Source organism: Microbacterium sp. 22179 (assembly GCF_052045715.1).
GTDB classification, from domain to species: Bacteria; Actinomycetota; Actinomycetes; order Actinomycetales; family Microbacteriaceae; genus Microbacterium; species Microbacterium galbinum.
Window position 1 is genome coordinate 782,241 of sequence record NZ_JBQEPJ010000001.1, and the last position, 55,599, is coordinate 837,839.

The window sequence follows — 55,599 nt, forward strand, 5'->3', positions numbered from 1 at the left end:
CACCACGAGAATCTTGCGCACCGTGGGCGTCAGCGCCTCCGACACGCGGTCGAGGATGTCCCGACCGATCACGATGTCGTAGGCATCGTCTCCGGTGACGCTGATGGTCGTGGTGGTCATCGCTGCTCTCTCCTCCAGGTGACGATCTCGTCTGCGATCTTCTGCATCGGCCGGCGCGACGTGTCGAACGTCGCCGTGGCCACTTCTTCGTACCAGTCCCGGCGCGCCTCGAAGATCGAGGTCCATCGCTCCAGGGGATCCTCCGACTCGAGCAGCGGGCGCCCGGCTCCGCGGATCCGATCCGCGACCGCCTCGGGACTCACCGTGAGGAAGACCACGGGATGCGCGCCCAGCAGCGCGCGGGTCCCGGCATCCGTCACAGCGCCGCCGCCGAGGGAGATCACGCCGCCCTCCGCGAGTGCGTCGGCGACCGCGAGCCGCTCCAGCTCGCGGAAGTGACCCTCGCCGTACTCGGCGAAGATCACGGGGATCTGGCCGTGGGCGGCGACGATGCGCTTGTCGGTGTCGATGAACGGCACGCCCAGGCGGCGTGCGACACGCCGCCCCACACTGGTCTTGCCCGCAGCCATGGGACCGACGAGCACCAGTGTGAGCGGATCAGTGCTGTTCGTCATGCGCGAGCAGCGCGGCCTCGGATGCCGGCGCGGTGCGCAGCTCCGCCGGGATCGCCGCGAGGTATCCCTCGAGGTTGCGACGGGTCTCGCCGACGCTGTCGCCGCCGAACTTCTCGAGCACGGCCCGGGCGAGCTCGATGGCGACCATCGCCTCGGCCACGACGCCCGCCGCCGGGACGGCGCACACGTCGGAGCGCTGGTGGTGGGCCGTCGCGTCGTCGCCGGTCGCGACGTCGATCGTGCGCAGCGCATGCGGCACCGTGGCGATCGGCTTCATACCGGCGCGCACGCGCAGCACGGTGCCGGTCGACATCCCGCCCTCGGTTCCGCCGGCACGGTCGGAGCCGCGGGTGATGCCGCCGTCGGTCGCGAAGAGCTCGTCGTGGGCGGCCGAGCCGCGACGACGTGTCGTCTCGAATCCGTCGCCGACCTCGACCCCCTTGATGGCCTGGATGCTCATGAGCGCCTGCGCGAGGCGGGCATCGAGCCGGCGGTCCCAGTGCACGTGCGAGCCGAGCCCCGGCGGGAGGCCGTAGGCGAGCACCTCGACGATGCCGCCGAGGGTGTCACCGTCCTTCTTCGCGTCGTCGACCTCGGCGACCATCAGCGCGGAGGTGGCGGCATCGAAGCACCGGAGCGGATCGGCGTCGAGGGCGTCGACGTCGTCCGGAGTCGGCAGCGGTGACCCCGCAGGCACGGCGACCGGGCCGATCGAGAGGGTGTGGCTCACGAGACGGATGCCGAGCTCGCTGAGGAAGGAACGGGCGACGGCACCCAGCGCGACCCGGGCGGCGGTCTCCCGAGCACTCGCACGCTCGAGGATCGGGCGGGCCTCGTCGAAGTCGTACTTCTGCATGCCCACGAGGTCGGCGTGACCCGGGCGGGGACGCGTGAGCGGGGCGCCGCGGCCGCGGGACTTGTCGGTGAGCTCGGCCGGCTCGGGGTTCATGACCTCGGTCCACTTCGGCCACTCGGTGTTGCCGATGCGCAACGCGATCGGACTCCCCAGGGTCTTGCCGTGGCGGACGCCGCCGGAGATGCTCAGCTCGTCCTGCTCGAACTTCATGCGCGAGCCGCGCCCGTAGCCGAGTTTCCGACGCTGGAGGTCGGCCTGGATCGCCTCGGAGGAGATCGGGACACCGGAGGGAAGGCCCTCCATGATGGCGATGAGTTCGGGGCCGTGCGATTCGCCGGCCGTCAGCACGCGGAGCATTCCTCTAGTCTCCCATGCGCGGCCGCGCCCGCCGTCCGCGTTTCAGCGACGTGTCACAGACCGCGCGGAGTCAGAGAGCAGCGCGCATCGCGGCCAGGACGGATGCCTCGTCGTCGAGCACGTGCGCCGGGTCACCGTGCAGGAAGACGCGGATCTGACGGATCGCCTGATGGAGCAGCATCCCGAGGCCCGACACGACGGGTGCGTCGCTCCACACCGCCGCCAGCGCCGATGGCCAGGGCGCGTAGGCGGCATCGAAGAGCACTCCCCCGTCATCCGCCAGAGGCAGGGCGACGTCTGCGGGGAGCGATGTACCCGACGGGAGCGTCGCGACCGTCAGATCCACCGGGGTGGGAGGCGAATCGAACGAGGCGACGGAGACGGTCACGCCGAGACTGCCGCCGAGATCGACCAGTGCCGCAGCGCGATCCGGCCGTCGCGCGCGGATCTCCGCCCGCTCGGCACCGATCTCCGCCGCAGCGACCAGGGCGGATGCCGCCGTCGCCCCGGCACCGAGGATGCGCACGGTGCTCGCCGCCCGCATCCCGTCATCGGCCAGGGCGTCGACGATCCCCCCGACGTCGGTGTTGAACCCCGCCGGTCTCCCGTCGAGCAGGAGCGTGTTCACGGCTCCCGTGAGCGTCGCATGGCGATCGCGCACCGCCGCGGCCCGGAACGCCTGCTCCTTGAGGGGCATCGTGAGCGAGAGTCCACGCCACGATCCGTCGAGCCCGGACAGCGCCGACGGCAGGTCGTCGGCGCTCACGCGGCGGCGGTCGTACTCCCAGTCCAGCCCGAGCACACGATAGGCCGCGGCGTGGAGCGCCGGAGACTTCGAATGCGCGATCGGATCCCCCCACACCGCGAGCCGGTGGGGGGAACGAGCGTCAGCAGCCGGCATCCGGATTCGCCCGGCACCATTCGCGCCACTTCTCGATGCCGGCCTGGTGCTCCTCGTACGTCTCCGAGAACTGCGTCTCGCCCGTCGACAGATCGATCGTGACGAAGTACAGCCAGGGACCGTCCTCGGGGTGCATCGCGGCATCGATCGCGGCGAAGCTCGGACTCGCGATCGGAGTCACCGGAAGACCCGTGCGCACGTAGGTGTTCCAGTCGTTGTCGTCTTCCAGAGCCTCGGCCGAGCTCGACACGACGCCCTCGTGCAGCGAGCCGTACCCGTACTGGGCCGTCGAGTCCATCTGCAGCTTCATATCGATGTCGAGACGGTTCTCGATCACGCGGCTCACTTTCGCGAAGTCGGCCGTGCGGCCCTCGCGCTGGATGATCGACGCGATCGTCAGGATGCGCTCGGCGTCGGTATCGGGAACGCCGGCTTCGGCCAACGCCTCCCGTGTGCGATCGACCATGCGCTGGATGACCTGCGTCGCCGTCACCTCGGGATCGAAGGTGTACACGGCCGGGAACAGCCACCCCTCGAGGCTCGGCGCGTCGACGCCGTAGGCGGCGGGATCGGCGACGGCGGCTTCGAAGTCCTCCACCGGCAGACCGAGCGACTCGGCCATCGCCGCCAGGGAGGACTCGATCGTGCCGCCCTCCGACACCGACACCGTGTTCTCGAGCTTGTTGTCCTCGTTGCGCAACGCCTCGAGTGCGGCGGCGGCGGTCATCTTCTCCTGCAGGCGGTACACGCCCGGGTAGAAGGTGACCGCGATGTTCTCCTCGATCAGGTAGTCGTAGAACACGTCCTCGGTCTTGGTGACACCGGCCTCGTAGAGTGCCGTCGACACCGGGCGTCCGGTATCGCCGTCCTTGATCGTGACGAAGGCTTCGCCGGAGGCTTGACCGTCTTCGTAGTCCTTCGGCTCACCCCAGCCCATGACGTCGTTGATCTGCTCGCCGTAGGTGTTCATCGCCCAGGCGCCGGCGGCGGCGATACCGCCGACGATCACCAGGATGATGAGCAGCGCGATCAGACATCCGCGACGTCGCTTCTTCGGTGCCTTCGCCAGAGCGCGGTCGTCATCGGGAGCCACGAACAGAGCGTCGAGGCCTCCGCCGATCGAGGCCTCGCCCTGGACGGCTTCGGCGGTGGGAGTGGCGACGGGTGCCGGTTCCCTGCGTGCCGACGCGATCCGCACCTCTTCGGCGGTCGGACGCACGGGCTCGGCAGCCGACGTCACCGGCTCGGCTGCCGGGACGGGGGCGCCGACCGGGTCCACGGCGTCGGGCGCGGCGGCGGGAGTCGTCTCGGCTGCGCCGTCGCCTCGGCGCGCGGCCTCACGGGCGGCGCGCCGGGAGCCGGGCACCGGGGCGCTGTAATCGGCCGTCGGATGCTGCTGCGTCGGCTCGGGGAGGTTCGCGAAGAGATCGCCGAGCGGCTCGTTCGCATCGGGCGCGGGGGACGCGCCATCGCGTTCGGACATGTTCAGGGATGCTCCTCGTCGGACGGGACAGCGGCACCGGCCGGGTTTCCGGTGCTCTTCTCCATGTCGATCGCCTGCTGCAGCAGCACCACCGCGGCGACCTGATCCACAATGCTACGAGAGTTCTTCTGATTTCGACCTGAAGAACGCAGGGCCGCGTGCGCGGAAACGGTGCTGAGGCGTTCGTCGACGAGCCGCACCGGGACCCCGGTGCGCGTGCGAAGCGCTGCGGCGAACTCCCGTGCGTCCACGGTCGACGCTGTGTCCGCGCCCTGCATGTTCACCGGGAGACCGACGACGAACTCCATCGGCTCGTACTCGGCCGCGAGCTCCACGAGCCGATCGATCGAGGTCTCCGAGCGCGGCACGGTCTCGACGGGGACGGCGAGCATTCCGTCTGGATCGCACCGCGCGACGCCGACGCGGGCGCGCCCGACATCGATGCCGAGGCGCACCCCGCGTCGGAAACCGCTCACGCTGCGTGCAGCTCCTGGACGATGGCGTCGAGTGCGGCGGGCAGTGCCGCGGCATCCGTTCCGCCGCCCTGCGCGACGTCGTCACGCCCGCCGCCGCCTCCGCCGAGCACTCCGGCGGCGCGCTTCGCGAGCGCTCCCGCCTTCGCACCCGCGGTGCGGGCGGCGTCGTTGGTGGCGACGACGACGACCGGACGACCGTTCACGACGGCGCCGAGTGCGACGACCGCAGCGTCGGAGCCGAGGCGGTCGCGGACGCCGAGCACGAGTTCGCGCAGATCGTCGGCCGAGGCCAGCTCACCGAGCGACTCCGTGGCGACGTGGAACGCGTCGATCCGGCGCGCCGCGTCGGCGATCGCGGGAATCCGTCCCGCGCGCTCCTTGGACTCGAACTGAGCGATGCGCTTCTCCGCCGCCTTGAGGTTCGCAGCGAGGTCGGAGATGCGCTCGGCGAGCTGATCGCGCGGCGTCTTCAGCGAACTCGTGAGCTGCGAGACGATCGCACGCTCGGCAGCGAGCTCACGGAAGGCATCAACGCCGACAAGGGCTTCGATGCGACGGTTGGATGCTCCCACCGACGATTCTCCGACGAGGCTGACGAGGCCGATCTCGGCGCTGGAGCCGACGTGGGTTCCCGCGCAGAGCTCACGCGACCACGGGCCACCGATGTCGACCATGCGCACCACATCGCCGTACTTCTCGCCGAACAGCGCCATGGCGCCGGCTTCCTTCGCCTCGTCGAGCGAGACGATGCGCGTGGTGACCTCGAGGGCGTCGTGGACGGCCCGGTTCGTGATCTCCTCGATCTCGGTGCGCGTGTCGGCCGACAGCGCCTGCGACCAGGAGAAATCGAAGCGCATGTAGCCGGCGCGGTTCAACGAGCCCGCCTGCGTGGCGGTCGGACCGAGCGTGTCGCGGAGCGCAGCGTGCACGAGGTGCGTCGCGGAGTGCGCCTGACGCGCCGCGCGACGGTTGGCCGCATCGACGACCGTGGTGGCGGCGTCGTCGACGGCGACCGATCCGGTGCTCACCTGCACCGTGTGGCTGATGAGCCCGGGCACGGGACGCTGCACGTCGAGCACTTCGAGTTCGAAGCCGGGGCCCACGATCGTTCCCTTGTCGGCGACCTGACCTCCGGACTCGGCGTACAGGGTCGTCTCGGCGAGGACGACCTCGGCGATCTGGCCCTCCGACGCGCTGCGCACCGGCTGCCCGTCGACGAGGATGCCCAGGATGCGGGACTGCACCTCGAGTTCGGTGTACCCGTCGAATCCGGTCTCGCCGAGAGCGCGCAGCTCTCGGTAGACGGAGACATCCGCGAGCTGACGCTTGCGGTTGCGTGCGTCCGCCTTGGCGCGGTCGCGCTGCTCGCGCATGAGCGTGTCGAACGCGCCGCGGTCGACCTCGAGCCCGGCTTCCTCGGCGACCTCGAGCGTGAGGTCGATCGGGAATCCGTAGGTGTCGTGCAGCAGGAAGGCCTCCGGGCCGCTCAGCGCCGTCTTGCCCTCCTTCTTGGTCTCGTCGAGCGCCAGGTCGAGGATCGTCGATCCCTGGGCCAGCGTGCGACGGAAGGTCTCCTCCTCGGCGAACGCCGACGCGGAGAGGGTCGACCAGTCGCGCTCGAGTTCGGGGTACGACGACTTCATCGCGTCGCGCGAGGTGGCGAAGAGTTCGGGGAAGACCGGCTCGTCGACGCCGAGCAGCCGCATCGCACGCACCGTGCGGCGCATGAGGCGACGGAGGATGTAGCCGCGGCCCTCGTTCGACGGACGCACGCCGTCGGAGAGCAGCATGAGCGAGGAGCGCACGTGGTCGGCGATGACGCGGAAGCGCACGTCGTCCTCGTGGACCTTGCCGTAGGTACGGCCGGAGAGCTCGACGGCTCGATCGAGGACGGGGCGCACCTGGTCGATCTCGTACATGTTCTCGACGCCCTGCTTGAGGAAGGCGACGCGCTCGAGACCCATGCCGGTGTCGATGTTCTTCTGCGGGAGCTCGCCCACGATGTCGAACTCGGTCTTTCCGCGGATGTTCTCGATGAAGTCCTGCATGAACACGAGGTTCCAGATCTCCAGGAACCGCGAATCGTCGGCCGCGGGGCCGCCGTCCTTGCCGTAGGCCGGTCCGCGGTCGAAGAAGATCTCGGAGTCGGGGCCACCCGGGCCGGGCTGACCCGTGTTCCAGTAGTTGTCGGCGCGTCCGAGGCGCTGGATGCGCTCGGGCTTCAGTCCGATGATGTCTCGCCAGATCGACTCGGCCTCGTCATCGGTCTCATAGACCGTGACCCAGAGGTCCTTCTCGTCGAACGCGAAGCCGCCATCGGCCTCGCTGCTGGTGAGGAGTTCCCAGGCGTAGCGGATCGCGCCCTCTTTGAAGTAATCGCCGAACGACCAGTTGCCGAGCATCTGGAAGAACGTGCCGTGACGGGCGGTCTTGCCGACCTCTTCGATGTCGTTCGTGCGGATGCACTTCTGCAGGTCGGCGATCCGCGGATGCGGCGACGGCACGACGCCCGTGAGGTACGGGACGAAGGGCACCATGCCCGCGACCGTGAACATCAGGGACGGATCGTCGCTGACGAGCGAGGCGGAGGGGACGATGACGTGGTCGTTCTTCTCGAAGAAGTCGAGATAGCGCTGCGCGATTTCCGCAGAATTCATAGGGGTGCCCGGGTGTCCTTGTTCGGAGGTGAGAAGTTCCGCGCGGTTGCGCGAGGGGTCAGTGGTCTTCCGGCTCGGTGAGCCGGGCCTCCTGCGCGCGGTACGCGTCGCCGATGAGCGCGGTGAAGCCGTTGATCCTGGCATCGACCTCGGCGAGGATGTCGTGCCCGCGGGGGTCCTTGTTCATGAAATGCGCAGCGACGAAGCCGCCGATCACGCCGATCAGGAACCACACCATGTTCTTCATGTCGTCATCCTTGCCTTGACCCGCGAAGGCGCGGTGTCTCCATCGTATGCAAAAACGACGAGAGGCGTCGGGTCACCCCGACGCCTCTCGTTTCGAACGCTGAGATCAGCGCCCTGTGGGCTCAGCGAGCCGCGTAGTACTCGACGACGAGCTGCACTTCGCAGGTCACGGGGACCTCGGCGCGCTTCGGACGACGGACCAGGCGGGCCTGGAGCTTGTCGAGCTCGACCTCGAGGTAACCCGGAACGGGGGGCAGGACCTCGGCGTGACCGCCGGCTGCTGCCACCTGGAAGGGCTCGGTGCCCTCGCTCTTGGCCTTGACGTGGATGAGCTGTCCGGCCTTCACGCGGAAGGACGGGCGGTCGACGAGCTGGCCGTCGACGAGGATGTGGCGGTGCACGACGAGCTGGCGGGCCTGCGCCGTCGTACGGGCGAAACCGGCGCGCAGCACGAGAGCGTCGAGACGCATCTCGAGGAGCTCGACCAGGTTCTCACCGGTCAGACCCTCCTGGCGACGGGCTTCGTTGAAGGTGTTGCGCATCTGCTTCTCGCGGATGCCGTACTGCTCGCGCAGACGCTGCTTCTCGCGCAGACGGACGGCGTAGTCGCTGTCAGCCTTGCGCTTGGTGCGGCCGTGCTCACCCGGAGCGTACGGACGCTTCTCGAGGTAGCGGGCGGCCTTCGGGGTGAGAGCGATGCCGAGGGCACGGCTCAGACGCACCTTGCGGCGGTCCTGGGACTTCGTGGTCACGAAGCTGTCCTTCCGATGACGTGGTCGCGTCTCTCGCGACTCACGGACGTATCACCCGCGTTCTTCCTCGGGGCGCACGCCGGGGCGCCGTCGAGGTGTGGTGTGAACGAGGAGATGCCCGAAAACTCGGTTTCGAGCCGCTCAAGTCTATCAGAGGCGCCGCGCGTCCCGCGATGCGCCGGATTCCGCCGCATCCTCCAGAGGCTCCGACTCTCGATCCGGTCCGGGCCCGCCGACGGTGAGCCACGCGATCGCGAGTGCGATCGCCGCCAGAGCCACGGCGGTACCGAGCGTGAGATAGCCCTGGGTGAGCACCCACCCGACGCCCGCCACGAGAAGCGCTGTCGCCGCGATCGCCGCCGGCAGCGGCATGGTGCGCGCCCTCTCGAGCGGCCAGATCCGTTCGATCCGGGGGACGATCGCACAGAGCACGGCGAGCACCGCCACGATCGCGAGCACCCACGGGATGCGTGTGATCCACCATGCGGGGGTGAGCACCGGCGGGAACGGCAGCCCCAGCGCCTGCTGCGCACCGACGACGATCGCCATCGCGACCGTATGCCACAGGTAGATGACCATTCCGTACATACCGAGGGCGCCGATGATCACGAGCGCGGGGCGCAGACGCATGAGCGCGCGGATCGCCGGCTGAAGGAGCGTGAACAGGTAGACCTGCGCCAGACCGAGCAGGAGCAGGAGTACGGTCGGCGGGTTGAGGTTGGCGATCATGTCGGGGTCGTAGCCCAGCCCGAAGACGGCGACGCACATGAGGCCGTAGGCGGCGACGGCCAGCAGAAGGAGCAACCACCGCGGACGGCGCGAGTACCACTGATCCCGCACGCCGAAGCCGAGTTGCTGCACGAAGAGCCAGACGAAGAGCCAATTGAGGGCGCCGATCGGCAGACCCCCGAAACGAGAGACGAGATCGACGATCACGACCAGCGCGGCCAGGGTGAAGTACGTCGTCCAGGCCGCACGGCGGTGCAGCGCGGCCATGAGCGGTACGAACGAGGTGCAGATCGCGTACACCGCGATGAACCAGAGCGGCTCGGCGAGCCGGAACGCGAAGGTCCGGAGGAACTCGGCATCGGCTCCGCAGACCGCCATCACCGCGAGGGTGAGGAGCACGCCGAGCATCGCGAGGAACACCGGGCGCGCGAGTCGGAGGGCTCGGACGCGGATGTACTCCCCCGCCGTCTCCCCTCTCTTCTCGAGTCGGCGCCAGGTCGTGATGCCGGCGAAGCCTCCGGCGATGAAGAACGTGGGCATGATCATCCCGATCCAGGTGATCCAGGCCAGCGGCGTCCACTCCGCGAGTGCATTGAAGGCACGGGGCGGATCGCCCTCGATGCCCATCTGGATCGCATGCAGCACGACCACCACCGGGAGGCAGATCGCGCGGACGAAGTCGATCGAGAGATCACGATCGGGCGGAATGCGAAGAGGAGAACGCGTCACCCGCACACTGTAGAGCGTCAGGCGTCCGCTGCGGGCAGGGGCTGCGGGTCAGCGCCCGTCGAGAATGCGGCGGATCTTCTCGAGCCGCGCCGAGACATCGCGCTCGGCCCCCAGAGCCTTCGGCGCGTAGTAGCGGCGCCCCTGCAACTCGTCGGGGAGGTACTGCTGGGCCACGATGCCGAACTCGTTGTCGTGCGGGTACGCGTAGCCGCGGCCATGACCGAGCCGCTTCGCCCCCGGATAGTGCGCGTCGCGCAGGTGGAGCGGGACCCGGCCGAAGCCGCCCTTCCGGATGTCGGCGATCGCGGCGTCGATGCCCGCGTACGCCGCATTCGACTTGGCCGTCGTCGCGAGGTAGACGGTCGCCTCGGCGAGCGGGATGCGCCCCTCCGGCATCCCGATGAAAGCCACGGCGTCGGCGGCGGCGACGGCGATCACCAACGCCTGCGGATCGGCGAGGCCCACGTCTTCGGAGGCGGAGATCACGAGCCGACGAGCGATGAACCGGGGATCCTCTCCCGCCTCGATCATCCGGGCGAGGTAGTGCAACGCCGCATCGGCATCCGACCCGCGAATCGACTTGATGAACGCACTGATGACGTCGTAGTGCTCGTCTCCCTGACGGTCGTAGCGCAACAGCGCTCGGTCGACGGCCTGCGCGACGTCGTCGGCGGAGACTTCCGGGACGACGGATGCCGCACCGGCGGCTTCCTCCCCGGTATCGCCGCTCGCCACGCCGGCTTCGTCGTCGTCGGCGTCCCCATCGTCCTCATCGTCGTCGCCGGCGTCTTCCGCGTCAGGCGGGCTCCCGTGCGAGAGCGCGACGGCCGCACCGGCCTCGAGGCCGGTGAGTGCACGGCGCGCGTCGCCGGAGGCGAGACGGATGAGCGCGGCCCGCGCCTCATCGCTGAGCGTCACCGCGCCGTGCAGGCCGCGAGCATCGGTGACGGCGCGATCGACGAGCAGACCGATGTCGTCGTCGGTGAGAGGTTGCAGGGTGAGGAGGAGCGATCGCGAGAGCAGCGGCGAGATCACCGAGAACGACGGGTTCTCGGTCGTCGCGGCGATCAGGATCACCCAGCCGTTCTCGACGCCGGGCAGAAGAGCATCCTGCTGCGCCTTCGTGAAGCGGTGGATCTCGTCGAGGAACAGGATCGTCGTCTGACCGTAGAGGTCGCGCTGCGTGATCGCCTCCTGCATAACCTCGCGCACGTCCTTCACCCCCGCCGTGATCGCCGAGAGCTCGACGAAGCGGCGACCGGAAGAACGGGCGATGGCCTGCGCGAGCGTCGTCTTACCGGTACCGGGAGGCCCCCAGAGGATGATGGAGACCGCGCCGGGCGACGATGCCTCGGGGTCGGCGAGGGCGACGATCGGCGAGCCGGAACGGAGCAGGTGCCGCTGACCGGCCACCTCGTCGAGCGAGACGGGACGCATGCGCACGGCGAGCGGCGTCTGCCCCGAAAGCAGGGCGGCGGCAGGGGTCATCCCTCCAGGCTAATGCGGTCCACCGACACCGGCGACGATATGCTCTGAGACGACGTCGCCCGGCGGCGTCGATGAGAGGAGCACGCAATGGCGGCACGCGGTTCGAAGAGCGCGCAGGAGCGCACCCAGGCCGAGCGCGCGCGGGTCTACGCGGCGCGCACGGCTCAGCACCAGGAGAAGATCCGTCGCCGCGTGCGCGACAACGTGATCGCCGGCGTGGGTGGCGCGGTCCTCGTGCTCGCAGCGATCGCGAGCCAGGTGGCGCACGCACAGGTCACGGCACCGGAGCCCACGCCCACTCCCTCCTCGTCCGTCGAGCCAGGCGCTCCGGTGGAGACCCCCGCCCCCACCGAGGCACCCGCTCCCGAAGAGACCCCGGCGGAGTGATCCGCGCCCGCTCCGATGCGGGGCGGAACGTCACCGCATCGCATCGTCGCGGCGTACTAGGCTGAACATCGTCCTTTCCGCCTCCCGCGGCCAACCGCGCAAGGAGAACACTGTGTCTGCCAACGAGTCCTCGAAGCCGACTCCCCCCGTCCCCGCTCCCCCAGCGAAGCCGCTGCCGCGCAAGCTGCCCACCCCCGCCGCCGCCGTTCCGGCCGCGTCCACCGCCTCCGTCTCCAGCGATGCTGCGAAGTGGGGTCGCGTCAGCGAGGACGGCACGGTCGAGGTGCGCGAGGGTGAGAACTGGCGCGTCGTCGGCCAGTACCCCGACGGCACGCCCGACGAGGCGCTCGCCTACTTCGTGCGCAAGTACGAGGACATCGCCTTCAAGGTGCAGACCCTCGAACAGCGTCACCAGGCCGGCGGCGCGACCGCCAGCGATCTGGTCAAGCAGGCAGGGCACCTGGTCGACGAAGCCACGGATGCCGCCGCCGTCGGTGACCTCGCCGGTCTTCTCGAGCGCCTGCACACGCTGACCGCGTCCCTTTCCGAGGCCACGGCCGAGGAGCAGCAGCGCGCGAAGGAGCTGCTCGACCAGGCCATCGCCGAGCGCACCGCACTGGTGGAGCGCGCCGAGGCGATCGCCGCACGCGACCTCTCGAAGGTGCAGTGGAAGCAGGTCACCGCCGAGCTCGGTGAGCTCTTCGACGCCTGGCAGGCTCAGCAGCAGAACGGCCCGCGTCTGTCGAAGGGCCTGTCGCAGCAGCTCTGGAAGCGATTCCGCGACGCTCGTTCGGTCGTCGACAAGCACCGCCGTGCGTTCTACTCGGAGCTCGACGACACGCACAAGGCCGCCCGCGACGCGAAGACCCGCCTCATCGAGCGCGCCGAAGCCCTCGCCCCGCGCGGCACCGATGGGATTCCCGCCTACCGCACGCTGCTCGACGACTGGAAGGCCGCCGGCCGCGCAGGTCGCAAGGCGGACGACGCCCTCTGGGCCCGGTTCAAGGCCGCCGGAGACGCGCTCTACGCCGCGCGTGCCGAGCAGTCCGCCGCCGAAGAGGCCGAGTCCGCTCCCAAGATCGAGGCGCGTCAAGCTCTTCTGGAAGAGGCCGAGGCCGTCGCCGACGAGTCCAACATCAAGCGCGCCCGCGCCCTGCTCACGCGCATCCAGCGGCAGTGGGATGAGATCGGCCGCATCTTCCCCCGCGACAAGGAGCGCGCGCTCGACGACAAGCTCCGCGTCATCGAGCAGGCCCTCAAGGCCCGCGAAGAGGTCGACTGGAAGAAGAACAACCCCGAGACCAAGGCGCGCGCCAACGACATGAGCTCGCAGCTCCTCGAGGCGATCGAGAAGCTCGAGTCCGAGCTCGCCACGGCCGAGAAGTCGGGCGACAAAAAGGCGATCAAGGAAGCATCCGACGCTCTCGAGGCGCGCCGCGCCTGGCTGAGCGCCCTCGGCGGCTGACGAGTTCTCCACAGCTCCCGTCCGAGCACACGACAGCGGGATGCCCTGGGCCACACTGGCCTGGTGCATCCCGCTTTCCTGTATCTGCCCGGCCAACGCCTGACACTGCCCGAGCTCACCGCCGCCCGCCTCGACGGCGACGTCGTCGACATCGGCGAGGCCTTCATCCCCGCCGATCTCGTCGAGGGCGCCGACGTGCGGGCAGCGTCGATCGCCACGATCGTGCACCCGGGCACCGCGGTCTGCGGGCCGAGCGCAGTATGGGTGCACGGTGCATGCGATGCGCCGCCGAACCCGCATCATCTTCGCCGAGCGGTGTCGAGGCGCATCCGCGCCGTGCAGAGTCCACGGGTGCGTTATCACGACACGCCACTCCCGGCCGAGGACCTCCTCCTCATCGGCGGCATCCCGATCACGACTCCCGAACGCACGCTGATCGACCTCGCGCTCGGGAGCCACCGGGAACCCGCTCTGGATCGCTGGGCGCACATGCTCATCGAGCACGACCCGGGTCTCATCGGGACCGCGCAGGAACGCATCCGCACCCTGCGGCGCGTGCCAGGCTCTCGACGTGCCCTGGAACTTCTCGAGGAACTCGGTATCAGGAGGACGTGACGCGGTACACGTCGTACACCGCGTCGATCCTGCGCACGGCGTTGAGAACGCGGTCGAGGTGCACGGCGTCGCCCATCTCGAACACGAACCGGCTGATCGCCAGTCGGTCGTCATTGGTGTTGACCGTGGCGGAGAGGATGTTGACGTGGTGCTCGCTCAGTACGCGCGTGACGTCGGACAGCAGACCGGAGCGGTCGAGGGCCTCGACCTGGATCTGCACGCGGAACACGCTCTTGGTGGTCGGCGCCCACGACACCTCGACGAATCGGTCCTGCTCGCTGCTGAGAGCCTTGACGTTGACGCAATCGCTGCGGTGCACCGAGACGCCGCTGCCGCGCGTGACGAAGCCGACGATCGGATCCCCGGGAACCGGCGTGCAGCACTTCGCGAGTTTCACGAGGATGTCGGCGGCGCCGCGGACGAGAACGCCGGAGTCGCCCGCACGCGGTTCGCGGGTCGGCACGCTGCCCGGCAGGTCGATGGCGCCGGTCGTGGTGTCGTTCGCGGCGACGTTGGCCGTGACCTTCTCGAGCACCGACTGGGTCGAGATATGCCCCTCGCCCACGGCCGCGTACAGCGCCGAGACGTCTTCGTAGCGCAGCTGCTGGGCGACCTCGGCGAACGAGTCCTGGCTCATCAGACGCTGCAGGGGCAGGTTCTGCCGGCGCATCGCGCGCGCGATCGCCTCCTTGCCCTGTTCGATGGCCTCTTCGCGCCGCTCCTTCGTGAACCAGCCACGGATCTTGTTGCGCGCACGGGTGCTCTTGACGAATCCGAGCCAGTCCTGACTCGGTCCGGCATCCGGGTTCTTCGAGGTGAAGACCTCGACGACGTCGCCGCTCTTCAGCTCGGACTCCAGCGGCACCAGGCGCCCGTTCACCTTCGCACCCATCGTGCGATGGCCGATCTCGGTGTGCACCGCATACGCGAAGTCGACGGGCGTCGCACCGGCGGGAAGACCGACGACGCGCCCCTTCGGCGTGAAGACGTAGACCTCCTTCGCGCCGATCTCGAACCGCAGCGAGTCGAGGAACTCCCCCGGGTCGGCCGTCTCGGCCTGCCAGTCGGAGATGTGCGCGAGCCAGGCCATGTCGGTGTCGGATGCCCGCACCTCGGCCTTGCCGCCGTTCATCCGCTCCTTGTACATCCAGTGCGCCGCAACGCCGTACTCGGCCTGCTGGTGCATCTCGTGCGTACGGATCTGGATCTCGACCGTGCGCCCCGCGGGGCCGATCACGGTCGTGTGCAGCGACTGATAGAGATTGAACTTCGGGGTGGCGATGTAGTCCTTGAACCGACCGGGCAGCGGCGTCCACCGCGCATGGATCGCACCCAGCACGGCGTAGCAGTCACGCACCGAAGCGACGAGCACGCGGATGCCGATCAGGTCGTAGATGTCGTCGAACTCGCGACCCCGCACCACCATCTTCTGGTACACGGAGTAGAGCTGCTTCGGTCGGCCCGAGACCTTGCCGCGGATGCGCAGATCACGCAGATCCTCGTCGATCTCCTCGACGACCTGGCTCAGATACTTCTCGCGCTGCGGAGTGCGCTGTGCGATAAGGCTGTGGATCTCGTTGTAGATCTTGGGGTGCAGCACCGCGAACGAGAGGTCTTCGAGCTCGGACTTGATCGCCTGGATACCGAGACGATTGGCCAGGGGCGCGTAGATCTCGAGCGTCTCCTTGGCCTTCTTCGCCGCCTTCTCCGGCGGGACGAAGCCCCAGGTACGAGCATTGTGCAGACGGTCGGCGAGCTTGATCAGGAGCACGCGGATGTCCTTCGACATCGCCACGATCATCTTGCGGACGGTCTCGGCCTGGGCGCTCTCGCCGTACTTGACCTTGTCGAGCTTGGTGACACCGTCGACCAGCATCGCGACCTCGTCGCCGAACTCGGCGGTGAGGTCGGTCAGCGCGTAGCCGGTGTCTTCGACCGTGTCGTGCAGGAGCGCCGCCGCGATGGCGCGCGGCCCGAGACCGAGCTCGGCGAGGATCTGCGCTACCGCGAGCGGATGCGTGATGTAGGGCTCGCCGCTCTGCCGCTGCTGGCCGGTGTGCTTGTCCTTGGCGACCGCGTACGCGCGCTCGATCACCGAGAAATCACCGCGGGGGTGGTTGGCCCGGACGGTGCGGATCAGGTTGTCGAGGTCGTTGACCCTGGACGCGCGCGAGAAGATGCGGGGAACCAGACGCCGCAGGCTCGATCCCTGCGCCGGCGACTGTGCTTCCGCCATCCGCTCACCTCCGAATCAGAACATCAGACAATCCTACGTCCGTCCGGCGGGAGCGGCTCCCACCGGACGGATACGTCAGGCTTCGACCGTCGCGCGCAGGCGCGCTTCGCGGATCCGGGCGTCGCGCTCGCGGATCTGCGGCTCGTTCTCGCGGAAGAGCGAGTAGAGCGGAGCGGCGACGAACAGCGTCGAGTACGTCGCCACGAGGATGCCGACGAAGATCGACAGCGAGATGTCGGTGAGGGTCTCGGCACCGAGCCACAGCGATCCGATGAAGAGGATCGCTCCGACCGGGAGCGCCGCGACCACCGAGGTGTTGATCGATCGCACGAGGGTCTGGTTCACCGCCAGGTTGACGGACTCCCCGAACAGACGCGCCGATTTCTCGCCGTCTTCATGAGTGTTCTCGCGGATCTTGTCGAAGACGACCGTCGTGTCGTACAAGGAGTACGCCAAGATCGTGAGGAATCCGATCACCGCCGCCGGCGAGATCTCGAAGCCGGCCAGCGCGTAGACGCCGACGGTGATCACGAGCACGTCGAGCAGACCGATGATCGCTGCGGCCGACATCTTCCAGGTGCGGAAGTAGATCGCCAGGATCAGGAAGGTGAGGGCGAGGAAGATCGCCAGGCCCCACAGCGACTGGCGGGTGACGCTCTCACCCCAGGCCGGACCGATGAACGACGACGTCACCTCCGCAGTGTCGACGCCGTACGCGTCGGCGAGTGCCGCGGTGACCTGCTGCGTCTCATCGGCCGTCATCTGGTCGGTCTGCACACGGATGTCGTCGCCGTTCACCACGACGACCTTGGTCGCCGACTCGGGCACGACCGACTTGACCGCGTCGGTGGCGATCTGCTGATCCGTGCTGTCGGGGGCCGCGACGGTGAACTGCGACCCGCCGGTGAACTCGATCGAGAACTGGATCGGACGGATCAGCGGCACCAGAGCCGAGCCCACGACCAGGATGATCGCGATGATGAACCACAGGCGGCGACGACCGACGAACGGGAAAGAGGTCTTCCCCGTGTACAGGTTGTTGCCGAATTCATTCATGGAAGGCATCAGGCGTCTCCCTCACTTCCGGCGTTGGTGGGTCTGTCACCCGCGAGAGCTTCCGCGCGCTTGCGCTCGGCGATGGTCTGACGACGCTCCGCCTCGCCGCGCGAACGCGAGTTGCGCGCGCCACGGCCGGCGGATGCCGTCGCGACCTCGCGGAACTGCGACCGATTGCGGTAGACGGCGCCCAGTGCTTCGGGGTCGAGCCCGGAGAGCTTGTGGCCGCCTCCGAAGAAGCGCGTGCGCGCGAGCAGTTGCATCACCGGGTGCGTGAAGATCACGAAGATGAACACGTCGATGATGGTCGTGAGGCCGAGCGTGAACGCGAAGCCCTTCACCGTCGAGTCGGCCAGGATGTACAGCACGAGCGCGGCGAGGATGTTGATGGACTTCGAGATGTAGATCGTGCGCTTGGCGCGACCCCATCCGTCTTCGACGGCCGAGGTGATCGACTTCCCGTCTCGCAGTTCGTCTCGGATTCTCTCGAAGTAGACGATGAAGGAGTCGGCGGTGAATCCGATCGACACGATCAGACCGGCGACACCGGCGAGCGAGAGACGGAATCCGAGTCGCCACGCCAGGATGCAGATGACGATGTAGGTCAGCACACCCATCACCGCGATGGACGCGATGATCACCGTCCCGAGGGCTCGGTAGACGATGAGCGAGTAGATCGCGACGAGGATCAGGCCGATGAGACCGGCGATGAGACCGATCTGCAGCTGCTGCGTACCGAGCGTCGCCGACACGGTGTCGGAGCTCTGCACGGTGAAGCTCAGCGGCAGCGCTCCGTACTTGAGCTGATCGGCGAGAGTCGTGGCCGACTCCTGCGTGAAGCTGCCCGAGATGCTCGGCCGACCGTCGAGGATCACACCGTTCATGCGGGGAGCCGAGATCACGACGCCGTCGAGGACGAACGCGAACTGGTCGCGCGGCGAGAGGCCGTCGATGCGGTTCTGGTTGAGGCGGGTGCTGACCTTGCCGAACTTGTCGGCCCCGTCCGGGTTCATGGTGAGCTGGACGAGCCACGCGCCGTTTTGCGGGTCGCGACCGCTCGCGGCGTCGTCGATCGCCGTGCCGTCGAGCTCGGCCGGACCGAGCAGGAACTTCTCCTGACCGGTCTCGTCGCAGGCGATCATCGGCTGCTCGCTCGGCACATTGGTGGGGTTGTCGGGGTTCGCGCAATCATAGGCGAGGAACTCGGCCTGCAGCTTGGGCGTGGCCCAGTTGAGGTCGCTGCCGTCGGTCGGCTCGGCCGTCGGCGTCGCCTCGAGCGACGGATCGGGGCTGGGGTACGGCGTCTCGTTACCGTCGTCACCGACGAAGGACGTCGTCGCGGCGGTCGTGGCCAGGACCGCTCGGAACTCGAGCTGCGCACTGCTGGTGATCCGCTCACGCGTCTGCTCGTCGGCCACACCCGGGATCTGGACGACGATGTTCCGTCCGCCCTCGGTGGTGATGTCGGCCTCTGCGACGCCCGAGGCGTCGACGCGCTGGCGGATGATCGAGGCTGCCTGGTCGAGCTGCTCGGCCGACGGCGGGTTCCCCTCCTCCGTCTCGGCCTGCAGCACGATCTGGGTGCCGCCCTGGAGGTCGAGCGCGAGCTCCGGAGCCCACGAGCTCTTCCCGAAGACGTACACCCCGGCCGCATTGATGCCGAAGAGGACACCCGTCACCAGGAGCAGGCCGAGAAGGACCCGCCAGGCATGACGGACAGGAGAGGATGAAGCCACGTGAGTTCAGCTTTCTGAGAGGCCGGATTCCGGGGTGCGGTCGAACGCCGCGGACTTACTTGTCGTCTGCGTCGCGGTCGAGGCGCGCGCGCGTCTCTTCCGGGGTCTCGGCGATCGGCGCATCGGCCTCGACGACGGTGTCGTCGTCAGCGAGCTCGGCGTCGACGACGATGTCCTTGGGCTCGACGATGCGGAGGATCGCCTGGCTGTGCACCTCGATCACGACACCGGGGGCGACCTCGACCGACGCCGGGTGGTCGAGGTCATCGGGGTCGTAGGAGACGATCGTGCCGTAGATGCCGCCCTGCAGGAGCACGCGCACGCCGGGAACCGTCTTCGTCGCCTTCTCCTCCTGCTCGGCCTTCATCTGCTTCTGACGCTTGCGCGTGTTGAAGATCATGAAGACGAGGAGGACGGCCAGGAGACCGAAGAGGATGATTTCCATGGGGCGGAGCGCCTTTCTGAGGTGCACGCACCATCAACGGGCGCACAGAAGTTTCGGGGAAGTCTTCTGTGATTATAGGTCATCGAAGCGAAGCGCTCCGTCGGGATGCGCCACACCCAGATGCGCATACGCCTCAGGCATGGCGACGCGCCCCCGCGGAGTGCGACCGAGGAAACCGATCCGGACGAGATAGGGCTCGACGACGCTCTCGACGGTCTCGGCTTCTTCGCCGACGGCGACGGCGAGCGTGCTCAGTCCCACCGGCCCGCCGCGGAACCGTCGTACGAGCGCTTCGAGAACGGCGCGATCGAGGCGGTCCAGACCGATGGGGTCGACGTCGTACAGTTCGAGAGCGGCGCGGACGTCGGCGATGGTCGCCGCTCCCCCACCGTGCACGAGCGCATAGTCGCGAACGCGTCGGAGAAGGCGGTTGGCGATGCGGGGCGTCCCGCGCGATCGGCGGGCGATCTCGGACAGCGAATCGGACGGCAGGTCGACGCCGAGGACCGCCGCGGATCGCGCGATCACCCGCTCGAGCTCGCCGTCCTCGTAGAACTCCAGATGACCGGTGAACCCGAATCGATCGCGCAGCGGATTCGGTAGCAGACCCGACCGCGTCGTCGCTCCCACCAGGGTGAACGGTGCGAGTTCGAGCGGGATGCTGGTGGCCCCCGCCCCCTTGCCCACCATGATGTCGATGCGGAAATCCTCCATCGCGAGATAGAGCATCTCCTCGGCGGAGCGCGCCATCCGGTGGATCTCGTCGATGAAGAGCACCTCGCCGGGCACGAGGCTCGACAGGAGCGCAGCGAGATCGCCGGCGTGCTGGATGGCCGGTCCGCTCGACAGGCGCAGGGGGCGCTCGCTCTCGTGCGCGACGATCATCGCCAGCGTCGTCTTGCCGAGTCCGGGCGGGCCCGCGAGAAGGATGTGATCGGCGGGTCGGCTCTGGATACGTGCGGCCTCGAGGAGGAGCTGGAGCTGGCCGCGCACCTTCTGCTGTCCGACGAACTCGCCGAGACTCGTCGGACGCAGGGCGCCCTCGATCGCGAGCTCGGTCTCGTCGACGGGCTCGGAGGCGTCGAGTGCGTCAGCCACGTGCCGGCCCCAGCAAGGCGAGCGTGCGACGGAGGAGCGGTGCGACGGCCGAACGCTCGGCATCGGTCGCCTCGGCGGCGGTCTGCGCGGCGGCCTCGGCGGCGACCTTCTCCGACCATCCGAGTCCGACGAGGGCGGCCGCGACCTGACCCACCACGTCCGACGCGCCCGAGGGACTCGGCGCTGCCGCGACCGTCGGCTGCACCTTGCCGGCGAGCTGCACGACGATGAGCTTCGCGGTCTTGGGACCGATTCCGGACACGCGACGGAAAGGCGCGTCGTCTTCGGCGTTCACCGCCTCTGCGATCTGGTCGACGGTGAGGTGCGACAGCACCCCCAGGGCGGATTTCGGCCCGACGCCCGTCACGCTGATGAGGAGCCCGAAGACCTCGAGCTCGTCGCGCTCGGCGAATCCGAAGAGGGAGAGCGCGTCCTCGCGCACGATCAGGCTCGTGTGCAACCGCAACTGCTCCCCCACCGTCGCGGTGTGCGCGACGTCGGCCGGGACGGCGACGGAGAAGCCGACGCCGCCCACCTCGACGACGACCTGGTCGGAGGTCGAGTGCAGCACAGTGCCGTGCAGGGAGGAGATCATCCTCCCAGCCTAGGCCCCGCGTCGTACGTATGTTCGAGCGACACGCTCCGCGTCCGCCCAGGCGCGCTGGGCCGGCGTGAGCCCGCCCGCTGCGGACGCCGCCCCCGCGCCGCCTCGGCGCCAGGCGTGGCACAGAGCGATGGCGAGGGCATCCGCGGCATCCGCCGGCTGCGGAGGCGCGTCGAGGCGCAGGATCCGGGCGATCATCGCCTGCACCTGGCGCTTGTCGGCAGATCCGTAACCGGTCACGGCGGCCTTGACCTCGCTCGGCGTGTGGGTCGCGGCGGGAAGACCCGCCTCTGCCGCGAGCAGCAGCGCGACTCCGCTGGCCTGAGCCGTGCCCATCACCGTGTGCGTGTTCTGCTGCGCGAACACGCGCTCGACCGCGACCGCCTGCGGAGAATGCGCGGCGATGACCTCACGGATGCCGGCGGCGACGATCGCGAGACGCTCGCCGATCGGCGCATCCGGAGACGAACGGATCACCCCGACGTGCACGAGCGTGCCGCGACGGGATCCGTCGACGTCGACGATGCCCACACCGCATCGGGTGAGGCCCGGGTCGATCCCGAGCACGCGCAGCGAGGAGGAGGTCACTCCCCCAGGCTAGGCGGCACCGTCGACGTCCGGCGCGTGGCGCGCCTAGCTGTCGTCGTTCTCGAGCTCGGCCTGCACCTCGGACGAGAGGTCGAAGTTGCTGAAGACGTTCTGCACGTCCTCGCTGTCCTCGAGCGCGTCGATGAGGCGGAAGACCTTGCGCGCGGTGTCGGCGTCGATCTCGACCTTGAGGTTCGGCACGAACTCGACGTCGGCGGATTCGTAGTCGATGCCCGCCTCCTGCAGCGCGCTGCGCACGGTGACCAGGTCGGTCGCCTCGGTGATGATCTCGAAGCCCTCGGAGTGCGGCTCGATCTCCTCGGCGCCCGCCTCGAGCGCCGCCATCATGACGTCGTCCTCGGTGGTCCCCTCGGCACCGACGACGATGACGCCCTTGCGCGAGAAGTTGTAGGCGACGCTGCCCGGGTCGGCCAGCGTTCCCCCGTTGCGGCTGAGAGCCGTGCGCACCTCGGCGGCGGCACGGTTCTTGTTGTCGGTCAGACACTCGATCATGAGCGCCACGCCGTTCGGTCCGTATCCCTCGTACATGATGGAGGTGTACTCGACGGCTTCGCCGCCGATTCCGGCTCCACGCTTGACCGCGCGGTCGATGTTGTCCTTCGGGACGGAGGTCTTCTTCGCCTTCTGCACCGCGTCGAACAGCGTGGGGTTGCCCGCGAGGTCGGCGCCGCCGAGCTTGGCCGCGACCTCGATGTTCTTGATGAGCTTGGCCCAGGACTTGGCGCGCCTGGAGTCGATGATGGCCTTCTTGTGCTTCGTGGTGGCCCACTTGGAATGCCCGGACATAAGTCTCCACTCGTCGTATCCGCCCGTGGGCACGGCCCAGGGCATCGTCCAGTCTAACGAATCGAGACGTCGCCTACCGGGGTGCGCTCGCGTAGCGTCGTGCCTCGTCGAGGAAGAGCGCGTGGAATCCGGGCTCACCGTCCATCTCGGGATGGAAGCTCGTGCCGAGCAACGGCCCCTGGCGCACCGCGACCACCGCGCCGTCGGGCAGGGCGGCGAGCACCTCCACCGCGGCCCCCGAGCGTTCCACGATCGGCGCCCGGATGAACGTCGCAGACACCGGGGCATCGCCGAGCACCGGCACGTCGAGGTCGATCTCGAACGATTCGGACTGACGTCCGAAGGCGTTGCGCCGCACGTCGACGTCGAGGCCGCCGAAGGACTGCTGTCCCTCGATCGCGTCGAGCACGGTGTCGGCCAGGAGGATGAGCCCCGCGCACGTGCCGTACATCGGCATCCCCGCGCGGATCGCTGCGCGAATCGGCTGCTGGAGCCCGAACAGTCGCGCCAACTTGTCGATGACGCTGGACTCTCCGCCCGGTAGAACGAGACCATCGATCGCGTCGAGTTCTTCCGGGCGGCGCACGAGCACCACCTCCGCACCGAGCTCCGCGAGCAGGGCGGCATGCTCGCGCACGTCGCCCTGCAGCGCGAGGACGCCGACGGTCGGACTACCAGCCACGCTCGGAGAGCCGGTGCGGCGCGGGGAGGTCGGACACGTTGATCCCCACCATCGCCTCGCCCAGCCCGCGCGAGACCTGGGCGATCACACTCGGATCGTCGTGGAACGTGGTGGCCTTCACGATCGCCGCGGCACGCTGGGCGGGGTTGCCCGACTTGAAGATGCCGGAGCCGACGAACACACCGTCCGCTCCCATCTGCATCATCATCGCGGCGTCCGCGGGGGTTGCCACGCCTCCCGCGACGAACAGCACGACCGGCAGCTTGCCCGTCGCCGCGACCTCGACGACGAGGTCGTAGGGCGCCTGCAGCTCCTTGGCCGCCACGTAGAGCTCGTCCTTGGCCATCGACCGCAGCACGTTGATCTCGCTCGTGATCTTGCGGATGTGCTTGGTCGCCTCCGAGACGTCACCGGTGCCGGCCTCGCCCTTCGACCGGATCATCGCGGCACCCTCGTTGATGCGGCGCAGGGCCTCGCCGAGGTTCGTCGCCCCGCACACGAAGGGCACGGTGAAGCCGAATTTGTCGATGTGGTTGACGTAGTCCGCCGGCGACAGCACCTCGGACTCGTCGATGTAGTCGACTCCGAGCTCCTGCAGGATCTGCGCCTCGACGAAGTGGCCGATGCGCGCCTTCGCCATCACGGGGATCGAGACGGCGTCGATGATGCTGTCGATCATGTCGGGGTCGCTCATGCGCGAGACACCGCCCTGCGCACGGATGTCGGCGGGGACCCGCTCGAGCGCCATCACGGCGACGGCGCCGGCGTCCTCGGCGATCCTGGCCTGCTCGGCCGTGACGACGTCCATGATGACGCCGCCCTTGAGCATCTCGGCGAGACCGCGCTTGACCCGCGCGGATCCGGTGGTTGCCTGGTCGTTCATCGCATTCCTCTCGGCTGAGCCAATGACTCGTTTGATCTATGTCAAACCGTAGCATCGTCCCGGACGTTCTAGAATCGGTGTCGAGGACCCATGAGCGCCGAGATCACCGGAACGACCGCAGCAGACATCGCCGACAGCGTGCGCGCCCTGCGCGACCGCGGAACCCTCCGCCCCGGCGATGCGCTCCCCCCTGTGCGCGAACTCGCCGCCACTCTCGGCGTGAACCGCAACACCGCGGTGGCCGCCTACCGCCAACTCGCGCAGGCGGGGCTCGTCGTCTCGCGCGGGCGCGCCGGCACCACGATCGCCGGCGTCGAGGCGGTCGCCCAGGAGGGCTACGCGGCGGACACGGTCCTCCGCGACGTCGGCACGGGCAACCCCGACCCCCGGCTCATCCCCGACCCGTCGCCCGCACTCGCCCGCGTCACGGGGCGACCGGTGCTGTACGGCGAGCCCGTGATCGACCGCGGCCTCGACTCCTGGGCGCACGAGTGGATCGCCACCGACCTCGACCAGTCCGACTTCCGCGTCACCGTCACCAGCGGCGCGGTCGACGCCGTCGAGCGACTCCTCGCCCAGGCACTCACCCGCGATGACGCGGTCGCGCTCGAGGACCCCTGCTTCCTCGCGAGCATCCACACGGTGCGACTCGGAGGGTACCGCGCCGTGCCCGTCCCGGTCGACGGCGAGGGGATGACGGTCGTCGGCCTCCGCGCGGCGCTCGACGCCGGCATCCGCGCCATCATCTGCACTCCGCGCGCGCAGAACCCCACCGGCAGCAGCCTGACGGCTGCGCGCGCTGCCGAGCTCCGCGCCGTGCTGGCCGACCACCCCTACGTGCTGATCATCGAGGACGACCACTTCTCGATGCTCTCGCAGCGCCCCTACGAGACCTTGATCGGACCGGGGCACCGGCGGTTCGCCCTCGTGCGCTCCGTCTCGAAGTTCCTCGGCCCCGACATGTGCCTGGCGCTCGCGGCCACCGACCCCGAGACGGCCGAGCGCCTGTCGATGCGGCTCAGCCCGGGGACGACCTGGGTGAGCCATCTGCTCCAGCGACTCACGCACGCCCAGCTGACCGCCCCTTCCGCGCTCGCGACGATCGGTACCGCGGCCGCGCACTACGCCGAGCGCAACGCCGCTTTCGCACAGCTCCTGCGCACCCACGGATTCGACGCCCCCGACTCCGACGGTCTCAGTCTCTGGGTCGAGCTCCCGCGCCCCGCACGCGCCGTCGCCGAAAAGCTCATGCGCCGCGGATGGCTGGCCCGCACCGGCGACGAGTTCGCCCTCGACGAGAAGGCCGAGCCATCGCGGCATCTGCGGCTGACCGTCCATGATCTGTCCGACGCGGATGCCGCGGCCTTCGTCGCCGACCTCGTCGCGGCTTCCCGATGACCACCCGAAGCGGGAACGCACCCGCACTGAAAGAAAGGATCGGGAGATGAAGATCCTCTCCATCCAGTCCGCCGTCGCCTACGGTCATGTCGGCAACTCCGCCGCGGTGTTCCCGCTGCAGCGCATCGGCGTCGAGGCCCTCCCGGTCTACACCGTGAACTTCTCGAACCACACCGGGTACGGCGCCTGGCGCGGCCCGATGATCGATCCCGCCGAGGTGCGCGAGGTCATCACCGGCATCCAGGACCGTGGCGTCTTCGGCAGCATCGATGCGGTGCTCAGCGGATACCAGGGCGGTGAGGGCATCGGCGACGTGATCATCGACGCCGTCGCCCGGGTCAAGGCGGAGAACCCGAACGCGGTCTACGCGTGCGACCCCGTCATGGGCAACGCCAAGTCCGGCTGCTTCGTGGCGCCCGCGATCCCCGTGCTGCTGCGGGAGCGGGTCGTGCCGGTGGCGGACATCATCACCCCGAACCAGTTCGAGCTCGGCTTCCTCACCGAGACCGAGCCCGACACGCTCGAGTCCACGCTGGCCTCGGTCGACCTGGCGCGCGCGATGGGACCGCGCACGGTGCTCGTCACGAGCGTCGAGCAGCCGGACCGCGAGGAGGGGACCATCGAGATGCTCGCGGTCGACGACGAGGGTGCCTGGATCGTGCAGACGCCGCACCTTCCGATGAAGGCCAACGGGTCGGGCGACGTGACCGCTGCGCTCTTCACCGCGCACTACGTCGAGACCGGCAGCGCGCAGACCGCCCTCGAGCGCACCGCATCGAGCGTCTACGACCTGCTGAAGGCGACGCTCGACTCCGGGGAGCGCGAGCTGCAGCTCGTCGAGGCGCAGGAGTTCTACGCGCACCCGCGCATGCAGTTCAGCGCCCGTCAGGTGCGCTGAACTCAGGCCGCGGGCCAGGCGTTCGCGACGGCCTCCCGCACCTCACCGAGCAGCTGCGGGAGTGCCTTCGTCTTCGCGATGATCGGGAAGAAGTTCGCATCGGAGCGCCACCGCGGCACGACGTGCTGGTGCAGGTGCCCGTCGACACCCGCGCCGGCGACGGCACCCTGGTTCATCCCGATGTTGAAGCCGTCGCAGCGCGACACCTCCGTCAGCACGCGCATCGCCGTCTGCGTCAGAGCGCCGATCTCGGCGACCTCCTCCGGGGTGGCCTGGTCGTACGTCGCGATGTGGCGGTAGGGGCACACGAGCAGGTGACCGGAGTTGTACGGGAACAGGTTCAGCAGCACGTATGCCGTCTCACCGCGCGCGACGATCAGTCGCTCGGCATCCGGGTGCTTCGGCGCCTCGCAGAAGGGGCACTCCTCGCGCAGCGGCTCGGGCCCCGCCTGGATGTAGGCCATCCGGTGCGGAGTCCAGAGCCGCTGGAACTCGTCGGGGACTCCGGCGAAGTCCGACGCAGGCTCCAGCGGCTCCTCCGGGGTCACGCCAGATCCCCCGCCGTCTGCACGAGCGCGTGCTCGGCGATCGCGGTGCGGATGCGGGCCACGGCATCCGCGATCGGGACGCCGTTCTCCTGGGTGCCGTCGCGGTAGCGGAACGAGACGGTGCCGGCGGCGCGGTCCTGCTCGCCGGCGATGAGCAGCAGCGGAACCTTGCCGGTCGTGTGCGTGCGGATCTTCTTCTGCATGCGGTCGTCGGACGTGTCGAGCTCGGCGCGCACGCCCGAGTCGCGGAGCGTCGTGATGACCTCGCCGAGGTAGTCGGCGAAGTCCTCGGCCACGGGGATGCCGACCACCTGCACCGGCGAGAGCCAGACCGGGAAGTCACCGGCGTAGTGCTCGAGCAGGATCGCGAAGAAACGCTCGATCGAACCGAAGAGCGCGCGGTGGATCATGATCGGACGCTTCTTCTGCCCGTCCTTGTCCATGAACTCGAGGTCGAAGCGCTCCGGCAGGTTCGGGTCGACCTGGACGGTCGACAACTGCCAGGTGCGACCGATCGCATCGCGGGTCTTGAGGTCGATCTTCGGGCCGTAGAACGCGGCCTCACCCGGGACCTCGGTGAGCTTGAGCCCCGAGGCGACGGCCACACGACGCAGGGCATCGGTCGACGACTCCCAGAACTCGTCGGAACCGATCCACTTCGACTTCTCGTCGTCCTTCATCGAAAGCTCGAGCTCGAAATCGGTGAGGCCGAAGTCCCGCAGCATCGAGAGGATGAAGTCGAGGACCTTCGCGACCTCTCCCTCGAGCTGGTCGGGCGTGACGAAGAGGTGCGAGTCGTCCTGGGTGAACCCGCGCACACGGGTGAGACCGTGCAGCGCACCCGAGAGCTCGTTGCGGTAGACCGTGCCGTTCTCGGCGAACCGCAGCGGCAGATCGCGGTAGCTGCGCGCGCGCTCCTTGTAGATCAGGATGTGCATCGGGCAGTTCATCGGCTTCAGGTAGTAATCCTGGCCCTGCTTGGTGATGTTGCCCTCGTCGTCGCGCTCCTCGTCCATGACGATCGGCGGGAACATACCGTCCTTGTAGGTGACGAGGTGGTTCGAGGTGAGGAAGAGATCTTCCTTCGAGATGTGCGGGGTGTACACGTAGGTGTAGCCGCCCTCGATGTGACGCTTGCGCGCGTGCTGCTCCATCTCGCCGCGGATCATGCCGCCGCGGGGGTGCCATACCGAGAGCCCGGATCCGATCTCCTCCGGGAAGGAGAACAGGTCGAGCTCCTTGCCGAGGCGACGGTGGTCGCGCTTCGCGGCCTCCTCGAGGCGGTGCTGATAGGCCCGCAGCTCGTCCTTCGACGGCCAGGCGGTGCCGTAGATGCGCTGCAGCTGCGGGTTCTTCTCGCTACCGCGCCAGTAGGCGGCGGCGATGCGGGTGAGGTCCCAGCCGTTGCCGATCATGCGCGTGTTCGGCAGATGCGGGCCGCGGCAGAGGTCCTTCCAGACCACCTCGCCGTCGCGGGTGGTGTTGTCGTAGATCGTGAGTTCGCCCTCGCCGACCTCGACGGAAGCGCCCTCCGCCGCTTCCTTGCCGCCCTTGAGCCCGATGAGCTCGAGCTTGAACGGCTCGTCAGCGAGTTCGGCCCGCGCCTCGTCATCGGTCACCACGCGGCGCACGAAGCGCTGGCCCTCGCGGACGATGCGCTGCATCTCCTTGGTGATCGCCTTGAGATCCTCGGGCGTGAACGGCGAATCGACGCCGAAGTCGTAGTAGAACCCGTCGGTGATGGGCGGGCCGATGCCGAGGTTCGCCTGCGGATTGATGCGCTGCACCGCCTGGGCGAGCACGTGCGCGGTCGAGTGGCGCAGGATGCCGAGCCCGTCGGGGCTGTCGATCGTGACCGCCTCGACCTCATCGGCGTCGGTCACTGTGGTCGCGAGGTCCTTGAGGATGCCGTTGACGCGCATGGCGACGACGGATCGGTCAGAGAACAGGGCGAAGCCGTCTTTCGGCTGGGCGTTTTCAGGCACTGATCACTCCATCTGGGTCTGGATCTAGGCTACTCGCATGGCCGGGTCGTGCTGACCGTCACGCCCCCGGCTCGGTGGCCGTCTGCGTGACGACCGGAGCGAGGATGATGATCGCGGCTCCCACGAGGGCGATGGATGACCCCACCCAGTCCCAGACGGTCGGTTTGAAGCCGTCGACGATGATGCCCCACGCGAGCGATCCCGCGATGAAGACCCCACCGTACGCGGCCAGCACTCGGCCGAAGTTGGCGTCGGGCTGGAGTGCCGCGATGAACCCGTAGGCGCCGAGGGCCATCACCCCGAGCACGGCGAGGATCCAGCCGCGCTCCTCCTTGACCGCCTGCCAGATCAGCCATGCTCCGCCGATCTCCGCGACGGCGGCCAGCACGAAGAGCACGATGATGCGGAACACGGTCATGCGGCCAGTCTGGCAGTCGCGTACCACCGGGCACGAGCATCCGCTACCGCCGATGCGGTACGCCGGAGTCCGCGTCCGGTCGATGTGCGCGCACGCGCCGTCGCGCGACGCTGGATCTGCGGCGCAGAGCGCGCCCGGAGAGGCTGGCGATGAAGAAGTTCGTGAAGAGGGGGCTCGTCACCCTCGTGGCCGTCACCGCGACGATCACCCTGGGGCTGGCGACGACGACCGTCGTGAACGTCGTCGCGTCGGAGATCGAGAGGGAGAAGATCGAGCCGTACGGGGCCTTCGTCACCGTCGACGGTCATCGGATGAACGTCGTGATCACCGGCTCCGGTCCCACGGATATCGTCCTCCTCCCCGGATTCGGCACGGCGTCACCGGCGATCGACTTCTCACCGCTCGTCGACGACCTCGCGACCGACCATCGCGTCGTCGTGATCGAACCCCTCGGCTACGGATTGAGCGACGGCACCGAACGCGCGCGGACGACGGAGAACATCGTCGGGGAGGTGCACGACGCCCTCGAACAGCTCGACATCGACTCGTACGTGCTGATGGGGCATTCCATCGCGGGCATCTATGCGCTCGAGCTGGCGGCGAAGCATCCCGAGGAGCTCCGCGGCTTCGTCGGGATCGACACCAGCGTGCCGGGGCAGCCGCACATGGACACCGAGTTCCCGACAGGACTCATGGGCGCCGCCCGAACTCTGGGACTCGCACGCCTGTTGCTCGCGGTGGGCGGGGTCGGGCAGGAGGGTGGGGCCTACTCCGATCATGACCGGGAGCAGATCGCGATGATCTCCCATCGCACGTCGATGGCGCCCACGTACCTCGACGAGATGGCGCACATCGCCCCGAACTTCGCGCAGGCCGAGAGACGTACCTTTCCCGATGATCTTCCGGTGCTGCTGTTCGCCGTAGCCGACAACGAGAAGAATCCGGACTGGGTCGCCCTGCACGAGGCCCAGGCGGCGAGCGTCGCCGACGGCACGGTGATACCCGTCGACGGCGATCACTATCTCCATCACACGCATGCGGCGGAGATCGCGGACGCATTCCGGAGCTGGGCGGCCGAACGGATGCCGTTTCCGCAGTGAACCGGGGTAGCGTGAGCGGATGACCCGTACGATCGCCCGGTGGATCCTCGCCGCAGGACTCGGCGCGATCGGCGTCCTGCACTTCGTCCAGACGCGCGGCTTCCGCGTGGTCGTGCCGGACTGGGCCACGCGCATGTCCGGGCTCGACAAGGAGACGATCGTGGTCGCCTCCGGTGCGGTGGAGATCGGGCTCGCCGCGGGGTTGGTCGCCCTTCCTCGGGAGCGCGCACGGATCGGATGGGCCACTGCGCTGTTCTTCGCCGCCGTGCTGCCCGGCAACGTGCACCAGTGGCGCACCGGCCGTTCCACGCCCGGGCTCGACACCGACCGCCGTCGATTCGGGCGGCTGTTCCTGCAGCCGCTCCTCATGGTGTGGGCGGTGTGGGCCACCAGCGCCGAGGGTCGAAGTCAAGGCCGACGCTGACATTTCTCCGATCGCACGACGAGCGCCAGAATGGGGCGATGTCCTCCCCCTCGATCGTGTGGTTCCGTGATGATCTGCGTCTCGCCGACAACCCCGCGTTGCGCGCCGCGATCGATCGCGGGGAGCCGATCCTCGCCGTCTACGTGCTCGACGAGGAATCCCCCGGCATCCGACCGCTCGGCGGAGCGGCCCGCTGGTGGTTGCATCACTCACTCGCCTCGCTGAGCGAACGGCTGCGGGAGCGTGGGGGCGCACTGGTGCTGCGCCGCGGTCCCGCCGCCCGCGTGATCCCCCAGGTCGTGGCGGATGCCGACGCCGGCGCCGTCTTCTGGAATCGCCGGTACGGCCGACCCGAGCGCGACATCGACGCCGAGCTGAAGACCGCTCTGCGGAACGACGGCGTCGAGGTCGCCTCCTTCGCGGGATCCCTTCTCCACGAGCCCTGGACGGTGACGACGGGGGCCGGTACGCACTTCTCCGTGTTCACTCCCTTCTGGAGGGCGTGCCTCTCGCTGCCCGCACCGCGACTCCCCCTCCCCGAGCCACGCGAGATCGACGGCATCCGCTCGGCTCCGGCATCGGACGACCTCGACGACTGGGCTCTGCTCCCCACCCGTCCGGACTGGGCGGAGGGCCTGCGCGAGACCTGGGAACCCGGGGAACCCGCCGCTCGACGTCGACTGCGCTCCTTCCTCGGCGAGGACCTCGGATCGTATGACCGCGCACGCGACGAGCCTTCGGCCGGAGCGACTTCGCTCTTGTCCCCCCGCCTGCGCTGGGGAGAGATCAGTCCGTTCACGGTCTGGCACGAGGCGGTCTCCGCGGACGGCGCGGGCGGGTTCCTCTCGGAGCTCGGGTGGCGCGAGTTCGCGTGGCACACGCTCTTCCACTTCCCCGACCTCGCGACGAAGAACCTGCGCCCCGAGTTCGACGCCTTCCCGTGGCCGCGGCTGAAGCCGTCGCACCTCGGCGCGTGGCAGCGCGGCGAGACCGGCGTGCCCCTGGTCGACGCCGGGATGCGCGAACTCTGGCGCACCGGATACATGCACAACCGCGTGCGGATGGTCACTGCGTCGTTCCTCGTGAAGAACCTCCTCATCGACTGGCACCGCGGCGAGGAGTGGTTCTGGGACACCCTCGTCGATGCCGATGGGGCGAACAACCCGTTCAACTGGCAGTGGGTCGCCGGCTCCGGCGCGGATGCCGCGCCCTACTTCCGCATCTTCAACCCCGAGCTCCAGGCCAAGAAGTTCGATCCGAAGCGCCTGTACATCTCGCAATGGGCATCGGATGCCCCCACCGAGCCGATCGTCGACCTCGGGGAGACGCGGAAGGCGGCGCTCGCCGCGTACGACGTCGTCAAACGCGCGCCCCGCGATCGGTGACCCGCCGCGGGGTCGGCACCCCGGCCCCGGCAGTGCGCACTCCCCGTACGATCGAGGGAGCCCCCTCTCCCCTGCCGTGAAGGATCCCCGTATGTCCGTCGACCGCATCGACACCCTCACCGAGAACGATCTGCGAGAGGCGGGGAGCGTCAAGTGGACGACCTTCCCCGACACGATCGGCGCCTTCGTCGCCGAGATGGATTTCGGGGTCGCTCCCGCGGTGAAGGACGCGGTGGGCGATGCCCTCGAGCAGGGCCTCACGGGCTACCTTCCACAGCATCTCGCCGACGAGCTCGCCGCCGCGACGGCCACCTGGTACGCCGCTCGCTACGGCTGGGAGATCTCGTCGGCGCAGGTGAAGCAGGTCCCCGACGTGATCACCGCTTTCGAGTACGCGATCGAGCAGTACACGGCTCCGGGGGCCGCCGTGATCGTCCCGACCCCGGCGTACATGCCGTTCCTCATGGTTCCCCCGATGCACGGGCGACGCGTCATCGAGGTGCCGAGCATCGTCGAGAACGGGCGCTGGGTGCTCGACCACGACGCGGTGACCGCTGCCTTCGCGGAGGGAGGCGAGCTGCTCGTGCTGTGCAATCCGCACAACCCGCTCGGAACGGTCGCGACGCGCGAAGAGCTCGAACGGGTCGCGGAGACTGTGCACGACGCGGGCGGACGCGTGTTCTCGGACGAGATCCACGCGCCGATCGTCTACGCTCCCGCCCGGCACATCCCCTACGCCTCGATCTCCGATGTCGCTGCAGGGCACACCCTCACCGCGACCTCCGCGTCCAAGGCGTGGAACCTCGCCGGTCTCAAGTGCGCGCAGATCATCGTCTCGAACGAGCGGGATGCGGAGCTCTGGGAGCGCGAAGGAGCGTGGTCGGGGCACGGCACCTCGACGATCGGAGCGGTCGCCAACGTCGCCGCGTACGCGGATGGGGGCGCGTGGCTGGACGAGACGGTCGCCTATCTCGACGGTAATCGCCGAGCACTGGCCGCCCTCGTCGCCGAGCACCTTCCCCAGGTGCGGATGACCGTTCCGGAGGGAACCTACATCGCGCTCCTCGACTTCCGGGAGACCGGGCTGACCGGCGATCTCGGCGAGTGGTTCCGCGAGCACGCCGGTGTCGCGATGACGGACGGCGCCGCCTGCGGGGTGGCTGCGATCGGTTTCACCCGGTTCGTCTTCGCCCTACCGCGGCCGCTCCTCGAGGAGGCGGTGCGTCGGATCGCAGCCGCGCTCAGCGCCCGCTGACCTGTGGAATGCTCCCGAGCTCTTCCGCTGGGCGGCTCGGCGTGGTTTGCTGTGGGCGGAGGGGTACCACTGGGGAAAGGGTACCGAAATGGGCGAAGCCGATTCGCACGCCGACGCGCAGTTCGCAGCGGTCTGGACCGCCATCACGAGCCCGGTCGGGGGTCTCGCCGCCGGGATCATCGTCGCGCCCGCCATTCAGGACTACTGCCGGACGGGCTGGCTCGCGGGTGCGTGGGAGAGCGATTCTCCCGCGGGGTGCGCACTCTTCCCCACGTGGATGTACGGAAGCAGCGCCTTCCCGACGGCACTCGGATTCGTCGCAGCGGCGGTGGTCGGGGTGGTCGTCTGGCTCTTCGCGTACTTCGGCCACGAGAGTCGCTGAAGTCCACTTACCTCTCGGGCGAGCACTTCGACGGCCGGAAACGCAAAAACCCCCGGCTGGACCGGGGGTTTCGTCTGTGCGCGATACTGGGATCGAACCAGTGACCTCTTCCGTGTCAGGGAAGCGCGCTACCGCTGCGCCAATCGCGCCTATGAAGGCTATTCAGTTCTCAGTGAGGTGGCGACGGGATTCGAACCCGTGTAAACGGCTTTGCAGGCCGGTGCCTAGCCGCTCGGCCACGCCACCGTGTGGATTGACCCCACGTGCGGAAGGCCTTCCGAAGAAGACCCTCTGCACTCGAGCGGATGACGAGACTCGAACTCGCGACCCCAACCTTGGCAAGGTTGTGCGCTACCAACTGCGCTACATCCGCATTTCGTTTCCGGTTGTCCCGGGCACTTATGAAACATTAGCCGATGATCCGCGACTGTCCAAACCGGAAGCGAATCTCGCGCGTGTCTCGCCGGATGGTCATCACGGCCCGCGCGCGTCCGGTAGTATCGTTTCTCGACCCCCTGGGTCATGGGCGATTGGCGCAGTTGGTAGCGCGCTTCCTTCACACGGAAGAGGTCATCGGTTCGAGTCCGGTATCGCCCACTCATCACAGCCCCGCACGTCGCCTCGACGGAGCGGGGCTTCTTCGTTCCGCCCCATCCCCTCGGCGAGACGAGCGCGCGTGCTAACTTAGGGTGTCCTAATCTGCCCACGGGAAGGCAAGCGGAGGCTTCATGTCGCTCACCGAAACCGACTCCGAGGAGAGCGTCGTCTGGCGCATCGGAACGAACGAGTTCGACGTGGTCGACGGGGCCGCTTGGGACACCCACACCCACCCCGATCGTCACGAACTGCTCTGGGGGGCGCGAGGCGTTCTCACCGCCGAGACCGAGCACGGACACTTCGCCATCCCCGCCGCGCAGGGTCTCTGGATTCCCGCCGAGACGTCCCATCGCGTGATCGCCGCGGCCGGCACCTCGTTCCGCTGCACCTTCATCGACGGCGACATCGCCTCCCCCTCGCCGCGCACGACCGCGGTCGCCCTGCCCGACGTGATGCGCGCCGTGCTCGACCGACTCGAGGCTCCGCCGTACCTCGCGGCGGGACCGCGCCTGCATGCGGAGGAACTCGTGGTCAGCCTGCTCGAACCCGTCGAAGCATCCGTCGTCGACCTTCCCCTCCCCCTCGACCTGCGTACCCGAGCGATCGCCGAGGCACTGCTCTCCGACCCCGCCGACGATCGCTCGATCGAGGAGTGGGGGCATCACGTGGGCGCCAGCGCGCGGAACCTCTCGCGCCTGTTCGTCGCCGAGACCGGCCTGAGCTTCTCCACCTGGCGCACCCGAGCACGCATGCGCCGCGCCATCGAATGGCTCTCCGCCGACTACACGGTCGCGCACGTGAGCCGGCGCTCCGGCTACGCGACGCCGAGTGCGTTCGTGCAGGCCTTCCGCCGGGAAGTCGGGCGCACGCCCGGCGAGTACGCCGCGCGACGCGACGAGGATTCCGCGAAGTCGGCGTGACCTCGACACGGTGTGGCATCTCCGCGACATCGGACGGATCCATACTGGGTAAGCCGAGCCTTACCTAAGCCCCGGCTCCCCGATCCCCTTCCGGAAGACCCTCCCATGCGCTCTACGCCCGTGTCCCTCGTCGCGCTCGCAGCGACCTGCCTCCTCCTGACCTCGTGCGCCGCCTCCTCCGCCGGCGGCTCCTCCACCGCGGACGACACGGTGGAGCTCACGACTCCGACCGGCGTCGACATCACGATCCCGGCCGAGCCGACGGCGGCGCTCGGCTTCTACACCACCGACCTCGACATCCTCATCACGCTCGGTTTCGACCTCGCCGGCACACAGCCGATCCGCGACGACTTCACGGCTTTCCCCGACTTCTTCCCTCAGCAGGAGCTGGAGGGGCTGGAGACCTTCGGGAACTTCCCGGAGTTCAATCTGGAGGCCGTGCTCGAGGCCGAACCGGACTTCATCCTCAGCGGGCTCGGCTACGAGGAAGACCTCGACGGGCAGCTCCAGAAGATCGCACCGACCTACACGTACAACGCATTCGACGGCGGCGACTGGCGAGACGTCGTCGCGAAGGCCGCGACCGATCTCGGACGCGAGGAGCAGTGGCAGGAGTGGGTCGACCAGTACGAGGCCCGCATCGCCGACATCCGCTCCCGCCTCGACGCCGCCGACATCCACCCCGTCGTCGCAGACGTCGGCTACTGGGACGGTCAGGTCACGACGTCCTGCTACGGCGTGCCCTGCCTCGTCTTCGCCGACCTCGGTCTGGAGATGGCGCCGCTGATGAACGCGACGGAGGACGGCCTGCCCGCGAGCGACGAGTACGCGGAACTGAGCCCCGAGCAGCTCGGACAGCTCGAGGGCATCGACGTCGTGTTCACCGGTGCCGAAGAGGATGGCACCGTCTGGGTCGAGGAGGACGAGGCCCTGCAGCAGAACGCGATCTGGCAGAACCTCTCGTTCGTGCAGAGCGGCGACTACTACCCCTACAACTACGAGATGATCTACGGCTCCCCCAGCGGCATGGACGCGTTCCTCACCGTCGTCGAGAAGGCGCTCCTCGGATGACCGTCAACCTCGTGCACCGCATCGTGGTGCAGCGCGTCGAACGGCTGAGCCCGGGCATGATGCGGATCGTCTTCGGCGGCGAAGGTCTCGATGGATTCGTGACCACGGGGGTGGGCGATGAGTACTTCCGCGTCTTCTTCCCGACCGAGGGGCAGATCGAGCCGAACCTGCCGTTCCCGACCGACGACGGCTATTGGGACTTCCCGGAGGGCGTTGATCCGGCCCCGATGCGCACGTACACGGTGCGGGATTGGGATGCCGCGGCGCGTGAGCTCACCATCGACTTCGTCGTGCACGACGGGGGGATCGCGGCGGCGTGGGCCCTGCGCGCCCAGCCGGGTGACGTGCTCGGGGTCAACACGCCGAAGGCGCTCTATGCGGCGCCCGCCGACATCGAGTGGCAGCTTCTGATCGCCGACGCCACCGGCCTGCCGGCGGCCGCTCGCCTCGCCGAGAACGCGCCGAGCGGCGTCCGCACCCGTGTGGTCGTCGAGGTCGCGACGGCCGAGGACGAGCTGTCCCTGACCACCCCGGACGGAGTGGAGTTGCACTGGGTGCACGGCGGCAACGGGCACGGTCCCACGCGCATCGAGGAGATCCTGCGCGCATCCGAGCTTCCGACGGGGCGCGGGTACGTCTGGGTCGCCGGTGAGACGAAAGCCACGCGCGGCGTGCGCAAGCACCTCCGTCACGACCTGAAGCTCCCGGCGACCGACTACAAGGTCCTCGGCTACTGGACCGAGAACGCCGAAGCCTGGCGCGAGCGCTACGAATCCCTCGACGAGGGCACCCACGCGCGACTGATGGCCATGTGGAATGACGACGGCCGCTCCGAGGAGGAGATCGAGGACGCCTACGACGCCGAGCTGGAGAAGCTCGGGCTGTGAGGTGCGCGGTATGACCTCGACGCTCGTCGAGGAGAGAGCACCGCAGGTTTCGGGGGCACGCTTCGGCCTGGTGGTGCTCCTCCTCGCCGGCGCGCTCGCGCTCGTCTGCGTGGCGAGCGTGCTGCTCGGCTCGCAGCGGATCTCTCCGGTCGACGTCTGGCACGGCCTCACAGTCGGCACGGGTGACGCCGGCGCCATCGTGCAGGGCATGCGCGTCCCGCGCACGATCGTCGGCCTGGCGGTCGGCGCAGCGCTGGGCATCGCCGGAGCACTGATCCAGGGCTTCACCCGCAACCCGTTGGCCGATCCCGGCATCCTGGGGGTGAATGCGGGAGCGAGTCTGGGCGTCGTGATCGGCGTCGCCTTCTTCGGCGTGAGCGCCGCGAGTGGATACATCTGGTTCTCGTTCGCCGGCGCGATCGTGGCGACGGTCCTCGTGTACCTGATCGGTTCGGCAGGCCGCACCGCCCCGGATCCGTTGCGGATGACGTTGTCCGGTGTCGCGCTCGGTGCCGTGATGGGCGGCGTCGTGGCGGCGATCGGTCTCCTCAACCCGAGCGTCTTCGACCGGATGCGCAGCTGGAACGCGGGCTCGCTCACCTCGCTCACCCCGGACGTCTACGCGGTGCTGCCCTTCGTGTTCATCGGCCTCGTCCTCGCCTTCTGCCTCGCGCCGTCGCTCAACGCTCTCGCGCTGGGCGACGATCTCGCGACCGCCCTCGGATCCCGGGTCGCCCTCACGCGTGTGCTCTCGATCGTGGCGGTGACACTGCTCTGCGGTGCGGCCACCGCCGCGGCCGGTCCGATCGCCTTCGTCGGCCTGATGGTGCCGCACGCCGTGCGCTGGTTCGTCGGGCCCCATCAGGGCTGGATCCTCCTCGGCACCGTCTTCGCCGCACCGCTGCTGCTTCTCACCGCCGACGTGGCCGGTCGACTCGTGCTCCCCACGGGCGAACTGCCCGTCTCGGTCGTGACGGCCGTCATCGGCGCCCCGGTCCTCATCGCCCTCGTGCGTCGCCGGAAGGTGAGCGGGCTGTGAGCGTCGACCTCCTGACCACGCCGGTGGATGCCGGCCGCCGTGTCTTCACGCCGCAGACGTCCTTCTTCTCCCGACGCATCGGTGTGCGGGCGACGATCGTCGCCCTCGCCGCCACGGCGCTCGCGATCGCGGTGGGCGTGTTCGCGCTCACCCTGGGCGACGCGGTCTTCAGTCCGGGCGAGGTCGTCGCGACGCTCCTCGGCGTCGGGGAACCCCGCGCCGAACTCGTGATCATCGAGTGGCGGCTCCCGCGAGTGCTGGGCGCACTCGTCTTCGGCGCCGCCCTCGGCATCGGCGGCGCGATCTTCCAATCGCTCACGCGCAACCCTCTGGGCAGCCCCGACGTGATCGGCTTCGACGCCGGGGCCTACACCGGCGCGTTGATCGTGATCACCACGTTCGGCGTCAGCGTCGCATCGACCGCCGCCGCCGCGCTCGTCGGCGGCACCGCCACGGCACTGGTCGTGTACCTGCTGGCGTTCCGCCGCGGGTTCACCGGGTTCCGGCTCATCATCGTCGGCATCGGAATCGCGTCGATGCTCGCCTCGGTGAACACCTGGATCATCCTCAACGCGAACCTGAACGTCGCCCTGCTCGCCGGCGCCTGGGGCGCCGGCTCGCTCAACCTCATCACGGCAGAGCAGGTCGGCATCGCCGCGTGCGTGATCATCCCGATCGCGATCGCGGTCGCGATGCTCGCCGATCGTCTCCACATGCTCGAGCTCGGCGACGACGCGGCGACCGCCCTCGGGGTGCGCACCGGAGGAGTGCGTCTGACGCTCGTGATCCTCGGCGTGGGACTCACCGCGGTCGTCACGGCGATGGCGGGACCGATCGCCTTCATCTCGCTCGCCGCACCCCAGATCGCCCGCCGCCTCACCGGTTCGGCGAGCGTCACGCTCACGGCATCCGCCGCTCTCGGCGCACTGCTGCTGGTCGCGAGCGATGTGCTCGCGCAGCGGCTGTTCGCCCCGACCCAGATCCCGGTCGGCCTCGTCACCGTCTGCCTCGGCGGCGTCTACCTGGTCTGGCTGCTCATCCAGGAAGCGAGAAGACGATGACCGAGAAGACGATGACCGAGGAGACGATGACTACGACCGGACCTCTCACCCGTGCGCGCCTGCAGGGCGCCGACCTCACGGTCGGCTACGACGGCCGCGTGGTGTCGGCGCATCTCGACGTCGAGATCCCCGCGGGCTCGTTCACGGTCATCGTCGGCCCGAACGCCTGCGGCAAGTCGACGCTGCTGCGTGCGCTCGCTCGTCTGCTGCGCCCCACGACCGGGCAGGTGCTGCTCGATGGTCGAGCGATCTCGGACCTGCCGACGAAGGAGATCGCGCGGCGACTCGGGTTGCTCCCCCAGACGTCGCTCGCCCCGGACGGCATCCGCGTCTCGGATCTCGTCGCCCGCGGTCGACACCCCCACCAGACGATCCTCCGCCAGTGGTCGCACACCGACCAGGCCGCCGTGGCGGCCGCCCTCGCGGCGACGGGCACGACCGAGCTCGCGGGGCGTCTGGTCGACGAGCTGTCCGGCGGACAGCGCCAGCGCGTCTGGGTGGCGATGCTGCTCGCGCAGGAGTCGCCGACGATGCTGTTGGACGAGCCGACGACGTTCCTCGACATCGCGCACCAGTACGACCTGTTGCGCCTGTTCCACGGCCTCCACGCCGAGGGGCGCACGGTCGTCGCCGTGCTCCACGATCTCAACCAGGCCGCGCGCTTCGCGGATCACATGATCATGATGTGCGATGGCGAGATCGTGGCGTCCGGGGATCCGTCGACGATCGTCACGGCCGAGCGGGTCGAGGAGGTCTTCGGACTCGCCTGCTCCGTGATCCCCGACCCGCACGCCGGGACGCCCCTGGTCGTGCCGCTGTGAGCCGTCGGCTCAGCCCATGAAGGCGCGCAGGTCCGGGTAGCCGGTCGTCGCCCACGCACCGTCGACGACGATGTTCTCGCCGTTGACGTACGACGCGTCGGCCGACGCGAGGAACAGCGCGACGCCCGCGATCTCGTCGGGATCGGCGGCGCGCTTCGCGGGGATGCGATCCAGGTAGGTGTCCATGACTCCCGGGACGGCCAGCAGTCCGCCCGTGAGCGGCGTGGCGACCAGGCCGGGCGAGATCGCGTTCACCCGGATGCCCTGCTCGGCGAGCTCGAGCGCGGCGTTCTTCGTGAGCATCACGACACCGGCCTTCGCGGTCGAGTACCCGGCACCGGAATGCATCGGCACCTGGGAGTTCAACGAGGCGATGTTCACGATCGAACCCGCGCCGCCCTGGGCGAGGAACTGCTTCGCGCCGAGCTTCGTGCCCAGGAACGCGCCGTAGAGGTTCAGCTTGATGTTGAAGTCCCAGGTCGCGAGATCCATGTCGATGACGCGGCCCGGCTTCGAGCCGCCGGCGACGTTGTACACCGCATCGATCCGGCCGAATCGTTCGACGGCGGCGGCGAAGAGCGCCTCCATCGACTGCTCGTCGGTGACATCGGTGCGCAGGCCCGCCACGTTCTCGCCGAACGTCTCGGTGGCGGCGGCCACGGCATCCGCGTTGATGTCGGCGACGAACACCTTCGCACCCCGATCGACCAGGCGGCGCGTGATCGCCGCTCCGATCCCCGACACTCCGCCGGTGACGACCGCGACGCTGTTCTCGAACCCTGACATGACTTCCTCTCTGCGGCACCGTCGTGGTGCCGTCCTTCCCGCCACGTTACGCCTTATCTGACACATGTCGGATAAACTGGGCGACATGGATGCACGGGCGCGACGTTCACGGGAGCACCTCCGCGACGCCGTCCTCGACCTGGCCGGACGGATGCCGATCGCCGACGTGACCGCCTCCGCGATCTGCACCGCGGCGGGTGTGACCCGCGACACCTTCTACCGCCATGCCGAGAGCCCCGTCGACCTCCTCGCCGACGCCCTCTCGTCCGAGATCGCCGAAGCGATGGAGATCCTCCCGCGCACCGACGCGATCGGAGACGGCGAGCGGGCACTGCTCGAGCACGTCCTCCGCCGCGCGGACGTCTACCGCGGCGCGATGCACCCCCTGCTCGCCGCTCCCGTGCGCAGCAACCTCGAGCGGTCCATCCGGTCGGGCCTCGAACTCTGGGTGCACCTTCACCCCGACATCGTTCCCCCGGACTTCCGCGACGATCCCGCGGCGATGGCGATCGCGTTCGCCTACGCCGCCGCCGGCACCGTGGGTTCCATCGAGGAGTGGCTGCGCAGCGGCGACGACGACATCGACCGCGCCGTGAGGCTCATCCTCGCGGCGTCCCCGGAGTGGTGGCTGCGCTGACGGCCGCCGGAAAAGGAGAGAAACATGAAGGCCGCAGTTTTCCACGCGCAGGAGGATCTCCGCATCGAGGAGGTCACAGATCCCTCCCCCGGACCCGGGCAGGTCAAGCTGCGCAACGCCTTCGCGGGCATCTGCGGCTCCGACCTGCACGTCTACTACACGCCGGAGGCAGCGGGCCTCGACTTCGAACACCCGCATCCGCTGACCGGGTCGACCCTCCCCCAGATCCTCGGACACGAGTTCTCGGGCACGGTCGTCGAGCTCGGCGAGGGCGTCGACGGAATCTCGGTCGGCGACCGGGTGGCCGTCTGGCCGATCTACTACTGCGGTGACTGCGCTGCATGCCGCCGCGGTATGTACAACGCGTGCCAGAAGATCGGATTCCACGGTCTGAGCTCGGACGGCGGCGGCATGGCCGAGTTCACGACCGTCGACGCGTCGAAGCTGCACGTGCTTCCCGAGAACGTCGACCTGCGTCTCGGTGCCCTGGTCGAGCCGATGGCGGTCGCGTGGCACGCCGTCTCGCGCAGCGGCGTGGAGCCGGGGGGAACCGCCCTCATCGCCGGGGCCGGCCCCATCGGCATCGGCGTGTGGTTCGCCCTCAAAGCGCGTGGCATCGAGAAGGTGCTCGTGTCCGAGCCCAGCGCCGATAGACGCGCGATCATCGCGGCCCTCGGCGCCACGGTCGTCGACCCGGTGACGGAGGACCTCGGCGCGGCCGTCACCGCTCTGACCGACGGCGAGGGCGTGGACGTGGCGTTCGATGCCGCCGGCGCCGGCCCCGCCATCACCTCCTCGCTCGCGAGCCTTGTGCCGGGTGGCCGTGTCATCGTCGTCGCGATCCACGAGCGCACGATGGACTTCCTGCCGACTCAGCTGGTGATGGCCGAGACCGAGATCGCCGGCGCGCTGGCGTATCTCCCCGAGGACTTCGACGCGGTCATCGCCGCGATGGCGGAGGGCGTGTACGACACGACCGGATGGGTGAAGGACGTGCCGCTGGATGGCGTCGTGGATGCGATCCACGCACTCCGTGGCGGCGCCGGGGCGAAGATCCTCGTTCGGTCGAACTGACGCGCACCTCAGGGCGATGGCCGGGACCCGACGCGTTCGGTCCCGGCCATCGTCCTGAGCTCTTCCATCGGTGGGGTCCGACTGACTAACGTCGGGATCACCCCCTGCGATGCCCTCCGGCGAAGGAGCCCTCATGCACACCTCTGACGCGATCGTGATCGGTGCGGGAATCGCCGGCCTCTCTGCCGCGCGACTTCTTCGGGCGGAGGGCTTGAGCGTCGTCGTCCTCGAGGCGCGGGACCGCATCGGCGGCCGTGTGACGACCGATCGCTCCGCCGGCCGGGTCACGGATCTCGGCGCCTCCTGGATCCACGGCATCGACGGCAGCCCGGTGGCGGCCGCGGCGACCGCCTTCGGCATGCGCATGCAGGAGTTCACGGTCGGGGGCTACCAGCCCGACAGCCGTCCGATCGCTCACTACGGCCCGGACGGCATCCGTCTGTCCGACGCGGATGCCCGTGCCTACGTCGCCGACATCCATGAGGTGGATGCGGCGCTCCGCGACACCATCGCCGTATCGGCGGCCGATGCGTCGTATCGCGACGTGACCGAGGCCGCTCTCGCGATGCAGGGATGGAACGCCGACCGCACGCAGCGGGTGCGCGAGTACCTCGAGCACCGCGCCGAGGAGCAGTACGGCGCGTGGATCGAGGACCTCGCCGCTCACGGGCTCGACGACGACACGATCGACGGCGACGAGGTCGTCTTCCCCGACGGGTACGACAGCCTCGCGACGCATCTGGCGGAGGGGCTCGACGTACGGCTCGACCACCCCGTCTCCCGTGTCGAGTGGTCGGCGGAGGGCGTCGTCGCCACCACACCGCACGAGGTCTTCCGCGCGACGGCGGCGGTACTCACGGTGCCGGTCGGGGTGCTGCAGTCCCCCGCACTGGTGATCGACCCTGCGCTGCCCGAGCCGAACGCCGGGGCGCTGTCGCGCCTGCGCATGAATGCGTTCGAGAAGATCTTCCTCCGCTTCCCCGCGCGGTTCTGGGAGGACGGCGTCTATGCGATCCGCCAACAGGGGCCCGAGGGCCGATGGTGGCACTCCTGGTACGACCTCACCGCCCTCGACGACGAGCCGACGCTGCTCACCTTCGCCGCGGGGCCGGCGGCGCAGGAGACGCGGGACTGGGACGACGATCAGGTCGTGGAGTCGGTGCTCGCGCAGCTGCGCCGGCTGTTCGGCGCCGACGTGCCGGCCCCCGTTGCGGTGAATCGCACGCACTGGCAGGACGATCCGTTCGCCCACGGCGCCTACGCGTACATGACGCTCGGCTCGACGACCGCCGATCACGACGACCTGGCGACCCCGATCGGCGGCGTGCTGCACATCGCCGGAGAGGCGACCTGGACCGATGACCCGGCGACCGTGCCCGCCGCACTCCTGTCGGGGCACCGCGCGGCGACCCGCGTCCTCGGGCGCGAGGTCGCGGTCGAGCGGCTGTGGTCCCGGCCGTGAGCCCCGGACCACGGCCACCGACCGCACCTCACTCGTAGCGCAGCGACTCGACGGGGTCGGCTCGCGCTGCCCGGGCGGCGGGCAGGGTCCCGGCGAGGAAGGCGATCACCATCACGAGGGCGATGATCGACAGGATCGAGACCGGATCGAAGGCGATGAGGGTCAATCCCGGCAGGTCCGCGAGGAGGCCGCCGGCCAGGACCGCGCTGATCCCCGTGCCGGCGAGCATCGCGATCCCGACGCCGATCGCGCTCCCGAGGAATCCGAGGAAGGCCGCCTCGAGGCTGAACAGACCGAACACGCGTCCCGAACCCATGCCCATCGCCTTCATCAGACCGATCTCGCGCGTGCGCTCCTGAACCGACATGTACAACGTGTTCACGATGCCGAACGCGGCCGCCAACAGTGCGATGATCGCGAAGGCGTTGAGCACGAGCACGATTCCGTCGATGACGGTGGTGATGGTGCCGAGCTGGTCGGCCACGGTCGTCCCGGTGAATCCGGCATGGGCCAGACGGTCCTTCAGCGCCTGGATCTCGTCGTCCGTCGCGTCGGGTGCGAACCACACCGTCGCCGACGCGAAGCGGTCGACCTGATCCGCGGGCAGGCCGGTCGTCTGGGCCTCGACGAGCGCGTCGCTCATCGACCGGTTCACGAGGATGCTCGAACCCGTTGGGCTCGCGAGCGCCTCCTCGGTGATGCCGACGACGGTCGCGTCGATCGTGTGCGAGGTGCGCGCCGCATCCGTGATTCCCAGAGTGACCGTGGAGCCGAGCGCATCGTCGTCGTCCGCGAACCCGAGGGCCTCGACGTAGGCGGCGGGCAGCGCGACCTCCGTCTCCGACGCGTCGTCGTCGGGATCCGTTCCGGCGGCGAGCACGGTCGTCTGCCCCGGGATGAGGCTTCCGACCGAGGCGACGAACGGCGTACCGTCGCCTGCCCGGATGAAATCGGGGGTGATCGTGCGCGTGGGGTCCACGCGCACGACGCCATCGATCCCCTCGATCTCGACGACGTCGTCGGGATTGAGCGCGATCACCGTCTGACCCGGGATGCCACTCGAGACCGCGTCGGGGTCATACTCGCGCGGTTCCCCGCCGGTCGCGCCCGGCACCGTCGTCGCATCGTCCGCGGCCCGCGTGACGCTCATCGCGTCGGCGGCGCCGACCCCCGAGACCGTGTCGTCGATGTACCGATTGATCCCGGTGCCGAGGCCGCCCGTCAGAGCGAGCGTGAAGGCTCCGACGAAGATCGCCAGGATGGTGAGAATCGTGCGGGTCTTCGCTCGGAACGTGTTCGAGATCGCCGATCCGACGAGGTCCGCGGCCCTCATGCGGCGACCTGCTCTTCGCTCTCGTCGACGATGCGCCCGTCGCGGATGACGATGCGCCGATCGCAGCGCGCCGCGAGATCCTCGTCGTGGGTGACGACGATCAGCGTGATGCCGTGCTCGCGGTTGAGTCCGAACAGGATGTCCTCGACCACGGCGCCCGTCGCACTGTCGAGGTTGCCGGTCGGCTCGTCGGCGAAGATGATGCGCGGATTGTTCACCAGTGCGCGCGCGATCACCACGCGCTGCTTCTGACCTCCGGAGAGGTCCACCGCCCGGTTGCGCGCCTTGTCGGCGAGGTCGAGCTGCTCGAGTGCGGCCATGCCGCGCCGGCGGCGCTCGCCCGCCCGGACGCCCGCGATCTTGAGGGGCAGCACGACGTTCTCGAGCACGCTGTTGCCGCCGGTGAGGAAGAACTGCTGGAAGACGAAACCGAAGGTCTTGTTGCGCGTGCGGTTGAGCTGCGCACCCCGCAGTCGAGCCGTCTGCACACCCTCCAGAGCGATCGCTCCGGTGTCCGGGGCATCGAGCAGGGCGAGCAGGTGCATGAGGGTCGACTTTCCCGATCCGCTCTTGCCGACGATCGCGATCGATTCCCCTTCGCCGACGTCGAAGCTCACCCCCTTGAGCGCATCGAAGCGGGTCGGGCCACGCCCGTACGACTTGTGGACATCCCTGATCTGAAGAAGGGGTGCGGGCATCGGAGAACTCCATTCGGATCGACGGATATCAGCGTCCCTCTCGCGCCGGGGTCCGCACATCCCTCGATCGCGTTCCGCATGTACCGCGTCCGCGGTACTCCCGATGACCCGGGCGACCGACGCGACGGCGGCCGTTCCACGGCAGACTGAGGGGATGGCAGAGCACACCGACGTTCCCGAGGCGCCCGCGGATCCGCGCCCGCGGATGCCGGTATGGCTCCCCGACGTGCTCGTCGCTGTCGTCGTGCTCGTCTTCGCCCTGGCACCGACTCCGATCCCCGACTTCCGCCCGACGAGCGTGCTCTCCCTCGTCCTCGTGCTCTTCCCCCTCGCGATCGTCCCCTGGCGACGGCGGTGGCCGCTCGTGACGCTCGCCGCGCTCCTGGTCAACTTCGGCGCCGCAGCCGCCACCGGCATCCTCTCGCCCGGTATCGGCATCGCGATCGGCCTCGCGATGTACCAGGTCACCCTGCGCACCATCCGTCGACGTGCGCTGCTGATCGCGGCGTGCGCCGTCGTCGCCGTGATGCTGTTGTCCCTGCTCTCGGCGATCGGCTCCGTGTACGACCCGCGGGCGTTCCAGTTCGGGCTGATCGTGGCGCTCTCGACCGCCCTCGGCGATGCGGCGCGCTCGCGGCGCGACTACATCTCCGCCATCACCGAGCGGGCGGAACGCGCGGTGCGCAGCCGAGAATCCGAAGCCCAGCGGCGCGTGAGCGAGGAACGGCTGCGGATCGCCCGGGATCTGCACGACGCGGTCGCGCATCAGATCGCGGTCATCAGTCTGCAGGCGGGAGTCGCGACCTCGGTGATCGACGATCGCCCGGAGAAGGCCAAGCAGGCATTGGCGACGATCCGCGGCGCAGCGCGCAGCGTGCTCGGCGAGATCGGAGACCTCATGTCGATGCTGCGCACGGCCGACGTCGGCGACGGGAGCACCGGCCCCCAGGCCGGCGCCGACCGCATCGACGAGCTCGTCGCCCAGTTCGCGTCGTCCGGACTGGAGGTGACGGTGCGCACCGAGGGCGACCTCGACCGCGTCACCGGTGCGACCGGGCTCGTCGCCTACCGCGTCGTCCAGGAGGCACTCACGAACGCGCACAAGCACGGCACCGAGCATCGCGCCCACCTCCTGCTCCGCACCGACGACGACGGCCTCGCGATCACGGTCACCAACCCGATGACCGCGTCGCCCTCCCCCGGCGGCGGCGAGTCCCCCGGTCTCGGTCTCCTCGGCCTTCGCGAGCGCGTGATCTCCGTGCGAGGCACGGTCGACGCAGGACCCGACGGCGGCAGCTGGAAGATCCGCGCCTGGATGCCGCGGTCGAAGGAGTAGTCATGATCCGCGTTCTCATCGTCGACGACCAGGCACTGATCCGACAGGCGGTCGCCGACATCCTCGGCGCGCAGGACGACATCGACGTCATCGGGCTGGCCGCGAACGGGCGGGAGGCGATCGACTTCGCTTCGGCGCATCGGCCGGACATCGTGATCATGGACATCCGGATGCCCGTGCTCGACGGCATCGAGGCGACCGCGCAGATCTGCCGGGCGCCGGGTCTCGAGGGCGTCCGCGTGCTCATCCTGACCACCTTCGAGGAGGACGAGTACCTCGTCCAGGCGCTTCGTGCGGGCGCCAGCGGCTTCATCGGTAAGGGCGCCGAGCCCGACGAGATCCCGCGAGCCGTGCGCTCCGTGCACGCCGGCGACGCCCTGCTCTCCCCGTTGGCGACCCGCGCACTCATCGACCGCTTCGTCGCGATGCCGGTCCGAGGAGCGCCGGCACCGGGAGTCGCCGAGCTCGATTCGCTCACCGAACGCGAGCGAGAAGTGCTGCTGATGGTCGCTCGGGGTCGCTCCAACCAGGAGATCGCGGAAGAGCTGTTCATCTCGCCGCACACCGCCAAGACCCACGTGAACCGCATCATGACCAAGGTCGGAGCGCACGACCGTGCTCAACTCGTGATCCTCGCCTATGAGAGCGGTCTGCTCGTTCAGGGCGGCTGAGGGCCGTTCCTCCACCGCGCACGAGAGCGCCCCTCCCGCTCAGAACAGGAGGGGCGCCGTCGTCCGCGCGTCAGGCTCGGGCGGCCCGCGGCGTGGTCTGGGGCTGCGGCTGCGAGAACAGCACGACGATGATGACCGTCACGCCCACGACGACGTGCGGCAGCCAGACGTTGAGCGCTTCTCCGGAGAAACCGAAGATCCACGGCGACAGGGCGAGGAACAGGCTCGCGACGATGTCGAAGACGAGGTGCACGGGCATGGGGATGAACCCGAAGGGTCCCCATTCGTACTTCGTGAACAGGCTGTAGACGATGAGGCCGACGCCGAGCACGATCGGGATGATGACCGCTGCGCCACCGACGGCGGCGAATCCGAACAGCCACGGTGCCGCGATGAGTGCGATGCCGACGACGTAGTCGAGGACTCCGTGGACCTTCGTGGGGATGAAACGCATGATGCCTCCTTGTGCGGGAACCGCGGGAGCGGCTCATGCAAGGAGTTCGACACCCCGGCGCAAACGGATTGGAGGAATCTCCTACCGGTCGGCGCGCCAGCCGTAGCGCCGCTGGAGGGCGGCGGCGACCCGGTCGAAGCGCGCACGCGCGAGCACGGCGGCCTCGCGGCGCATGCCTGCCTCGTGGACGCTGTAGAGCTGCTCGACGTCGACCCAGGACTCCCGCCCCTGGGAGTCCCACTCCCCCGACCCGATCGACAGGTAGTCGCGATCGCCGTCGTGGGAGCGGCTGGTCATCCGCACGGCGAACACCCGATCCGACGATTCCCGGCCGATCACGAGCACCGGGCGGTCCTTGCCCCGACCGTCGCCCTCCTCGTAGGGCACCCAGGTCCAGATGATCTCCCCGGCATCGGGAGCGCCGTCGCGATCGGGTGCGTAGGAGATGACGACGTCGTCGAGGTGCGCGGGATCGAGGCGCACGGTCTCGATCCCGCGGGTGCGCCCGGCATCCGTTCTCGACACCTTCAGCACGGCCGAACGTCCCGGCTCCTTGCGGGGCCGGGACGTTCGGGGTGTCAGTGCGTCGAGCAGCGCTTGCGCGATCGTGACGAGGATGCTCCTGGATGAACTCACACGTTCACACTACGTCGCTCGCGCTCGGGCGATCATGCGTCGGTGAGCGCGTAGCCCTCCTCGCCGTGGACGACGGAGTCGACACCGGCGATCTCGTCCTCGCTGGTGACGCGGAAGCCGATCGTCTTCTCGATCGCGAAGCCGATGATGAAGGCGACGACGAAGGAGTAGATCAGCACGCCACCTGCGGCGATGGCCTGGACGGCCAGCAGGCGCCAGTCACCACCGGTGAACATGCCCTGTCCGGTGGCGAAGAAGCCGAGGTAGAGGGTACCGATGAGGCCACCGACGAGGTGGATGCCGACAACGTCGAGCGAGTCGTCGAATCCGAGACGGAACTTCAGCTCGACGGCCAGGGCGCAGACGACACCGGCGACGAGGCCGAGGACCAGTGCCCAGCCGGGCGTCAGGTTGGCGCAGGCGGGGGTGATGGCGACGAGACCGGCGACGGCACCCGAGGCGGCACCGACCGAGGTGGGCTTGCCGTCCTTGATCTTCTCGATGACGATCCAACCGAGGATGGCCGCCGCCGTGGCGCCGAGGGTGTTGATGCCGATGAGTCCGACACCGCCCATGTCCTCCGACAGCCACTCCGCACCGGCGTTGAAGCCGAACCAGCCGAACCACAGCAGAGCGGCACCGAGCAGGGTCAGCGGCACGTTGTGCGGCTTGAGGATGCCCTTCTGGAAGCCGATGCGCTTGCCGAGGACGAGAGCGAGGGCGAGGGCCGCGGCACCCGCGTTGATGTGCACCGCGGTACCACCGGCGTAGTCGATGACGGCGATTCCGCTGTCCTCACCGAAGAGCGTGGTGCCGAGGTTCATGATCCAGCCGCCGCCCCAGACCCACGCGGCGATCGGGAAGTACCCGACCGTGGCGAAGATGCCGGCGAAGATCAGCCAGGAGCCGAACTTGGCGCGGTCGGCGATGGCGCCGGAGATCAGGGCGACCGTGATGATCGCGAAGGTCGCGCCGTATGCGACACCGAGAAGGGCGACGTTCGCGTCGGGGCCCTCGGACAGCGCCGAGAGACCGAAGTCGGCGAACGGGTTGCCCGCGAACTGCGTGGGGCTGTCGACCGCGCTCATCGAGTAGCCGAACAGGATCCAGAGCACGGCCACCAGTCCGATGGAGCCGAAGCTCATCATCATCATGCTGACCACGCTCTTCGCCTTGACCAGGCCGCCGTAGAAGAAGGCGACACCGGGGGTCATGAGAAGAACGAGGGCGGTCGCGGTGATCGCCCAGGAGATGTTGCCGGGAGCATCCATGGAATACCTCACATCCGAGTAACTGAGAGCACCAGTGTGGCGATGCCCGGTTTCGGGAAGGCGCGAGGAGTGTTTCGCTCCGGTTACACCCGGCGTCGGTGTGTAACCATCGCGTTACGCGCGGCTGGAATGCGTCAGTGCATTCAGCCGGGAGATGGCGCGCAGGTACTTCTTGCGGTACCCGCCGCCGAGCATCTCCTCGGCGAAGACCTGGTCCAGCGATACTCCGGTCGCGGCGATCGGGATCTGCGCGTCGTAGACGCGATCGACGAAGGCGACGAACCGCAGCGCCTCGGACTGATCGGTGAGCACGCGCACATCGCGCAGCCCGACGAGTCGGAGGCCGTCGATCAGGCGGATGTACCGAGAGGGGTGCACGCGCGCCAGGTGCGCGACGACCTCATCGAACGCATCGTCGGAGACCAGCCCGGACTCGGATGCCGTGGCGATCGCCGAGGCGTAGTCCTCATCGGAGAGCACGATCGAATGCCCGTCGATCGCCCGCTGACGGAAGTCGACTCCGTCGATCCGCATCGTTTGGAAGCTGTCCGACATCTGATGGATCTCGCGGAGGAAATCCTGCGCGGCGAAGCGGCCCTCGCCCAGAGCATTCGGAGGGGTGTTCGATGTGGCCGCGAGCTTCGTGCCCGAGGTGACGAGCTCGCCCAGCAGACGCGTCATGACCATCGTGTCGCCGGGGTCGTCGAGCTCGAACTCGTCGATGCAGAGGAGGTCGGCTCCGCGCAGCAGATCCACCGTGTTCTTGTACCCGAGGGCCCCGACCAGGGCGGTGTACTCGATGAAGGATCCGAAGTACTTCCGCCGAGCGGGCATGGCGTGATAGATCGACGCGAGGAGGTGCGTCTTCCCGACGCCGAAACCGCCGTCGAGGTAGACGCCGGGCTTGACCGCCGGCTCCTTCTTCGGTCGGCTGAAGAACGACGCCTTCTTGACCGGCGCACCGCGCCCGGCGAAACGCAGGAGCGTCTCCTTCGCCTCCTCCTGGGAGGGGTACGCCTCATCCGCGCGGTAGCTGTCGAACGTCGCACCGTCGAACTGCGGCGGCGGGACGAGGCTCGCGAGCATCTCGGGACCGGTGACGGTCGGCTGGCGGTCGCTGAGGCGCACGACGCCCGTGGTGCTCTGCGTGTCGGTCATTCGTTTCCTGTGTCGAAGTCTTACGAATCCGGCGCCTGCGGCACCGCGGGGAACTATCGTCGAAGCGACGGAACAACACTACGCCGTCGCCGCCCGCCACCTTCACTCGCACACCCCCGAGGAGCATCCCGTGACCATCGAGTTCGACACGTCGTCCGCAAAGTTCGCCGAGTACTCCGAGCCCGGCCGGCTCGTCACCACGGAGTGGCTCGCCGCTCACCTGGGAGAGCCGGGGCTCGTCGTCGTGGAGTCCGACGAGGACGTGCTCCTCTACGAGACCGGACACATCCCGGGCGCGGTGAAGGTCGATTGGCACACCGAACTCAACGACCCGGTCGTGCGCGACTACGTCGACGGCGAAGGGTTCGCCGAGCTGCTGAGCCGCAAGGGCATCGCCCGTGACGACACGGTGGTCATCTACGGCGACAAGAACAACTGGTGGGCGGCGTACGCACTGTGGGTGTTCTCGCTGTTCGGTCACGAGGACGTCCGTCTGCTCGACGGCGGCCGCGACCGCTGGATCTCCGAGGGCCGCGAGATCACGCGCGAGGCGACGAACCGCCCCGCGGTCGAGTACCCGATCGTCGAGCGCGACGACACGCTCCTTCGCGCCTACAAGGAGGACGTGCTCGCCCACATCGGCAAGCCGCTCATCGACGTGCGCTCGCCCGAGGAGTACAGCGGGGAGCGCACGACCGCCCCCGCCTACCCCGAGGAGGGCACTCTGCGCGCCGGCCACATCCCCACCGCGCAGAGCGTGCCGTGGGCGAAGGCGGTCGCGGAGGACGGCGGGTTCAAGTCCCGCGCCGAACTCGACGCCATCTACCGCGACGGCGCCGGTCTCGCCGATGGCGACGAGGTCGTCGCGTACTGCCGCATCGGTGAGCGGTCCAGCCACACGTGGTTCGTGCTCAAGCACCTCCTCGGCTTCGAGAACGTGCGCAACTACGACGGTTCGTGGACCGAGTGGGGCAGCGCGGTGCGCGTTCCGATCGTGACCGGCTCGGAGCCCGGAGCGCTCTGAGCGTGTGACAATGACAGGGATGAGCGAAACGCACGTTCCTGAGACCCTCGCCGAGATCCGAGACGCCTTCCTCGACACGCCCGAGAGCGACCGACTGCTGCTCCTTCTGGAGTTCGCGGACGAGCTCCCCGCGGTGTCCGAGGAGGTCGCGAACCATCCGGAGATGTGCGAGCGTGTCGCCGAGTGCCAGTCCCCCGTGTACATCTACGTCGAGATCGTCGATGGCCGCGTCGTCATGCACGCCACCGCACCGCCGGAGGCGCCGACGACTCGGGGGTTCGCGAGCATCCTTGTGCAGGGCATCACGGGACTCACGCCCGACGAGGTGCTGGCGATCCCCGAGGACTACCCGCAGGCGATCGGTCTGACCAAGGCCGTCTCGCCCCTGCGCATCGGCGGTATGACGGGAATGCTCATGCGAGCGAAGAAGCAGGTCAGGCAGAAGCGCTGAATCCCTGCGCGGCGAGCCAGTCGCGGATCGCTGCGGTCCACCCGGTCTCGTCGTAGTTCCAGATTTTGGTGTGGCGCGCCCCCGAGAAGACCGGCATCGTGACGAGGTCCGGGCGCGCGTCCCGCAGGGCATGCGAGGCGTCCGCGGGTACGAAGCCGTCGTCGTCACTGTGCAGGATGAGCGTGGGGGCGGCGAGCTCCTCGGCGCGCGCGACCATGTCGAGGCGGTCGAACGCTATCGCGTCCTCCGCCCCGCTCAGTCGCGCGGTCACCGGAAGGGACAGCGCCCCCATCGCCAGTGCCGGAAGCGGTGCGCGGAGCCCCGCCTCTCGTGCCTGATAACGCAGTACGGTGCGCCAGTCGACCACCGGCGACTCGAGGATGAGCCCGGCGATGCGGTCGCGGTTGCCGGAGTTCACGGCCGTCTGCAGCGAGACGGCACCGCCCATCGACCAGCCCATCAGGATCACCCGCTCGGCTCCGTGCCGGAGGGCATAGGCGATCGCAGCATCCACGTCACGCCATTCCGCGGCTCCGAGTGCATACGCTCCGCCGCGGCTTCGCGGGGCCTCGCCGTCGTTGCGGTACGAGACCACGAGGTTCGGCAGCCCTGCGGCGTGGAGGACTGGCACCGCACGCAGGCACTCGGCCCTGGTCGTTCCACGTCCGTGCACCTGAATGACCCAGGTGCTCGACGCCGCGGGGAAGAACCACGCGGGGCAGGGTCCGGCGGGCGAACCGATGAGGACGTTGCTCCAGGGCAGATGCAGCTCCGACGGGGCCGAGTAGTACCAGCCGCTGAAACCGGCGTCGCGATCGACGCGCGCACCCGGCTCGATCTGGGTGAGGAGCTTGCGTCGCACGGTCGTGCTGTCGGCGCTGAGCACCGCACCCAGCTTGACGTATCCGTACGTTCCCGTCGTGTAGAGCCCGTAACGCCCGGGAAGCTCGGTATCGAGCGTGCGAGCGAGCTCGATGGTCTGCGCTCCCGTGTCGACCGCGAGGATCTTCGTGTTGGGTCCGCTCCGGGTCGGCATCACGACCCGGCGGGCGATGCTCAGCACGAGCAGCGCGGACGCCGCTCCGAGTGCGAGCAGGACAGGGAGAAGGAGTGCAACGGCGTGCCTGAGACTCTTCATCGCTTCCTGACTCTAGCCTGTTGCCGTGACCGCACCCCCCGATGCCGGGACCCTCTTCGAGAACGCCGCCGCAGAACTGCGCGAGACGGCGTTCCGTGACGACATCACCGTGCGCGAGATTCCGACCCCGACCGGCCTCGCGCCCTTCGCTCTGGCGCTCGCCGCCGATGTCCGCCCCGACGACGACGGCGACTCCGTGTACGGAACGGGTCGTTTCGTGCTGCTGCACGATCCGGACGAACCGGCGGGCTGGGGAGGATCGTGGCGGATCGTCATCTTCGCGCAGGCACCGCTCGAGACGGAGATCGGCACGGATCCGCTGCTCGCCGACGTCACCTGGTCGTGGCTCGTCGATGCCCTCGACTCCCGGGAGGCCCGGTACGGCGCAGCGTCGGGCACCTCCACCAAGACGCTGTCGAAGGGATTCGGGGGCCTCGCCCTCGAAGGCGACGGCGCACAGATAGAATTGCGGGCGTCCTGGACTCCGCAGGGCCCGTTCCGTCCGCACGTCGAGGCATGGGCCGAACTGGTCGGAATGCTGGCGGGTCTTCCGCCCGGTTCCGAGGGCATCGCCGTTCTCGGCGCGCGAAAGGCTGTACGTGACTGAATACTCCGTGATCTCGGATGCCGAGGAGTTCCGCGCCGCCTGCGCCGTGCTCGCGAACGGCACCGGACCGGTCGCCGTCGATGTCGAGCGCGCCTCCGGCTTCCGCTACTCCCAGCGCGCCTACCTCGTGCAGGTCTTCCGCCGGGACGCCGGCGTGTTCCTCTTCGACCCGCCCGCCATCGGCGACCTCACGCCGCTGAACGCGGCGATCGGCGACGTCGAATGGGTCTTCCACGCCGCGAGTCAGGATCTCCCCTCGCTGCGCGAGCTCGACCTCGACCCGCACACGATCTTCGACACCGAGCTCGCCTCGCGCCTGCTCGGGCACGAGCGCGTGGGTCTCGCCGCCGTCGTCGAGCACACGCTCGGCATCACGCTGAAGAAGGAGCACTCGGCCGCGGACTGGTCGACGCGCCCCCTGCCGGATTCCTGGCTCGAATACGCGGCCCTCGACGTGCTGCACCTGATCGACGTGCGCGATGCGCTCGCCCTCGAACTCGAGGAGCAGGAGAAGACGGCATTCGCCGCCGAGGAGTTCGCGGCAACCCTGAGTCGCGCACCCAAGCCGCCCCGCGAAGATCCCTGGCGCCGTCTGAGCGGACTGCACCAGGTGCGCGGTGCCCGCAATCTCGCCGTGGCGCGGTCCCTCTGGCAGGCGCGCGAAGCATATGCGCAGGCCCAGGACGTCTCCCCCGGACGACTCATCCCGGACCGTTCGCTGGTGGCGGCGGTCATGGCGAATCCGCAGAGCAAGCAGGCGCTC

General features: G+C 68.9%; 57 protein-coding genes and 4 tRNA genes (2 of these 61 running past the window's edge). 26 read left to right on the top strand and 35 right to left on the bottom strand.

Annotation, left to right across the window (positions count from 1 at the left end; genetic code table 11):
- From aroB to ACTJKK_RS03865, 11 genes are all read right to left on the bottom strand, one after another.
- A protein-coding gene (gene aroB / locus ACTJKK_RS03815; RefSeq protein WP_247622440.1) for a 3-dehydroquinate synthase crosses the window boundary here: on the bottom strand, nt 1-120 show its start. 969 nt of this gene lie to the left of the window's left edge; only the first 120 of its 1,089 coding nucleotides appear in the window; it begins with the start codon at nt 118-120; its stop codon lies beyond the left edge, outside the window.
- Complete coding sequence (locus ACTJKK_RS03820; protein WP_247956184.1) at nt 117-635, bottom strand: shikimate kinase; 519 nt, start codon at nt 633-635, stop codon at nt 117-119. The genes aroB and ACTJKK_RS03820 overlap by 4 nt, the downstream gene beginning before the upstream one ends.
- Nucleotides 619-1,848, bottom strand: a complete 1,230-nt coding sequence (aroC, locus tag ACTJKK_RS03825; RefSeq protein WP_440747057.1) for a chorismate synthase — start codon at nt 1,846-1,848, stop codon at nt 619-621. The genes ACTJKK_RS03820 and aroC overlap by 17 nt, the downstream gene beginning before the upstream one ends.
- A gap of 70 nt (nt 1,849-1,918) precedes the next feature.
- Nucleotides 1,919-2,749 carry a shikimate dehydrogenase family protein gene (locus ACTJKK_RS03830; RefSeq protein WP_440747058.1) on the bottom strand — a complete coding sequence of 277 codons (831 nt, stop codon included), beginning with the start codon at nt 2,747-2,749 and terminating at the stop codon, nt 1,919-1,921.
- Nucleotides 2,736-4,232, bottom strand: coding sequence for an endolytic transglycosylase MltG (gene mltG, locus ACTJKK_RS03835; RefSeq protein WP_440747059.1), 1,497 nt, complete (start codon nt 4,230-4,232; stop codon nt 2,736-2,738). The genes ACTJKK_RS03830 and mltG overlap by 14 nt, the downstream gene beginning before the upstream one ends.
- Nucleotides 4,233-4,234: 2 nt before the next feature.
- Entirely contained in the window at nt 4,235-4,708 is a 474-nt protein-coding gene (gene ruvX / locus ACTJKK_RS03840; protein ID WP_247632181.1) for a Holliday junction resolvase RuvX, read from the bottom strand.
- On the bottom strand, nt 4,705-7,365 hold the full coding sequence (gene alaS, locus ACTJKK_RS03845) for an alanine--tRNA ligase (RefSeq protein WP_440747060.1): 2,661 nt from the start codon (nt 7,363-7,365) through the stop codon (nt 4,705-4,707). The genes ruvX and alaS overlap by 4 nt, the downstream gene beginning before the upstream one ends.
- Before the next feature lie 58 nt (nt 7,366-7,423).
- Nucleotides 7,424-7,612, bottom strand: coding sequence for a hypothetical protein (locus ACTJKK_RS03850; protein ID WP_247622433.1), 189 nt, complete (start codon nt 7,610-7,612; stop codon nt 7,424-7,426).
- A 121-nt stretch (nt 7,613-7,733) separates the two neighbouring features.
- Nucleotides 7,734-8,363 (bottom strand): 30S ribosomal protein S4, encoded by a 630-nt coding sequence (rpsD, locus tag ACTJKK_RS03855; RefSeq protein WP_247622432.1) that lies wholly within the window; start codon nt 8,361-8,363, stop codon nt 7,734-7,736.
- Between the two features lie 150 nt (nt 8,364-8,513).
- Nucleotides 8,514-9,821: an acyltransferase family protein gene (locus tag ACTJKK_RS03860; RefSeq protein ID WP_440747061.1), complete on the bottom strand. Its 1,308-nt coding sequence runs from the start codon at nt 9,819-9,821 to the stop codon at nt 8,514-8,516.
- Between the two features lie 48 nt (nt 9,822-9,869).
- Nucleotides 9,870-11,309, bottom strand: a complete 1,440-nt coding sequence (locus ACTJKK_RS03865) for a replication-associated recombination protein A (RefSeq protein ID WP_440747062.1) — start codon at nt 11,307-11,309, stop codon at nt 9,870-9,872.
- A gap of 87 nt (nt 11,310-11,396) precedes the next feature.
- Here ACTJKK_RS03865 and ACTJKK_RS03870 point away from each other — a divergent pair, with 87 nt between their 5' ends.
- The 3 genes from ACTJKK_RS03870 (at nt 11,397) to ACTJKK_RS03880 (ending at nt 13,776) form a co-directional block, all read left to right on the top strand.
- Nucleotides 11,397-11,696 carry a hypothetical protein gene (locus ACTJKK_RS03870; protein WP_440747063.1) on the top strand — a complete coding sequence of 100 codons (300 nt, stop codon included), beginning with the start codon at nt 11,397-11,399 and terminating at the stop codon, nt 11,694-11,696.
- 112 nt (nt 11,697-11,808) lie between these two features.
- Entirely contained in the window at nt 11,809-13,161 is a 1,353-nt protein-coding gene (locus ACTJKK_RS03875) for a DUF349 domain-containing protein (protein ID WP_440747064.1), read from the top strand.
- 63 nt (nt 13,162-13,224) lie between these two features.
- On the top strand, nt 13,225-13,776 hold the full coding sequence (locus ACTJKK_RS03880; RefSeq protein ID WP_440747065.1) for a type IV toxin-antitoxin system AbiEi family antitoxin: 552 nt from the start codon (nt 13,225-13,227) through the stop codon (nt 13,774-13,776).
- Here ACTJKK_RS03880 and ACTJKK_RS03885 read toward each other — a convergent pair.
- The 10 genes from ACTJKK_RS03885 to pdxS all read right to left on the bottom strand — a co-directional run bounded on the left by ACTJKK_RS03885 (nt 13,763) and on the right by pdxS (nt 23,911).
- Nucleotides 13,763-16,012: a RelA/SpoT family protein gene (locus ACTJKK_RS03885; protein ID WP_247632174.1), complete on the bottom strand. Its 2,250-nt coding sequence runs from the start codon at nt 16,010-16,012 to the stop codon at nt 13,763-13,765. The genes ACTJKK_RS03880 and ACTJKK_RS03885 overlap by 14 nt on opposite strands.
- A gap of 75 nt (nt 16,013-16,087) precedes the next feature.
- A complete protein-coding gene (gene secF, locus ACTJKK_RS03890; protein ID WP_247622425.1) occupies nt 16,088-17,077 on the bottom strand; it encodes a protein translocase subunit SecF in 990 nt (329 codons plus the stop codon).
- Nucleotides 17,077-18,804: a protein translocase subunit SecD gene (gene secD, locus ACTJKK_RS03895; protein ID WP_440747066.1), complete on the bottom strand. Its 1,728-nt coding sequence runs from the start codon at nt 18,802-18,804 to the stop codon at nt 17,077-17,079. The genes secF and secD overlap by 1 nt, the downstream gene beginning before the upstream one ends.
- A gap of 55 nt (nt 18,805-18,859) precedes the next feature.
- Entirely contained in the window at nt 18,860-19,249 is a 390-nt protein-coding gene (locus ACTJKK_RS03900; RefSeq protein ID WP_440747067.1) for a preprotein translocase subunit YajC, read from the bottom strand.
- Between the two features lie 72 nt (nt 19,250-19,321).
- Complete coding sequence (ruvB, locus tag ACTJKK_RS03905) at nt 19,322-20,347, bottom strand: Holliday junction branch migration DNA helicase RuvB (RefSeq protein WP_440747068.1); 1,026 nt, start codon at nt 20,345-20,347, stop codon at nt 19,322-19,324.
- Entirely contained in the window at nt 20,340-20,942 is a 603-nt protein-coding gene (ruvA, locus tag ACTJKK_RS03910; protein ID WP_440747069.1) for a Holliday junction branch migration protein RuvA, read from the bottom strand. Before ruvA ends, ruvB begins: the two co-directional genes overlap by 8 nt.
- Nucleotides 20,943-20,951: 9 nt before the next feature.
- Nucleotides 20,952-21,539 carry a crossover junction endodeoxyribonuclease RuvC gene (gene ruvC / locus ACTJKK_RS03915; protein WP_247632169.1) on the bottom strand — a complete coding sequence of 196 codons (588 nt, stop codon included), beginning with the start codon at nt 21,537-21,539 and terminating at the stop codon, nt 20,952-20,954.
- A gap of 45 nt (nt 21,540-21,584) precedes the next feature.
- Nucleotides 21,585-22,346 carry a YebC/PmpR family DNA-binding transcriptional regulator gene (locus tag ACTJKK_RS03920; protein WP_247624689.1) on the bottom strand — a complete coding sequence of 254 codons (762 nt, stop codon included), beginning with the start codon at nt 22,344-22,346 and terminating at the stop codon, nt 21,585-21,587.
- 73 nt (nt 22,347-22,419) lie between these two features.
- Nucleotides 22,420-23,028 carry a pyridoxal 5'-phosphate synthase glutaminase subunit PdxT gene (pdxT, locus tag ACTJKK_RS03925; protein WP_247622419.1) on the bottom strand — a complete coding sequence of 203 codons (609 nt, stop codon included), beginning with the start codon at nt 23,026-23,028 and terminating at the stop codon, nt 22,420-22,422.
- Entirely contained in the window at nt 23,018-23,911 is an 894-nt protein-coding gene (gene pdxS, locus ACTJKK_RS03930) for a pyridoxal 5'-phosphate synthase lyase subunit PdxS (RefSeq protein WP_440747070.1), read from the bottom strand. The genes pdxT and pdxS overlap by 11 nt, the downstream gene beginning before the upstream one ends.
- 90 nt (nt 23,912-24,001) lie before the next feature.
- On the opposite strand from pdxS, the gene ACTJKK_RS03935 reads away from it, so the two are divergent.
- Entirely contained in the window at nt 24,002-25,309 is a 1,308-nt protein-coding gene (locus tag ACTJKK_RS03935) for an aminotransferase class I/II-fold pyridoxal phosphate-dependent enzyme (RefSeq protein ID WP_440747071.1), read from the top strand.
- Between the two features lie 46 nt (nt 25,310-25,355).
- Nucleotides 25,356-26,207, top strand: coding sequence for a pyridoxal kinase PdxY (gene pdxY, locus ACTJKK_RS03940; RefSeq protein WP_440747072.1), 852 nt, complete (start codon nt 25,356-25,358; stop codon nt 26,205-26,207).
- A gap of 2 nt (nt 26,208-26,209) precedes the next feature.
- Here pdxY and ACTJKK_RS03945 read toward each other — a convergent pair whose 3' ends face one another.
- The 3 genes from ACTJKK_RS03945 to ACTJKK_RS03955 all read right to left on the bottom strand — a co-directional run bounded on the left by ACTJKK_RS03945 (nt 26,210) and on the right by ACTJKK_RS03955 (nt 29,158).
- Nucleotides 26,210-26,755, bottom strand: a complete 546-nt coding sequence (locus ACTJKK_RS03945) for an HIT family protein (RefSeq protein ID WP_247622415.1) — start codon at nt 26,753-26,755, stop codon at nt 26,210-26,212.
- Complete coding sequence (gene thrS / locus ACTJKK_RS03950; protein ID WP_440747202.1) at nt 26,752-28,677, bottom strand: threonine--tRNA ligase; 1,926 nt, start codon at nt 28,675-28,677, stop codon at nt 26,752-26,754. Before thrS ends, ACTJKK_RS03945 begins: the two co-directional genes overlap by 4 nt.
- A gap of 121 nt (nt 28,678-28,798) precedes the next feature.
- Nucleotides 28,799-29,158 carry a YnfA family protein gene (locus tag ACTJKK_RS03955; RefSeq protein ID WP_440747073.1) on the bottom strand — a complete coding sequence of 120 codons (360 nt, stop codon included), beginning with the start codon at nt 29,156-29,158 and terminating at the stop codon, nt 28,799-28,801.
- Nucleotides 29,159-29,307: 149 nt separating this feature from the next.
- On the opposite strand from ACTJKK_RS03955, the gene ACTJKK_RS03960 reads away from it, so the two are divergent.
- The 5 genes from ACTJKK_RS03960 (at nt 29,308) to ACTJKK_RS03980 (ending at nt 33,704) form a co-directional block, all read left to right on the top strand.
- Entirely contained in the window at nt 29,308-30,258 is a 951-nt protein-coding gene (locus ACTJKK_RS03960; protein WP_440747074.1) for an alpha/beta fold hydrolase, read from the top strand.
- A 19-nt stretch (nt 30,259-30,277) separates the two neighbouring features.
- The gene (locus ACTJKK_RS03965; protein ID WP_336640324.1) at nt 30,278-30,682 is read left to right on the top strand and encodes a DoxX family protein; all 405 of its coding nucleotides are present in this window, start codon (nt 30,278-30,280) and stop codon (nt 30,680-30,682) included.
- A gap of 38 nt (nt 30,683-30,720) precedes the next feature.
- Nucleotides 30,721-32,067 (top strand): cryptochrome/photolyase family protein, encoded by a 1,347-nt coding sequence (locus tag ACTJKK_RS03970; RefSeq protein ID WP_440747075.1) that lies wholly within the window; start codon nt 30,721-30,723, stop codon nt 32,065-32,067.
- Between the two features lie 91 nt (nt 32,068-32,158).
- The gene (locus tag ACTJKK_RS03975; RefSeq protein WP_440747076.1) at nt 32,159-33,322 is read left to right on the top strand and encodes a MalY/PatB family protein; all 1,164 of its coding nucleotides are present in this window, start codon (nt 32,159-32,161) and stop codon (nt 33,320-33,322) included.
- A gap of 88 nt (nt 33,323-33,410) precedes the next feature.
- Entirely contained in the window at nt 33,411-33,704 is a 294-nt protein-coding gene (locus ACTJKK_RS03980) for a hypothetical protein (protein WP_440747077.1), read from the top strand.
- Nucleotides 33,705-33,781: 77 nt separating this feature from the next.
- Here ACTJKK_RS03980 and ACTJKK_RS03985 read toward each other — a convergent pair.
- From ACTJKK_RS03985 to ACTJKK_RS03995, 3 genes are all read right to left on the bottom strand, one after another.
- A tRNA-Val gene (locus ACTJKK_RS03985) sits at nt 33,782-33,853 on the bottom strand.
- Nucleotides 33,854-33,879: 26 nt separating this feature from the next.
- Nucleotides 33,880-33,950: transfer RNA gene (locus ACTJKK_RS03990), tRNA-Cys, on the bottom strand.
- Between the two features lie 54 nt (nt 33,951-34,004).
- A tRNA-Gly gene (locus tag ACTJKK_RS03995) sits at nt 34,005-34,077 on the bottom strand.
- A 151-nt stretch (nt 34,078-34,228) separates the two neighbouring features.
- On the opposite strand from ACTJKK_RS03995, the gene ACTJKK_RS04000 reads away from it, so the two are divergent.
- The 7 genes from ACTJKK_RS04000 (at nt 34,229) to ACTJKK_RS04030 (ending at nt 40,100) form a co-directional block, all read left to right on the top strand.
- A tRNA-Val gene (locus ACTJKK_RS04000) sits at nt 34,229-34,301 on the top strand.
- Between the two features lie 131 nt (nt 34,302-34,432).
- On the top strand, nt 34,433-35,221 hold the full coding sequence (locus ACTJKK_RS04005) for a helix-turn-helix domain-containing protein (RefSeq protein ID WP_440747078.1): 789 nt from the start codon (nt 34,433-34,435) through the stop codon (nt 35,219-35,221).
- Nucleotides 35,222-35,326: 105 nt separating this feature from the next.
- Nucleotides 35,327-36,292, top strand: a complete 966-nt coding sequence (locus ACTJKK_RS04010) for an ABC transporter substrate-binding protein (RefSeq protein WP_440747079.1) — start codon at nt 35,327-35,329, stop codon at nt 36,290-36,292.
- Entirely contained in the window at nt 36,289-37,179 is an 891-nt protein-coding gene (locus ACTJKK_RS04015) for a siderophore-interacting protein (RefSeq protein WP_440747080.1), read from the top strand. Before ACTJKK_RS04010 ends, ACTJKK_RS04015 begins: the two co-directional genes overlap by 4 nt.
- A gap of 10 nt (nt 37,180-37,189) precedes the next feature.
- Entirely contained in the window at nt 37,190-38,218 is a 1,029-nt protein-coding gene (locus ACTJKK_RS04020) for an iron chelate uptake ABC transporter family permease subunit (RefSeq protein WP_440747081.1), read from the top strand.
- Nucleotides 38,215-39,279, top strand: a complete 1,065-nt coding sequence (locus ACTJKK_RS04025; protein ID WP_440747082.1) for a FecCD family ABC transporter permease — start codon at nt 38,215-38,217, stop codon at nt 39,277-39,279. The genes ACTJKK_RS04020 and ACTJKK_RS04025 overlap by 4 nt, the downstream gene beginning before the upstream one ends.
- Nucleotides 39,276-40,100, top strand: coding sequence for an ABC transporter ATP-binding protein (locus ACTJKK_RS04030; protein WP_440747083.1), 825 nt, complete (start codon nt 39,276-39,278; stop codon nt 40,098-40,100). The genes ACTJKK_RS04025 and ACTJKK_RS04030 overlap by 4 nt, the downstream gene beginning before the upstream one ends.
- Nucleotides 40,101-40,109: 9 nt before the next feature.
- On the opposite strand, the gene ACTJKK_RS04035 is transcribed toward ACTJKK_RS04030, so the two are convergent.
- On the bottom strand, nt 40,110-40,886 hold the full coding sequence (locus tag ACTJKK_RS04035; RefSeq protein WP_404596349.1) for an SDR family NAD(P)-dependent oxidoreductase: 777 nt from the start codon (nt 40,884-40,886) through the stop codon (nt 40,110-40,112).
- Nucleotides 40,887-40,971: 85 nt separating this feature from the next.
- Between ACTJKK_RS04035 and ACTJKK_RS04040 the strand changes: the two genes are divergently transcribed.
- The 3 genes from ACTJKK_RS04040 to ACTJKK_RS04050 all read left to right on the top strand — a co-directional run bounded on the left by ACTJKK_RS04040 (nt 40,972) and on the right by ACTJKK_RS04050 (nt 44,059).
- Nucleotides 40,972-41,523 (top strand): TetR/AcrR family transcriptional regulator, encoded by a 552-nt coding sequence (locus ACTJKK_RS04040; RefSeq protein ID WP_336640316.1) that lies wholly within the window; start codon nt 40,972-40,974, stop codon nt 41,521-41,523.
- Nucleotides 41,524-41,547: 24 nt separating this feature from the next.
- Nucleotides 41,548-42,597 carry a 2,3-butanediol dehydrogenase gene (locus tag ACTJKK_RS04045; RefSeq protein WP_440747084.1) on the top strand — a complete coding sequence of 350 codons (1,050 nt, stop codon included), beginning with the start codon at nt 41,548-41,550 and terminating at the stop codon, nt 42,595-42,597.
- A gap of 133 nt (nt 42,598-42,730) precedes the next feature.
- Entirely contained in the window at nt 42,731-44,059 is a 1,329-nt protein-coding gene (locus ACTJKK_RS04050) for a flavin monoamine oxidase family protein (RefSeq protein ID WP_440747085.1), read from the top strand.
- Between the two features lie 28 nt (nt 44,060-44,087).
- On the opposite strand, the gene ACTJKK_RS04055 is transcribed toward ACTJKK_RS04050, so the two are convergent.
- Complete coding sequence (locus tag ACTJKK_RS04055) at nt 44,088-45,392, bottom strand: ABC transporter permease (protein ID WP_440747086.1); 1,305 nt, start codon at nt 45,390-45,392, stop codon at nt 44,088-44,090.
- The gene (locus tag ACTJKK_RS04060; RefSeq protein ID WP_440747087.1) at nt 45,389-46,090 is read right to left on the bottom strand and encodes an ABC transporter ATP-binding protein; all 702 of its coding nucleotides are present in this window, start codon (nt 46,088-46,090) and stop codon (nt 45,389-45,391) included. The genes ACTJKK_RS04055 and ACTJKK_RS04060 overlap by 4 nt, the downstream gene beginning before the upstream one ends.
- Before the next feature lie 154 nt (nt 46,091-46,244).
- On the opposite strand from ACTJKK_RS04060, the gene ACTJKK_RS04065 reads away from it, so the two are divergent.
- Both ACTJKK_RS04065 and ACTJKK_RS04070 read left to right on the top strand, forming a co-directional pair.
- A complete protein-coding gene (locus ACTJKK_RS04065; RefSeq protein ID WP_440747088.1) occupies nt 46,245-47,426 on the top strand; it encodes a histidine kinase in 1,182 nt (393 codons plus the stop codon).
- Nucleotides 47,427-47,428: 2 nt separating this feature from the next.
- Complete coding sequence (locus tag ACTJKK_RS04070; protein WP_440747089.1) at nt 47,429-48,097, top strand: response regulator; 669 nt, start codon at nt 47,429-47,431, stop codon at nt 48,095-48,097.
- 70 nt (nt 48,098-48,167) lie between these two features.
- On the opposite strand, the gene ACTJKK_RS04075 is transcribed toward ACTJKK_RS04070, so the two are convergent.
- The 4 genes from ACTJKK_RS04075 to zapE form a co-directional block, all read right to left on the bottom strand.
- Nucleotides 48,168-48,551, bottom strand: coding sequence for an SPW repeat domain-containing protein (locus ACTJKK_RS04075; RefSeq protein WP_247622388.1), 384 nt, complete (start codon nt 48,549-48,551; stop codon nt 48,168-48,170).
- A gap of 81 nt (nt 48,552-48,632) precedes the next feature.
- A complete protein-coding gene (locus ACTJKK_RS04080) occupies nt 48,633-49,187 on the bottom strand; it encodes a type II toxin-antitoxin system PemK/MazF family toxin (RefSeq protein WP_440747090.1) in 555 nt (184 codons plus the stop codon).
- A 32-nt stretch (nt 49,188-49,219) separates the two neighbouring features.
- On the bottom strand, nt 49,220-50,458 hold the full coding sequence (locus ACTJKK_RS04085; RefSeq protein WP_400438717.1) for an ammonium transporter: 1,239 nt from the start codon (nt 50,456-50,458) through the stop codon (nt 49,220-49,222).
- A gap of 114 nt (nt 50,459-50,572) precedes the next feature.
- Nucleotides 50,573-51,616 carry a cell division protein ZapE gene (zapE, locus tag ACTJKK_RS04090; protein WP_440747091.1) on the bottom strand — a complete coding sequence of 348 codons (1,044 nt, stop codon included), beginning with the start codon at nt 51,614-51,616 and terminating at the stop codon, nt 50,573-50,575.
- A 130-nt stretch (nt 51,617-51,746) separates the two neighbouring features.
- On the opposite strand from zapE, the gene ACTJKK_RS04095 reads away from it, so the two are divergent.
- Both ACTJKK_RS04095 and ACTJKK_RS04100 read left to right on the top strand, forming a co-directional pair.
- Nucleotides 51,747-52,640: a sulfurtransferase gene (locus tag ACTJKK_RS04095; RefSeq protein ID WP_247622384.1), complete on the top strand. Its 894-nt coding sequence runs from the start codon at nt 51,747-51,749 to the stop codon at nt 52,638-52,640.
- 19 nt (nt 52,641-52,659) lie between these two features.
- A complete protein-coding gene (locus tag ACTJKK_RS04100; RefSeq protein ID WP_247622383.1) occupies nt 52,660-53,091 on the top strand; it encodes a SufE family protein in 432 nt (143 codons plus the stop codon).
- On the opposite strand, the gene ACTJKK_RS04105 is transcribed toward ACTJKK_RS04100, so the two are convergent.
- Entirely contained in the window at nt 53,075-54,229 is a 1,155-nt protein-coding gene (locus ACTJKK_RS04105) for an alpha/beta hydrolase family protein (RefSeq protein ID WP_440747092.1), read from the bottom strand. The genes ACTJKK_RS04100 and ACTJKK_RS04105 overlap by 17 nt on opposite strands.
- A 25-nt stretch (nt 54,230-54,254) precedes the next feature.
- On the opposite strand from ACTJKK_RS04105, the gene ACTJKK_RS04110 reads away from it, so the two are divergent.
- Complete coding sequence (locus ACTJKK_RS04110; protein ID WP_247622381.1) at nt 54,255-54,836, top strand: DUF3000 family protein; 582 nt, start codon at nt 54,255-54,257, stop codon at nt 54,834-54,836.
- A protein-coding gene (locus tag ACTJKK_RS04115; protein WP_247622380.1) for a ribonuclease D crosses the window boundary here: on the top strand, nt 54,829-55,599 show its 5' portion. 423 nt of this gene lie beyond the right edge of the window; 771 of the gene's 1,194 nt are visible here — the first part of the coding sequence; its start codon is at nt 54,829-54,831; its stop codon lies off the right edge, out of view. Before ACTJKK_RS04110 ends, ACTJKK_RS04115 begins: the two co-directional genes overlap by 8 nt.

Bases quoted from the DNA above. Each gene is read 5' to 3' on its own strand.
- ACTJKK_RS03820 (WP_247956184.1), bottom strand. From the start codon at position 635: ATGACGAACAGCACTGATCCGCTCACACTGGTGCTCGTCGGTCCCATG.
- aroC (WP_440747057.1), bottom strand. From the start codon at position 1,848: ATGCTCCGCGTGCTGACGGCCGGCGAATCGCACGGCCCCGAACTCATC.
- ACTJKK_RS03830 (WP_440747058.1), bottom strand. From the start codon at position 2,749: ATGCCGGCTGCTGACGCTCGTTCCCCCCACCGGCTCGCGGTGTGGGGG.
- mltG (WP_440747059.1), bottom strand. From the start codon at position 4,232: ATGTCCGAACGCGATGGCGCGTCCCCCGCGCCCGATGCGAACGAGCCG.
- alaS (WP_440747060.1), bottom strand. From the start codon at position 7,365: ATGAATTCTGCGGAAATCGCGCAGCGCTATCTCGACTTCTTCGAGAAG.
- ACTJKK_RS03850 (WP_247622433.1), bottom strand. From the start codon at position 7,612: ATGAAGAACATGGTGTGGTTCCTGATCGGCGTGATCGGCGGCTTCGTC.
- ACTJKK_RS03865 (WP_440747062.1), bottom strand. From the start codon at position 11,309: ATGACCCCTGCCGCCGCCCTGCTTTCGGGGCAGACGCCGCTCGCCGTG.
- ACTJKK_RS03870 (WP_440747063.1), top strand. From the start codon at position 11,397: ATGGCGGCACGCGGTTCGAAGAGCGCGCAGGAGCGCACCCAGGCCGAG.
- ACTJKK_RS03885 (WP_247632174.1), bottom strand. From the start codon at position 16,012: ATGGCGGAAGCACAGTCGCCGGCGCAGGGATCGAGCCTGCGGCGTCTG.
- secF (WP_247622425.1), bottom strand. From the start codon at position 17,077: ATGCCTTCCATGAATGAATTCGGCAACAACCTGTACACGGGGAAGACC.
- ACTJKK_RS03900 (WP_440747067.1), bottom strand. From the start codon at position 19,249: ATGGAAATCATCCTCTTCGGTCTCCTGGCCGTCCTCCTCGTCTTCATG.
- ruvA (WP_440747069.1), bottom strand. From the start codon at position 20,942: ATGATCTCCTCCCTGCACGGCACTGTGCTGCACTCGACCTCCGACCAG.
- ACTJKK_RS03920 (WP_247624689.1), bottom strand. From the start codon at position 22,346: ATGTCCGGGCATTCCAAGTGGGCCACCACGAAGCACAAGAAGGCCATC.
- pdxS (WP_440747070.1), bottom strand. From the start codon at position 23,911: ATGAACGACCAGGCAACCACCGGATCCGCGCGGGTCAAGCGCGGTCTC.
- ACTJKK_RS03935 (WP_440747071.1), top strand. From the start codon at position 24,002: ATGAGCGCCGAGATCACCGGAACGACCGCAGCAGACATCGCCGACAGC.
- pdxY (WP_440747072.1), top strand. From the start codon at position 25,356: ATGAAGATCCTCTCCATCCAGTCCGCCGTCGCCTACGGTCATGTCGGC.
- thrS (WP_440747202.1), bottom strand. From the start codon at position 28,677: ATGCGCGTCAACGGCATCCTCAAGGACCTCGCGACCACAGTGACCGAC.
- ACTJKK_RS03955 (WP_440747073.1), bottom strand. From the start codon at position 29,158: ATGACCGTGTTCCGCATCATCGTGCTCTTCGTGCTGGCCGCCGTCGCG.
- ACTJKK_RS03960 (WP_440747074.1), top strand. From the start codon at position 29,308: ATGAAGAAGTTCGTGAAGAGGGGGCTCGTCACCCTCGTGGCCGTCACC.
- ACTJKK_RS03965 (WP_336640324.1), top strand. From the start codon at position 30,278: ATGACCCGTACGATCGCCCGGTGGATCCTCGCCGCAGGACTCGGCGCG.
- ACTJKK_RS03970 (WP_440747075.1), top strand. From the start codon at position 30,721: ATGTCCTCCCCCTCGATCGTGTGGTTCCGTGATGATCTGCGTCTCGCC.
- ACTJKK_RS03975 (WP_440747076.1), top strand. From the start codon at position 32,159: ATGTCCGTCGACCGCATCGACACCCTCACCGAGAACGATCTGCGAGAG.
- ACTJKK_RS03980 (WP_440747077.1), top strand. From the start codon at position 33,411: ATGGGCGAAGCCGATTCGCACGCCGACGCGCAGTTCGCAGCGGTCTGG.
- ACTJKK_RS04005 (WP_440747078.1), top strand. From the start codon at position 34,433: ATGTCGCTCACCGAAACCGACTCCGAGGAGAGCGTCGTCTGGCGCATC.
- ACTJKK_RS04010 (WP_440747079.1), top strand. From the start codon at position 35,327: ATGCGCTCTACGCCCGTGTCCCTCGTCGCGCTCGCAGCGACCTGCCTC.
- ACTJKK_RS04015 (WP_440747080.1), top strand. From the start codon at position 36,289: ATGACCGTCAACCTCGTGCACCGCATCGTGGTGCAGCGCGTCGAACGG.
- ACTJKK_RS04020 (WP_440747081.1), top strand. From the start codon at position 37,190: ATGACCTCGACGCTCGTCGAGGAGAGAGCACCGCAGGTTTCGGGGGCA.
- ACTJKK_RS04030 (WP_440747083.1), top strand. From the start codon at position 39,276: ATGACCGAGAAGACGATGACCGAGGAGACGATGACTACGACCGGACCT.
- ACTJKK_RS04035 (WP_404596349.1), bottom strand. From the start codon at position 40,886: ATGTCAGGGTTCGAGAACAGCGTCGCGGTCGTCACCGGCGGAGTGTCG.
- ACTJKK_RS04040 (WP_336640316.1), top strand. From the start codon at position 40,972: ATGGATGCACGGGCGCGACGTTCACGGGAGCACCTCCGCGACGCCGTC.
- ACTJKK_RS04045 (WP_440747084.1), top strand. From the start codon at position 41,548: ATGAAGGCCGCAGTTTTCCACGCGCAGGAGGATCTCCGCATCGAGGAG.
- ACTJKK_RS04050 (WP_440747085.1), top strand. From the start codon at position 42,731: ATGCACACCTCTGACGCGATCGTGATCGGTGCGGGAATCGCCGGCCTC.
- ACTJKK_RS04055 (WP_440747086.1), bottom strand. From the start codon at position 45,392: ATGAGGGCCGCGGACCTCGTCGGATCGGCGATCTCGAACACGTTCCGA.
- ACTJKK_RS04060 (WP_440747087.1), bottom strand. From the start codon at position 46,090: ATGCCCGCACCCCTTCTTCAGATCAGGGATGTCCACAAGTCGTACGGG.
- ACTJKK_RS04065 (WP_440747088.1), top strand. From the start codon at position 46,245: ATGGCAGAGCACACCGACGTTCCCGAGGCGCCCGCGGATCCGCGCCCG.
- ACTJKK_RS04070 (WP_440747089.1), top strand. From the start codon at position 47,429: ATGATCCGCGTTCTCATCGTCGACGACCAGGCACTGATCCGACAGGCG.
- ACTJKK_RS04075 (WP_247622388.1), bottom strand. From the start codon at position 48,551: ATGCGTTTCATCCCCACGAAGGTCCACGGAGTCCTCGACTACGTCGTC.
- ACTJKK_RS04085 (WP_400438717.1), bottom strand. From the start codon at position 50,458: ATGGATGCTCCCGGCAACATCTCCTGGGCGATCACCGCGACCGCCCTC.
- zapE (WP_440747091.1), bottom strand. From the start codon at position 51,616: ATGACCGACACGCAGAGCACCACGGGCGTCGTGCGCCTCAGCGACCGC.
- ACTJKK_RS04100 (WP_247622383.1), top strand. From the start codon at position 52,660: ATGAGCGAAACGCACGTTCCTGAGACCCTCGCCGAGATCCGAGACGCC.
- ACTJKK_RS04105 (WP_440747092.1), bottom strand. From the start codon at position 54,229: ATGAAGAGTCTCAGGCACGCCGTTGCACTCCTTCTCCCTGTCCTGCTC.